At 60.7% G+C, this 57,671-nt stretch carries 43 protein-coding genes and 4 tRNA genes (1 of these 47 running past the window's edge); 35 read left to right on the top strand and 12 right to left on the bottom strand.

Translation table 11 applies throughout. The features are described 5' to 3' along the window. The 4 genes in view from bcsB (PVE98_RS18935) to PVE98_RS18920 are tightly spaced (at most 12 nt apart) and all read left to right on the top strand, a layout consistent with a single transcriptional unit that may run on beyond the window. Positions 1–1,421, top strand: the 3' portion of a protein-coding gene (bcsB, locus tag PVE98_RS18935; RefSeq protein ID WP_096072365.1) for a cellulose biosynthesis cyclic di-GMP-binding regulatory protein BcsB. It extends 1,153 nt beyond the left edge of the window; only the last 1,421 of its 2,574 coding nucleotides appear in the window; its start codon lies off the left edge, out of view; the stop codon is at positions 1,419–1,421. Positions 1,422–1,426: 5 nt separating this feature from the next. Further along, on the top strand, positions 1,427–5,239 hold the full coding sequence (locus PVE98_RS18930) for a cellulose synthase subunit BcsC-related outer membrane protein (RefSeq protein ID WP_407568531.1): 3,813 nt from the start codon (positions 1,427–1,429) through the stop codon (positions 5,237–5,239). Then, on the top strand, positions 5,239–5,688 hold the full coding sequence (gene bcsD / locus PVE98_RS18925; RefSeq protein ID WP_096072366.1) for a cellulose biosynthesis protein BcsD: 450 nt from the start codon (positions 5,239–5,241) through the stop codon (positions 5,686–5,688). The genes PVE98_RS18930 and bcsD overlap by 1 nt, the downstream gene beginning before the upstream one ends. 12 nt (positions 5,689–5,700) lie before the next feature. Beyond that, positions 5,701–6,705 carry a glycosyl hydrolase family 8 gene (locus PVE98_RS18920; protein WP_096072367.1) on the top strand — a complete coding sequence of 335 codons (1,005 nt, stop codon included), beginning with the start codon at positions 5,701–5,703 and terminating at the stop codon, positions 6,703–6,705. Positions 6,706–7,541: 836 nt separating this feature from the next. Here PVE98_RS18920 and bcsG read toward each other — a convergent pair. From bcsG to bcsE, 3 genes are read right to left on the bottom strand one after another with little or no spacing between them, the layout of a single operon-like run. Next, positions 7,542–9,209: a cellulose biosynthesis protein BcsG gene (gene bcsG, locus PVE98_RS18915; protein WP_333621061.1), complete on the bottom strand. Its 1,668-nt coding sequence runs from the start codon at positions 9,207–9,209 to the stop codon at positions 7,542–7,544. Beyond that, positions 9,209–9,397 carry a cellulose biosynthesis protein BcsF gene (gene bcsF, locus PVE98_RS18910; RefSeq protein WP_033754492.1) on the bottom strand — a complete coding sequence of 63 codons (189 nt, stop codon included), beginning with the start codon at positions 9,395–9,397 and terminating at the stop codon, positions 9,209–9,211. Before bcsF ends, bcsG begins: the two co-directional genes overlap by 1 nt. Then, complete coding sequence (bcsE, locus tag PVE98_RS18905; protein WP_096072368.1) at positions 9,397–10,935, bottom strand: cellulose biosynthesis protein BcsE; 1,539 nt, start codon at positions 10,933–10,935, stop codon at positions 9,397–9,399. Before bcsE ends, bcsF begins: the two co-directional genes overlap by 1 nt. A gap of 197 nt (positions 10,936–11,132) precedes the next feature. Here bcsE and bcsR point away from each other — a divergent pair, with 197 nt between their 5' ends. From bcsR to PVE98_RS18865, 8 genes are all read left to right on the top strand, one after another. Then, complete coding sequence (gene bcsR / locus PVE98_RS18900; protein ID WP_033754498.1) at positions 11,133–11,330, top strand: cellulose biosynthesis protein BcsR; 198 nt, start codon at positions 11,133–11,135, stop codon at positions 11,328–11,330. After that, a complete protein-coding gene (gene bcsQ / locus PVE98_RS18895) occupies positions 11,330–12,061 on the top strand; it encodes a cellulose biosynthesis protein BcsQ (RefSeq protein WP_096072369.1) in 732 nt (243 codons plus the stop codon). Before bcsR ends, bcsQ begins: the two co-directional genes overlap by 1 nt. Further along, positions 12,058–14,670, top strand: coding sequence for a UDP-forming cellulose synthase catalytic subunit (gene bcsA / locus PVE98_RS18890; RefSeq protein WP_096072370.1), 2,613 nt, complete (start codon positions 12,058–12,060; stop codon positions 14,668–14,670). Before bcsQ ends, bcsA begins: the two co-directional genes overlap by 4 nt. Positions 14,671–14,674: 4 nt before the next feature. Beyond that, complete coding sequence (gene bcsB, locus PVE98_RS18885) at positions 14,675–16,966, top strand: cellulose biosynthesis cyclic di-GMP-binding regulatory protein BcsB (RefSeq protein WP_333621054.1); 2,292 nt, start codon at positions 14,675–14,677, stop codon at positions 16,964–16,966. Beyond that, the gene (bcsC, locus tag PVE98_RS18880; protein WP_096072371.1) at positions 16,959–20,429 is read left to right on the top strand and encodes a cellulose synthase complex outer membrane protein BcsC; all 3,471 of its coding nucleotides are present in this window, start codon (positions 16,959–16,961) and stop codon (positions 20,427–20,429) included. Before bcsB (PVE98_RS18885) ends, bcsC begins: the two co-directional genes overlap by 8 nt. Before the next feature lie 115 nt (positions 20,430–20,544). Further along, positions 20,545–22,572, top strand: a complete 2,028-nt coding sequence (gene hmsP / locus PVE98_RS18875) for a biofilm formation regulator HmsP (RefSeq protein ID WP_187143616.1) — start codon at positions 20,545–20,547, stop codon at positions 22,570–22,572. A 268-nt stretch (positions 22,573–22,840) separates the two neighbouring features. Next, on the top strand, positions 22,841–24,127 hold the full coding sequence (locus PVE98_RS18870; RefSeq protein WP_033754506.1) for a dicarboxylate/amino acid:cation symporter: 1,287 nt from the start codon (positions 22,841–22,843) through the stop codon (positions 24,125–24,127). A gap of 241 nt (positions 24,128–24,368) precedes the next feature. Beyond that, positions 24,369–25,853 (top strand): pitrilysin family protein, encoded by a 1,485-nt coding sequence (locus PVE98_RS18865; protein WP_033754509.1) that lies wholly within the window; start codon positions 24,369–24,371, stop codon positions 25,851–25,853. A gap of 4 nt (positions 25,854–25,857) precedes the next feature. On the opposite strand, the gene PVE98_RS18860 is transcribed toward PVE98_RS18865, so the two are convergent. Both PVE98_RS18860 and PVE98_RS18855 read right to left on the bottom strand, forming a co-directional pair. Further along, positions 25,858–26,730: an alpha/beta hydrolase gene (locus tag PVE98_RS18860; RefSeq protein ID WP_333620445.1), complete on the bottom strand. Its 873-nt coding sequence runs from the start codon at positions 26,728–26,730 to the stop codon at positions 25,858–25,860. A 334-nt stretch (positions 26,731–27,064) separates the two neighbouring features. Continuing rightward, positions 27,065–27,997, bottom strand: a complete 933-nt coding sequence (locus PVE98_RS18855) for a sugar kinase (protein ID WP_096072373.1) — start codon at positions 27,995–27,997, stop codon at positions 27,065–27,067. Between the two features lie 280 nt (positions 27,998–28,277). On the opposite strand from PVE98_RS18855, the gene pdeH reads away from it, so the two are divergent. Further along, positions 28,278–29,051, top strand: a complete 774-nt coding sequence (gene pdeH, locus PVE98_RS18850) for a cyclic-guanylate-specific phosphodiesterase (protein ID WP_048783745.1) — start codon at positions 28,278–28,280, stop codon at positions 29,049–29,051. Between the two features lie 63 nt (positions 29,052–29,114). Further along, positions 29,115–31,175 carry an AsmA family protein gene (locus PVE98_RS18845; RefSeq protein ID WP_033754519.1) on the top strand — a complete coding sequence of 687 codons (2,061 nt, stop codon included), beginning with the start codon at positions 29,115–29,117 and terminating at the stop codon, positions 31,173–31,175. On the opposite strand, the gene ppiC is transcribed toward PVE98_RS18845, so the two are convergent. Beyond that, positions 31,176–31,457, bottom strand: coding sequence for a peptidylprolyl isomerase PpiC (gene ppiC / locus PVE98_RS18840; protein ID WP_033754522.1), 282 nt, complete (start codon positions 31,455–31,457; stop codon positions 31,176–31,178). A gap of 74 nt (positions 31,458–31,531) precedes the next feature. Here ppiC and rep point away from each other — a divergent pair, with 74 nt between their 5' ends. The 3 genes from rep to PVE98_RS18825 all read left to right on the top strand — a co-directional run bounded on the left by rep (position 31,532) and on the right by PVE98_RS18825 (position 34,226). Next, positions 31,532–33,553, top strand: coding sequence for a DNA helicase Rep (gene rep / locus PVE98_RS18835; RefSeq protein WP_033754526.1), 2,022 nt, complete (start codon positions 31,532–31,534; stop codon positions 33,551–33,553). Between the two features lie 141 nt (positions 33,554–33,694). Continuing rightward, positions 33,695–33,949: a type II toxin-antitoxin system Phd/YefM family antitoxin gene (locus PVE98_RS18830; RefSeq protein WP_033754529.1), complete on the top strand. Its 255-nt coding sequence runs from the start codon at positions 33,695–33,697 to the stop codon at positions 33,947–33,949. Next, entirely contained in the window at positions 33,939–34,226 is a 288-nt protein-coding gene (locus PVE98_RS18825; protein ID WP_033754532.1) for a type II toxin-antitoxin system RelE/ParE family toxin, read from the top strand. The genes PVE98_RS18830 and PVE98_RS18825 overlap by 11 nt, the downstream gene beginning before the upstream one ends. A gap of 33 nt (positions 34,227–34,259) precedes the next feature. Here PVE98_RS18825 and gppA read toward each other — a convergent pair whose 3' ends face one another. Together gppA and rhlB are read right to left on the bottom strand one after the other, a co-directional pair. Beyond that, positions 34,260–35,744, bottom strand: coding sequence for a guanosine-5'-triphosphate,3'-diphosphate diphosphatase (gppA, locus tag PVE98_RS18820; RefSeq protein ID WP_096072374.1), 1,485 nt, complete (start codon positions 35,742–35,744; stop codon positions 34,260–34,262). Between the two features lie 8 nt (positions 35,745–35,752). Further along, complete coding sequence (gene rhlB / locus PVE98_RS18815) at positions 35,753–37,045, bottom strand: ATP-dependent RNA helicase RhlB (protein ID WP_096072375.1); 1,293 nt, start codon at positions 37,043–37,045, stop codon at positions 35,753–35,755. Positions 37,046–37,162: 117 nt separating this feature from the next. Here rhlB and trxA point away from each other — a divergent pair, with 117 nt between their 5' ends. The 18 genes from trxA to PVE98_RS18725 all read left to right on the top strand — a co-directional run bounded on the left by trxA (position 37,163) and on the right by PVE98_RS18725 (position 52,739). Beyond that, positions 37,163–37,495: a thioredoxin TrxA gene (trxA, locus tag PVE98_RS18810; RefSeq protein WP_033754540.1), complete on the top strand. Its 333-nt coding sequence runs from the start codon at positions 37,163–37,165 to the stop codon at positions 37,493–37,495. 344 nt (positions 37,496–37,839) lie between these two features. Further along, positions 37,840–39,099: a transcription termination factor Rho gene (gene rho / locus PVE98_RS18805; RefSeq protein ID WP_407568530.1), complete on the top strand. Its 1,260-nt coding sequence runs from the start codon at positions 37,840–37,842 to the stop codon at positions 39,097–39,099. Positions 39,100–39,379: 280 nt separating this feature from the next. Then, positions 39,380–40,465, top strand: coding sequence for a UDP-N-acetylglucosamine--undecaprenyl-phosphate N-acetylglucosaminephosphotransferase (wecA, locus tag PVE98_RS18800; RefSeq protein WP_033754545.1), 1,086 nt, complete (start codon positions 39,380–39,382; stop codon positions 40,463–40,465). Positions 40,466–40,481: 16 nt separating this feature from the next. Further along, complete coding sequence (gene wzzE / locus PVE98_RS18795; protein WP_033754547.1) at positions 40,482–41,534, top strand: ECA polysaccharide chain length modulation protein; 1,053 nt, start codon at positions 40,482–40,484, stop codon at positions 41,532–41,534. Continuing rightward, complete coding sequence (wecB, locus tag PVE98_RS18790) at positions 41,531–42,661, top strand: non-hydrolyzing UDP-N-acetylglucosamine 2-epimerase (RefSeq protein WP_096072376.1); 1,131 nt, start codon at positions 41,531–41,533, stop codon at positions 42,659–42,661. Before wzzE ends, wecB begins: the two co-directional genes overlap by 4 nt. Beyond that, positions 42,658–43,917: a UDP-N-acetyl-D-mannosamine dehydrogenase gene (gene wecC / locus PVE98_RS18785; protein ID WP_096072377.1), complete on the top strand. Its 1,260-nt coding sequence runs from the start codon at positions 42,658–42,660 to the stop codon at positions 43,915–43,917. The genes wecB and wecC overlap by 4 nt, the downstream gene beginning before the upstream one ends. Continuing rightward, positions 43,914–44,993, top strand: coding sequence for a dTDP-glucose 4,6-dehydratase (gene rfbB / locus PVE98_RS18780; RefSeq protein ID WP_096073858.1), 1,080 nt, complete (start codon positions 43,914–43,916; stop codon positions 44,991–44,993). Before wecC ends, rfbB begins: the two co-directional genes overlap by 4 nt. Positions 44,994–45,015: 22 nt before the next feature. Beyond that, a complete protein-coding gene (gene rfbA, locus PVE98_RS18775) occupies positions 45,016–45,897 on the top strand; it encodes a glucose-1-phosphate thymidylyltransferase RfbA (RefSeq protein ID WP_033754556.1) in 882 nt (293 codons plus the stop codon). Next, positions 45,875–46,582 (top strand): dTDP-4-amino-4,6-dideoxy-D-galactose acyltransferase, encoded by a 708-nt coding sequence (rffC, locus tag PVE98_RS18770; RefSeq protein WP_033754559.1) that lies wholly within the window; start codon positions 45,875–45,877, stop codon positions 46,580–46,582. The genes rfbA and rffC overlap by 23 nt, the downstream gene beginning before the upstream one ends. Further along, positions 46,569–47,699, top strand: coding sequence for a dTDP-4-amino-4,6-dideoxygalactose transaminase (rffA, locus tag PVE98_RS18765; RefSeq protein WP_096072378.1), 1,131 nt, complete (start codon positions 46,569–46,571; stop codon positions 47,697–47,699). Before rffC ends, rffA begins: the two co-directional genes overlap by 14 nt. After that, complete coding sequence (gene wzxE, locus PVE98_RS18760; protein WP_096072379.1) at positions 47,699–48,949, top strand: lipid III flippase WzxE; 1,251 nt, start codon at positions 47,699–47,701, stop codon at positions 48,947–48,949. Before rffA ends, wzxE begins: the two co-directional genes overlap by 1 nt. Then, positions 48,946–50,013, top strand: coding sequence for a TDP-N-acetylfucosamine:lipid II N-acetylfucosaminyltransferase (locus PVE98_RS18755; protein ID WP_096072380.1), 1,068 nt, complete (start codon positions 48,946–48,948; stop codon positions 50,011–50,013). The genes wzxE and PVE98_RS18755 overlap by 4 nt, the downstream gene beginning before the upstream one ends. Further along, a complete protein-coding gene (gene wzyE, locus PVE98_RS18750) occupies positions 50,010–51,353 on the top strand; it encodes an ECA oligosaccharide polymerase (RefSeq protein ID WP_033754568.1) in 1,344 nt (447 codons plus the stop codon). Before PVE98_RS18755 ends, wzyE begins: the two co-directional genes overlap by 4 nt. A gap of 34 nt (positions 51,354–51,387) precedes the next feature. Then, positions 51,388–52,128, top strand: a complete 741-nt coding sequence (gene wecG / locus PVE98_RS18745) for a lipopolysaccharide N-acetylmannosaminouronosyltransferase (protein WP_096072381.1) — start codon at positions 51,388–51,390, stop codon at positions 52,126–52,128. Between the two features lie 159 nt (positions 52,129–52,287). Next, positions 52,288–52,364: transfer RNA gene (locus PVE98_RS18740), tRNA-Arg, on the top strand. Between the two features lie 94 nt (positions 52,365–52,458). Then, positions 52,459–52,534, top strand: a tRNA-His gene (locus tag PVE98_RS18735). Positions 52,535–52,550: 16 nt separating this feature from the next. Then, positions 52,551–52,637 (top strand) — tRNA-Leu (locus PVE98_RS18730). A 25-nt stretch (positions 52,638–52,662) separates the two neighbouring features. Next, positions 52,663–52,739 (top strand) — tRNA-Pro (locus PVE98_RS18725). 873 nt (positions 52,740–53,612) lie between these two features. Here the strand turns inward: PVE98_RS18725 and hemY are convergent. From hemY to hemC, 4 genes are read right to left on the bottom strand one after another with little or no spacing between them, the layout of a single operon-like run. Continuing rightward, positions 53,613–54,809 (bottom strand): protoheme IX biogenesis protein HemY, encoded by a 1,197-nt coding sequence (gene hemY, locus PVE98_RS18720; protein ID WP_333620443.1) that lies wholly within the window; start codon positions 54,807–54,809, stop codon positions 53,613–53,615. 4 nt (positions 54,810–54,813) lie between these two features. Continuing rightward, positions 54,814–55,947: a uroporphyrinogen-III C-methyltransferase gene (gene hemX / locus PVE98_RS18715; protein WP_313619433.1), complete on the bottom strand. Its 1,134-nt coding sequence runs from the start codon at positions 55,945–55,947 to the stop codon at positions 54,814–54,816. A gap of 24 nt (positions 55,948–55,971) precedes the next feature. Then, positions 55,972–56,712: a uroporphyrinogen-III synthase gene (gene hemD, locus PVE98_RS18710; RefSeq protein WP_096072384.1), complete on the bottom strand. Its 741-nt coding sequence runs from the start codon at positions 56,710–56,712 to the stop codon at positions 55,972–55,974. Continuing rightward, on the bottom strand, positions 56,709–57,650 hold the full coding sequence (gene hemC, locus PVE98_RS18705; RefSeq protein ID WP_096073859.1) for a hydroxymethylbilane synthase: 942 nt from the start codon (positions 57,648–57,650) through the stop codon (positions 56,709–56,711). The genes hemD and hemC overlap by 4 nt, the downstream gene beginning before the upstream one ends. Between the last annotated feature and the right edge of the window lie 21 nt (positions 57,651–57,671).

Genomic DNA, 57,671 nt, shown 5'->3' with positions numbered 1-57,671 from the left:
AGGATGACGCCCAGCTGCGTCAGGCGGCGCTACGCCTCACCACGCAGCCGCTGAATACCGACGCCAGCAGCCTCGCCGTTCAGCCGCAGCCTCTCGCCAGCCGCAAACCCTACGACGCGCCGCGCTGGATCAACACCAGCCACCCGGTGCGTCTCAACGAACTGCTGGACCCGAACCAGAGCCTGACGTCGACCGGCCTCTGGCACGACGCGCTGCGCGTTAATTTCCGCGCCGCGCCGGATCTCTTCCTGTGGGACGGCGATACCGTGCCGGTAAACCTGAGCTATCGCTTTCCGTCGGAGAGCTGGATCGACGAGAACAGCTCTTTCCTCAACGTGATGCTGAACGGCACCTTCCTGCGCAACCTGACGGTAAACAAAGTCGGCCTGCTCGAACAGGCGTGGCACCGTCTGGGCGGCGACGCGCGTCAGGAGCAGTATCAGCTGCATCTCGATCCCTGGCTGATCTACGGCGACAACCAGCTCTCGCTCTACTTCAATATCCGGCCGAAAGCGGACGCGCCCTGTGGCGTGCTGCTCAACAACAACATCAAAAGCCGCATTGAAGAGGCGTCATGGATCGACCTGAGCCACACGCGCCACTTCACGCTGCTGCCTAATCTCTCCTACTTCGTCGGCGCTTCCTTTCCCTTTACGCGGCTGGCGGACTTCAGCCAGACCACGCTGCTGATGCCGGAGAAACCGAGCAATGCCGAAATCGCCACGCTGCTCGATCTGGCGGCGCGCGCGGGCAACGCCACCGGCGCGGCGCTGACGCAGAACCAGGTGATGTTCGGCCTGCCCAGCGGCGGCACTCACCTGGCGCGGCTGGCGAAGAGCGACGTGCTGGCGATCAGCACCACCGGCGACAGCCGCTTTAACCAGCAGATGCTGGCGCGTTCGCCGTTCGAGGCTAACGGCGCCAACTTCGGCGTGAAAACGCCCTCGACCCTGGACAACGTGCGCAGCTGGCTGACCGGCGACTGGTATCGCCAGCCGCTGGACGCCGATCGCTACTTCTCCTCGAACGAGGCGTGGCGCGGCTTTGTCAGCTACCGCTCGCCCTGGAATCCCGATCGCACCGTGGTAATGACGGTCGCGACCAGCGACGAACAGCTGCTGCGGCTGCATGGCGATTTGAACTCGGCGCGCATTAACGCGGCGATCCGTGGCGATACCGCCATCATCACCGACGAGAACGGCATTCGCAGCTTCCGCGTCGGCCCGCAGTATCCGAGCGGCGAGATGCCCTGGTACATGATGGTGGTGTGGTACGCCAGCCAGCATTCGGTGCTGATGGCGCTGGCGGCGCTGATCCTTGCCGGGCTGGCGGGCGCGGCGATTTTCGCCATGCTGCAGCGCCATGCGCGGCGTCGACTTACCCCGCCCAACGCGCGCGACTCCGGTAAGAGGTCAGGATGAACACAATGAAAACAACGATAAGCACCGGTATCCGTCGCGCGCTGCTGCTGGGCGGCGCGCTTTCTCTCTCTCTGCCGCTGCTGGCGGCGGAAAGCGCCAATCCGGCGCTGCAGGCGCTGTTCGACCAGGCGGCCTACTGGCATCAGAAAGCGCATGACGATCTAGCGAAATCCGCGCTGCAAAAAGTGTTGATGGTGGAACCGAGCAACGCGCAGGCGCTCTATCTGCTGGCGCTTTACTCGCAGCAGGGCGGTGACGTCGAAGGCGCGGCGCGCTACCGCCAGCAGTTGAGCAGCGTCTCGCCGCAGGACGCGCGCCTGAGCGAACTGGATAACGCGCGCCAGCTGCAAACCATCCCGCAGGCGCAGCTGTCGCTGGCGCGTCAGCAGGCGCGCAGCGGCAATATCGCCGCGTCGCTGCAGACGTGGCGCAACACCTTTAACGGCAATGAGCCGCCCGCCAGCGTGGCGGCGGAGTACTACCTGACGATGGCGGGCGACCGCACCCTGCTGCCGCAGGCGGTCGACGCGCTGCGGCAGTTCTCGGCGGCGCATCCGCAGGATGTCAGCGCCAGGCTGGCGCTGGGCAAAGCCCTGACCTATCAGGACGCCACGCGCCGCGAGGGCGTGGATCTGCTCGGCACGCTGGCGGACGGCAGCGCGGAGGCCGATCGTTCGCTGCGCCAGGCGCTGCTGTGGCTCGGCCCGCAGCCGTCGGACGCCTCGCGCTATCAGAGCTGGCAGCAGCGCCATCCGCAGGACGCGGCGGTAATGGATTACTACCGTAAAAATGTCGGCGGCGCCGAGAAGGGCGCGGGTTTTAACGCGCTTAACAGCGGCGACGTCAGCGGCGCGCAAAACAGTTTTGAGAAAGTGCTGAACGCCAGTCCGCAGGATGCCGACGCGCTGGCGGGCATGGGCTACGTCGCGCAGCGCGGCGGCCGCTACGGTGAAGCGGCGGACTACCTGCAACGCTCGGCCCAGCTTGGTGGCGAGCGCGGCGCCGAGCGGCAGCAGCAGGCCAACGATGCGCGCTTCTATGCGCAGCTGGCGGCGGCGCAGCAGGCGCTGAAAAACGGCGACAGCGCCCAGGCGCTCTCGCTCAGCGCGCCGCTGACGCAGGCGGAAGGGGAAAAAGGCATCGCCGCGCAGCTGTTCCGCGCCGACGTGCTGCGCCGCAGCAGCCAGTTCAGCGAGGCGGAGCGCGCCTATCGCGCCATCCTGCAAAACGATGCGGATAACCGCAGCGCGAAAGAGGGGCTGTTCTATGTTCTGCGCCAGCAAAACCGCAGCGCCGAGGCGAGTACGCTGCTGGCGTCGCTGCCCGACAGCGTGCGCCAGAGCGTGGCGCCGCGCGCCAGCAATGGCGGCAGCGATCCGATTCGCCAGCAGGCGAAACGCGAGCTGAAGGCAGGCGACGCCAGTGCGGCGATCGCCACGCTGCAGCAGGGCATTCAGCGCTACCCCAGCGACGGCTGGCTGCGCCTGGACCTGGCGCGCCTCTACCGCGCGCAGGGCGACACGCCGCAGGCCGCAGGCGTGATGCAGTTTGCGATGCGCGACGGCGCGGGCGTCAGCGAGCGCTACGCCGCCGCTATCAACGCCAGCGAGAGCGGCGGCTGGCAGCAGGCCAGCGCGCTGCTGGCGCGTATTCCCGCCAGCGCCCAGACGCGCGACATGCGCGAGCTGGCGCAGCGCGTTAACTTCAATCTGCAGATGGCGACCGCCGACAGCTATCTGGCGCAGGGCGCGAACGCCGCCGCTGTTAACACGCTAAAAGCGCTGGCGCAGACGCCGCCCGCTAATCCGGCGGATGCCGGCAATCTGGCGCAAAAGCTCGCCAGAGCGGGCGACGTCGCGACAGCCGTCGCGATCGTGCGCGGCAACATGCAGCGCGGCGTACAGGGCAATGCAGGCGACTATGCGGCGCAGGTCGCCGTGCTGAACCAGGCGGGACTGGCCAGCGAAGCGCAGCGCTTCCTCGACGCGCCAGAGCTGCAGGCGCGCAGCACGCCGACGCAGCTGGCAGGCATTCGCAACGGCTACGTGATTAATCAGGTAGATCGCCTGCGCGAGCAGAAGCAGTACGCCGCCGCCTATGACAAGCTCATCGGCGCCCTGCAGCACGACCCGCAGAATCGCGATCTGATGTTCGCCATGGCCCGTCTCTATCAGGACGGCAAGATGAACAAAGAAGCGGGCGTGGTCTATGACTACCTGTTGACCCAGGACACCGCGACCCAGGACGCGCGCGTCGGCGCGATTAACGTGGCGCTGGCGCAGAACAACCTGGCGCGCGCCAACGATCTGTCGCGCGGTCTGCAGGCGCAGCAAACGCCAGAGCGCTTGCTGCTGCTGGCGCGCGTCGCCGATGCGAACGGCGATCGCGCCCAGGCGATGCGCTACCTTCGCAGCGCGCGCGGCCAGCTGACTGGTTTGCAGGGCGCACAAAACGGCGAGACGCCGACCGTCGGCGGCCTGGCGCTGGCGGACAATCCCTTTATCGACCGCAGCGCCTCGCCGGTGGGACGCTCGCCATCCAGCTACGGCAGCGTGCTGCCGTGGCAGAGCGCGCCGGCTGGCGTGACCAGCAGCGCCGAAGGCGTCGTCCTGGCGAGCGGCGCTAACCTGCCGCTGCAGCAGGCGCGCACCCTGCATCAGATCGACAGCATGATGGAGGGGCTGCAGGAGAAAACCGGCACCTGGACGCAGGGTCAGGTGCAGGTGCGTGCGCGCGACGGCGAGTCGGGCCTCAGTAAGCTGACCGAGGCGAAAGCGCCGCTGACCTTCTCAACCGTGCCCTTCGGCGACGCACGCTTCGATTTTATGATGACGCCGCTTTCGCTGACGGCGGGCAGCGCGGCGGGCGATGCATGGCGTCGCTTCGGCAGCAACGCGCTTGAGCAGGCGAAGGTGGTTGCCGCCGGCGGCGCGAAGGCCACCGACGTGCCGAGCGCCTCGACCGATTCGCAGCGAGCATCCGGCGTAGAGCTGAACCTGGCGCTGAAAGGCGACAGCTATAAAATCGACCTTGGCAGCACGCCGCTGGGCCAGGATCTCAGCACGCTGGTGGGCGGGGTGCAGTGGTCGCCGAAACTCACCGACTTCCTGACGCTGATCCTTACCGGAGAGCGCCGCGCGATGACCGACAGCCTGCTCTCTTACGTCGGCGTACAGGATAAAGCGAGCGGCAAACGCTGGGGCGGCGTCACTAAAAACGGCGGCAATGCGCTGCTGAGCTATGACAACGGCGATGCGGGCTTCTACGTCGGCGGCGGCGCCTACAGCTATATCGGCGAGAACGTGGCGAGCAACGACAGTCTTAACGCCACGGCGGGCGCTTACGTACGGCCTTTCCACCGTGACGACCGCGAACTGAAGGTCGGCATGAGCCTGTCGTGGATGGATTTCTCGAAAAACCTCAGCTATTTCAGCTACGGTCAGGGCGGCTACTTCAGCCCGCAGAACTATACGGCGGTGTCATTTCCCATCGATTTTACGCGCAAGTTTGATGACCTGAGCGTAAAGGTCGGCGGCTCGGTCGGCTATCAGTCTTACAGCCAGGATCGCAGCGCATACTTCCCGAACGATCCCGCTATGCAGGCGCAGCTGGAATCCTATGCGGCGAGCGGCGCGGTAAAGAGCGCTTACTATAGCGGCGACAGCAAAAACGGCATCGGCTACAACCTGCACGCCGGCGCGGATTACAAAGTGAATAAAGCGGTTACGGTCGGCGGCCAGCTGGGCTACGACACCTTCGGCGACTACAGCGAAAGCACGGCGCAGCTCTACTTCCGCTATCTGTTTGGAGACAACTAATGAGTGAGCATACGGGCGCGGCAAGCCATACGCATCAGCCGGGCTGGTTCGATCTGGTCTGCGTGATGATGGAGGGCATGCTCGCCAATGCGGGCAAAGAAGAGGCGGAGGCGTTTCTCTACGACATGGGCGATTCGCTGGCGGCGCGCTATCCTTTGCCTGACGCGCGCACCGTGCAGGATCTGGAGCGCGAAATGAATTTGCAGCTGGCTCGCTTTAACTGGGGTTTTGTTCAGCTGCAGCCGCAGGACGCGGCGATTTTACTGAAGCACCATGCGCTGCCTGCGGGCGACGGCGCGCTGGATGCGAAAAGCTGGCAGTCGGCGCTGGCCGCCGTGCTGGCGGGACTTTACGGCGGCTGGCTGCGCGCGCAGGGCGGCGGCGCGGCGGTTGCGGTGGCGCTGGAGCTGGAGCTTAACGACGGCAATACGCTGCACTATCGGTACTAACGGAGCGATAAGATGACAAAGCCAGCCTGGCTCAGATGGGTGATTTTTTTCATGGTGATGATGGTAAGCGCGCAGGCGTCGGCCGATGGCTGGAGCACCTTCAAAAGCCGCTTTTCAACGCCGGAAGGACGTATTGTCGATAACGCCAACAATAACGTCAGCCATACCGAAGGGCAGGGCTACGGCATGCTGCTGGCGGTGGCGAACGACGATCGCGCGACCTTCGATAAGCTGTGGAGCTGGACGCGCCAGCATCTGCTGAATACGCAAAACGATCTCTTCTACTGGCGCTATACGCCGGATGCCGCTGAACCGGTGGCAGACAAGAACAACGCCTCCGACGGCGACGTGCTGATCGCCTGGGCGCTGCAGCGCGCGGCCGATAAGTGGTCGTCGCAGGCCTATCAGCAGGCGTCGGATCGCATTCAGCGCGCCATCGTGAAGCACAATGTGGTGACCTACGCGGGACGTACGGTGATGCTGCCGGGCGCGCAGGGGTTCAACAAGACCAGCTACGTCGTGCTGAACCCCTCCTATTTTATTTTCGAGGCCTGGCGCGAATTTGCCGAACATAGCCATCTCAAGGTGTGGAACGCCCTGATTGACGACGGCATGGATTTGCTGGGCGAGATGCATTTCGGCAAAACGGGCCTGCCGCTTGACTGGGTGGCGCTGAATGCGGACGGCTCAGTAGCGCCCGCGGTGGGCTACTCGAACCGTTTTAGCTACGACGCGGTGCGCGTGCCGCTCTATATCTGGTGGTACGATCCGCAGAGCCTGCGTCTGGTGCCGTTCCAGAACGTCTGGCAGCGCTACGGTCGCCTGACGACGCCTGCCTGGTTCGACGTGCTGGGCAACAGCAACGCCCCTTATAATCTCGACGGCGGCCTGCTGGCGATCCGCGATCTGACGCTGAACGAGACCGGCTATATCAGCGATCGGCTTGCGCCGGACCAGAATTATTTTTCCGCCAGCTTGCAGTTGCTGGTGTGGCTGGCGCTTCAGGAGAAGCGTTGACGGGTGAGGTTCGCTGCGGCGAACGGGCGCTTTTTGTCCGCTGCGCGGACGGGCGAGGTGCCTGCTGCGCAGGCGGTCTTGAGCGGGTTTCGTTCGCCTGACAGCGGTGCGGGTTTCGTTTGCCTTGCAGCGGCGCGGGTTTCGTTCGCCTGACAGCGAGGGAGTTTCATTTCGCCCGCTGCGGGCGACCGAGCAGGGCCGGTAGGCGCCGGCCCTGCACCCGCGCCCCGGGCCAGCTCACCCGCCCGCTGCGCGGGTCCCTTCGCTCTCTCAGGATTTCTGACGGACCGGCTGGATTCGCCATCCCTGGCTCATGCCAGCCTCTTCGCGGCATCCCTGCCGCTCGTCCTGAAATCCTTCCTCCGCTCAGCGGCTGCGATGGCCCCCACAACCCCGCTGTACGTCCCGATTCCTGAAGGCGCAACTTCGTCGCTGAAAGCATGAGACATGCATTCAGACGACGCCGTCGTTAATAAAAAACAAGGGAACTCACAGGCGGGCAGTCAGAGGCATCCGACACGCTGAGGCGCGCACGGCGGCCAGGACGAGCCGACAGGACGTCGGCGAGAGCGCGGCATGAGACAGGATGTCGAATCCGCGCGGTCCGTGCGGCCGACGTAAGCAACGAAGGGACCGCGCGGAGCGCGGCGTGGAGGCTGCCGGAAGCCGGGATTGTTAAGGGGCTGGCGAGCCCCTTAACACGCACGCCAGCAGCGGAGCGGCTGAAACTCCCTGCCGCCTGGCGGGCGGAACCCGCTCAGAGCCCATTCGCGCAGCGAACCTTGCCGCCTGGCGGGCGGAACCCGCTCAGAGCCAACCTGCGCAGCAGGCAAAACCTACTGCGGATAAGCAACCCAGTCGCCGCCGTTCAGCCGGATCCACGGCTTGCCCTGATACATCATCACCACGGCATTGTCATTCTCCGACACCACCGGCGTCTGCGGCAGCTTGTCCGCCAGCACCGACATATTGACGTTTGGCGCGTTAAACACCTGCCCATCCACCACGCGGGAAACCAGCTCGGAAATCGCCAGCAGGCTGGTCGGCGCGTCGATGGCCAGCGGCTGATCCTGATGCGGCGCTTTCATGCCGACAAACTTAATGCCCACCGGCACATGCGTAATGCTCGGACTGGGAATATCACGCAGGCCGGACATCTGCATCTTATCGCCCTGCAGCGCCGCGCCGTGCTCCGGCACCACCAGCACCATCACGCGTCGACCCGACTTCTCCAGATTGGTCAGGAACGCGTCGAGCTGGTCGAACAGCAGCTGCGCGCGCGGCTTCCACGGCGCGGTTTTGGTGCTGCCGAGATCGCGCGTGCCATCATGCAGCGGGATCAGGTTATAGAACGTGGCGCTGCGCGCGTCGCTGCTCTTGCTGCGGTCATCCAGCCAGCGCTGCATCAGCTGCGCATCGTTAAATACCGGCGAGCCGTCGAACGAGGTCAGCTCCGGCGCAATGCCCGCCTGCGACATCAGCGGCGCCTGCATGTCACCGTCATCACGCAGCTCCTTGAGATAGTTACCAAACACGCCGGTATGGTCCATCATCAACTGCTCTTTAAAGCCCAGCTTCGCCAGATTCTGAAACAGATAGCAGCTTGTGTCGGTCGGTTTATAGAGATCGCTGTGCGACGTCTGGCCGCAGCTGGCGCGCAGCAGACGAATCCCCGCCGGGCCGCTGTAGCCGGTAGCGGAATTGTAGTTGTTCAGCACGATATCGAAGTGGCGCCACAGCGGATGGCTGCGCAGTTGCGAAACGTCGATATCGGACCAGGCGAGTGAACAGATATTCACCACCAGAATATCGAACGGCTGCGAATCCGCAGGCAGGCTGTCGGGAAAATGGGTCACGCGCTTGCGTTCGCTGTCGTAAAAACGGTTCAGCCAGGCGGTCAGGTTGGCGCTGGTGGGCGGCGCCGACTGATCGAGGCCGTCCGGCGCGGCGGCGGCCGGGCTCTGTCCGGCCGCTGGCGTCTGGTTAAGCACCACCTCCGGCGTGGCGGCTTTGGTCGGCAGCAGCGACAGCGCGGGGCCGGCGATGGTCAGCACGTTAAGCCAGATCAGCATCAGCGAGACCAGCACCGTTACGCGGATCCACTGCGAAACAAAGAGATAGAGCACCAGCAGCGCAAAGGTGGCGCCGACCATCTGCCAGTTAATGAAGCGGTTAACCAGATCGAACAAATAGGCGCCGGAGAAGCCCGCCAGCTGGTCGCCCTGGCTGAGAATGCTCTCCAGCCCTGGCAGCCAGGTGTCGTGCCAAAAGAGGCCGAAGCCGATGGGAATCGATATCCAGCTGCGCAGGCGGTGCAGGCGCGGCGAGGGCAGCGGGAACAGCAGCCAGGCCAGGAACACCAGATTGCTCAAGGCGTGGAAGTTGAGATAGCCGTACCAAAGCAGGCCGAACTTGAGCAAAAAGTAGAAGTTCCAGCCGCCCAGCCCGCGCCAGTAAGACCATAAGCGGGAAGAGTGAGCGGAAGTCGGTTGATCGTTATTCATTAATGATTTGCATCCTTTTTCGAGGATTTACGCTGCCAGTGGCCTTCAGACTTTAACGCGCGCGCAGGCAGCAGGCGATTCAACATGCCGTTCCAGCGACGCGGCAGCCATTGCCGATATAACGGCTTTAGAAACAGTAAGATGACTAACGTCAGCAGCGCAATCTGCACCCAGTCCATCAGGTTCATCAGCTTTTCATCTCCGGCAGTAAAGTAATCGGCTGCGGCGCGCTGCGTTCGCGCGTTTCCGCCGGTTCGTCAGCGCTCTGCGTCGGCTGGATCTGCGGTGTGATATCCTGCAGCGCATTCGGCGTCAGATTTTTTATGTTATTGATTTCGGCGAGAATTTGATTGTCCTCAAACCAAACCATCCTGTTCGCGAAAAGCTCGTCGTGCGGCAGCGAAAAGATAAATTTCAGCGCTTTATCGAGATCGTTATAGCGGCAGGAAGAGAGAAACAGGATGACGCGATCGTCCAGCACCGTCACCAGATCGCCGAAGCGGCGCGGCTTGCACAGCGTCAGGATCTGCTGCGGTCTGAGCTGCGGCACCGGCCGCAGCGCCACCAGCAGACCTTTGTCGTTATCCGGCAGCAGGGTGTTGCCGATCAGCTGTCCCACCGCCTGACAGAAGGCGTCGAGGCGCAAATAGCCTTTCTCATGCAGCGGCTGCAGCGCGGCGGTCAGCGCGTCCAGGTTAGCCGGCACGCGGCGGTTGAAAACCTGGCCCTGCAGGCCTTCCAGCGTGGTCAAAAAGCGCGACATGGTGGCGCTGGCGGAGACGATGGCGCTGACGCCGCACGCCAGCAGCAGACGTTCGTCGCTGTAGCGCAGGCTGGTGCCCATTTCGCGCACCACGATTTTTAAGCCGTTGCCGCGCGCGCGGCGCAGGCTATGCACCATTTTCGCCAGCTCGCCGATCAGGTCGCTGCGGCTCAGGCTGAAAATCACCGTCGCGGCGCTCGCCTGCTGGGCGCGCAAAAAGACCTGTTCATTATCGTCAAACAGCTGCCACTGACGCGAAAGGGGCGGTGCGCCCTCCAGCACTATTTTATCGGCAAGATATTGTTGCTCGTCGTTTAAGCTGAGCGGCTCCTGCTTTTCATTTTCATTTACGGCGTAAAAGCGATCGTCTTTGCAGTCAAGACGAATGGCGCGGTCAGCGAGCAACCGATCGCCGGCATACCACCAGTTAATTCGATATTGCCAGCTATCCTGTTGAAAGGCTAAATGCGCCAGGCCGTCAAGCTGCCGAAAATAACGCTGAAGATTATTACGCAGGTTAATTATCGTGGCGCCAGAGGTGACCATTAAAAGCGTCATCTGTTTTTTAATCAGCACCCGGCGCATGCGCTTTATCCACGAGGTTAACTCGGCGTCGTCGAGTTTATCCCACTGCGCCGCGCTGCTGTTAAAAATCACCAGCCCGTTTTTACTGGCGAGCTTGCGGGAAAAGTCGCTCTCCAGATGCAGCAGGCTGCTTTTATTTTTAGGCAGAGAAAACAAGGGAATACGGTCAGGCCCGCCCGCCGGATCAGGCGTCAGCAGATCGCGCGGCTTTTCATCTGCGCTGATAAGGGTGACGGATTGCTGCGCCAGGATCGCCTGACGAATAAAAGCGCGCGCATCTTCCTGACGCGCGCAGGTTACCCAATAACAGCCGGGCGTTTGCAATACCGTTAATTCAGGCTGAACCTGCAACAGCCCCAGCGCAAAGGAATTTTTCATATTGAATTCGCGATTTGTTCAGTCCAGGCTAGCTTATTATAGACAGGGCAGGATGCAACCTGAGAAATTTAAAAATACGTTATGACAGACGGGTTCGCATTGATCTATCATCGCGCCGATTCAGGCAGCGTCGATTTAACGCCTGCGTGAATATAACCACCTTTTACCCGACGTTGTTTTATCCGTGGCGAAAAGTAATGAAAAATGAAAATGCTTATACTCTGGTCGCGTCCGACGGCCAACGTCAGGATGATATTAGCGCCTTGCGCGACGCTTTTTCTCTACAGGCTTTTCGCTATATCGACATCGCTCGCGAAGAGCGGCTGGCGAACATTGTCGCGCGCTGGCCGCTGTTAGCCGAAACGTCGGCGGAACAGCCGGGAAGGTCGCGCTAATGCCGCTGATCGCGCTGCAAGGCGTACGCGGCGGTACGGGCGCCACCTCTATCGGCGCCGCGCTCGGCTGGGCGCTGACGGCGCTGGGCGAAGGCGTACTGCTGATTGACGGCTCTCCGGTGAGCCAGCTCGGCGCGCACTTTAATCTGCCCGCGCTGCCGGAAAAAGGCTGGATGCAGGCGCTGCTCGGCGGCGACGCCTGGCAGGGCGCTGCGCTGCGCTATCCCGATGGTCCTGATCTGCTGCCTCATGGCTCGCTTACTCATCAGAAAGATTTTACTTTGCTGCATCAGGACGCCGCGATCGCCGCGCCGCTGCTCGACGCGCTGGCGGATCTGCAGCGCCGCTATCGCTGGATAATTTTTGATCTGCCCGCGGATTCGTTGCCCTGGCATGAGGCTCTCTATCCGCGGCTCGATGGCGTAGTGCGCGTGCTGACGCCTGACGCCAACTGTCATCTCCGTCTCTGTCAGCACTCTTTTACGCCGCATACGCGCTTTCTGATCAACCAGTTCAACGCCAACAGCCAGCTGCAGCAGGATCTGCATCAGCTATGGGTCGCGTCGCTGAATAACCTGATCCCGCTGCTTATCCATCGCGACGAAGCGCTGGCGGAAGCGCTGATGATGAAGCAGCCGGTAGGGGAGTATCGTCCGCATGCGCTGGTCAGCGAAGAGATCACCACGCTGGCGAACTGGCTGCTGCTCCATCTGAACGGAGAACAGCCGTGAATCCGCTGCGCTGGCTGCTGACCGCGCCGGTCTGGCAGGCGCTGCGTTCGCGTTACGTCACGGCGCGCGAGCGCGGCGCGTCCCGCTTCGCCAGCGGCCTGAATCTGTTCTGGTGCGCGCTGGGCTGGGCGCTGCTGCGTTTTGAGACGCCGGGATGGCAGCGCATTATTCAGGATCGCCGCCGTCTCTATCCGCATATCTCGCCGGAGCGCCCGCGCCCGCTGGATATTGTGCGCTATCTGGTGCAGACGCTGTGGCTGGTAGTTATTCTGCCGCAAGATGACAGCGGCCGCAGCGAGCGTCAGCGTTTTAAAGGCTTCCTGCCGCTGTTTCGCTGGCGGCAGCGCGGCTATCAGTGGCTCGATACGCTCTCCGCGCGAGTTCAGAATGGCAACGTCGACGCGCGTCTCGAACAGCGGCTGCAGCAGCTCTCGCCGCTGGCACGTCGCCTCTTTTTTATCGGCGCGGCGCTGTTCGCTTCACTGCTGGCGCTGCTCTGCATCAGCCAGCCGTTCGGGCTGCTGACGCAGTTTATCTTCGTGGTGCTGCTCTGGAGCCTGGCGATGCTGGTGCGGCGCGTGCCGGGCCGCTTCCCGACCATGATGCTGATCGTGCTGTCGCTGACCGTCTCCTGCCGCTATCTGTGGTGGCGCTATACCTCGACGCTCAACTGGGACGATCCGCTTAGCCTGATATTCGGACTACTGCTGATTGTGGCGGAAACCTACGCCTGGGTAGTGCTGGTGCTGGGCTATTTTCAGACGCTGTGGCCGCTTAACCGTCAGCCGGTCTCGATGCCTGCCACGCTCGATCAGTGGCCGAGCGTCGATCTGCTGGTGCCGACCTACAATGAGCCGCTCAGCGTGGTGAAGCCGACTATCTATGCGGCGATGGGCATCGACTGGCCAAAAGATCGGCTCAATATCTATCTGCTCGACGACGGCAGCCGCGAAGAGTTTCGCGAATTCGCCGCCAGCGTCGGCGTGAACTATGTAGTGCGACCGACGCACGAGCACGCCAAGGCGGGCAATATCAACCATGCGCTGAAAACGCGCTGCCGCAGCGAATTCGTCTCGATATTCGACTGTGATCACGTGCCGACGCGCGCCTTCCTGCAGATGACCATCGGCTGGTTTATCAAAGATCCGAAGCTGGCGATGCTGCAGACGCCGCACCACTTCTTCTCGCCCGATCCCTTTGAACGCAACCTGGGCCGCTTCCGCCGCACGCCGAACGAAGGCTCGCTGTTTTACGGCCTGGTGCAGGACGGCAACGATACCTGGGACGCCACCTTCTTTTGCGGCTCCTGCGCCGTGCTGCGCCGCAGCGCGCTGGATGAGATCGGCGGCATCGCGGTGGAAACCGTGACCGAAGATGCGCACACCTCGCTGCGCCTGCACCGGCGCGGCTACGCCTCCGCCTATATCCGCATTCCTCAGGCGGCGGGGCTGGCGACCGAGAGCCTGTCGGCGCATATCGGCCAGCGCATCCGCTGGGCGCGCGGCATGGTGCAGATTTTCCGTCTTGATAATCCCTTGTTCGGCAAGGGGCTGAGGTGGGTGCAGCGCCTTTGCTACGCCAACGCCATGCTGCACTTTCTCTCCGGCATTCCGCGCCTGATCTTCCTGCTGGCGCCGCTGGCGTTTTTGCTCTGCCACGCCTACATCATCTACGCGCCCGCGTTGGCTATCGCTATCTACGTGCTGCCGCATATGCTGCACACCAGCCTGACCAACTCACGCATTCAGGGGCGCTGGCGTCACTCTTTCTGGAGCGAGGTGTATGAAACCGTGCTGGCCTGGTATATCGCCCGGCCGACCACCGTGGCCCTGTTCAATCCGCACAAAGGCAAATTCAACGTGACGGCGAAAGGCGGCCTGGTAGAAGAGCACCATCTCGACTGGGTGATCACCAAACCCTATATGTTCCTGGTGCTGCTCAACCTGGCGGGCGTGGCGATGGCCTTCTGGCGCATGAACTACGGCCCGGCCAACGAGGTGCTGACGGTCTGGGTGAGCCTAGTGTGGGTCATCTACAACATGGTGATCCTCGGCGGCGCGGTGGCGGTTTCCGTCGAGGCGCGGCAAATCCGCGAGGCGCACCGCGTGGAGATCGCCATGCCCGCCGCTATCGCGCGCGAAGATGGCCATATGCTGCCCTGTACGCTGCGCGACTACTCCGACGGCGGCGTCGGCGTCGAAATGCGTGAATCGAATGCGTTGAAGGAAGATGAAAAAGTCTGGCTGCTGCTGCGCCGCGGCCAGCAGGAGTTCAGCTTTCCGTGCCGCGTGCAGCGCGTCTTCGGCCTGCGCGCCGGTATTCGTCTGCATCAGCTGACGACTCAGCAACATATCGAATTTATCCAGTGCACCTTCGCCCGCGCCGATACCTGGGCGCTGTGGCAGGACGGTTTCCCGGAAGATAAACCGGTGCAGAGCCTCGCCGATATCATGATCCTCGGTTTTAAAGGCTATCTGCGCCTGGCGGAATATGGTCCGCCGCAGTTACGTCGGCTGTTTAACCTGCTTACCGCTGGGGTGAGCTGGCTGGCCTCGCTGTTGCCGCAGGGCATCGGGCGGACGCCCGCTTCAAAAAACGTATTGAGTTGATGATATGACGATGACGAGAGTGAACGGTTGGTTTACCGCCCTGCTGCTGGGCACCGCAACGCTAAGCTGTGCCGCCGCGCAGGACGCCGCGTCGGCGAATCCTGTCGATGCGGCGCTGGTTCAGACCGCACCGCAGGATCCCGGCGCGCCGGTGCGCGACAGCCGGCTCGACTTTACCAGTCTGGCGCCGCCGCCGGGCAGCATGACGCTGCGCGGCTCGCAGCCGAGCGGCCAGATTGAGTTCGGCGTGCGCAGCGACGAGGTGGTGACCCGCGCGCTGTTGAATCTCAGCTATCGTCCTTCGCCCGCGCTGCTGCCGACGCTATCGCAGCTTAAGGTCTATCTCAACGACGAGCTGATCGGCCTGATTATCGTTACGCCGGAGCAGCTCGGCAAAGAGACCCAGACCCAGCTGGCGATCGATCCCCGCTTTATCAGCGACTTCAACCGCGTACGCTTTGAGCTGGTGGGCCACTACACCAACGTGTGCGAGAACCCCGCCAACAGCACGATCTGGCTCGATATCGGCAAAGAGAGCGGCCTCGATTTAACGCTGCAAAAGCTGCCGCTGAAAAACGATCTGTCGCACTTTCCCGAGCCCTTCTTCGACGCGCGCGACAAGCGTCCGCTGACGCTGCCGATGGTCTTCGCCGCGCAGCCGGACGTGGCGCAGCAGCGCGCCGCTGCGATGCTCGCCTCCTGGTTCGGCAGCAAAGCCGCGTGGCGCGGCCAGAACTTCCCGGTGCTCTACAACAAGCTGCCACAGCAGCAGCACGCCGTGGTGTTCGCCACCAACGACGCTCGTCCGGACTTTTTGAAAGATCTGCCGCCGGTGAACAAGCCCACGGTGGAAATCGTCAGCCAGCCCGACAATCCCTATGAAAAAATGCTGCTGATTTTGGGACGCAACGATGAGGATCTGCTGACGGCGGTGCAGGGCATCGCCCAGGGCGAACTGCTGCTGCGCGGCGATACCTCGACCATCGACAGCGTCAACCTGCAGGCGCCGCGTAAAGCCTACGACGCGCCAAACTGGGTGCGAACCGATCGACGCACCACTTTCGCCGAGCTGACGCAGTATGAAAACCAGCTGCAGTCCGACGGCATGCAGCCTAACCCCATCGGCCTGACGCTCAACCTGCCGCCCGATCTCTTCCTGGTGCGCGCGCGCGGCATCGATATGGATCTGAGCTATCGCTACACCGCGCCGTTCCAGGCGGACGGCTCGCGGCTGGCGGTCAACCTGAACAACCAGTTCATCCAGGACTATCCGCTGCCGCCGAAGAATACCGCCGGCCAGCAGCTGCTGCGTATTCCGCTGATTCAGGGACTGCAGGACAACAACCGTCAGCTGACGATTCCGGCGCTGCGTCTCGGCGTGGTTAACCAGCTGCGTTTCGACTTCGACTACGCCAACACTATCATCAGCGGCACCGCTGACGGGCGCTGCGAGAACGTGACGCCGGTCAGCCATCACGTGGTGGTAGACGACAGCTCCAGCGTCGACTTCTCCGGCTACCGTCACTATATCGAAATGCCGTCGCTGCGCGCGTTCGCGGGCGCGGGCTTCCCCTTCACGCGCTATGCCGATCTGGCGCAAACGCTGGTGCTGGTGCAGCCGAAACCTGACGCGCAGCAGGTCGGCACGCTGCTGAACGCGCTGGGCAATATCGGCGCGCAGACCGGCTATCCGGCGCTGCGGGTGCAGTTCAGCGACGACTGGAGCAAGGCGAAGTCGCAGGACGCCGATCTGCTGATGATCGGCGACATCCCGAAAGATCTGCAGGATGACCGCCGGATCGCTGCGCTGGTCGACGCTGCGGGTAGCTGGATAAAAACGCCGACGCGCCAGGCGGCCATTGATGCCGGCAGCGTCAGCGAAGGCGATCGCGCGCCAGAAATCACCACCGCCATCGGTTCGCGCGGCCCGCTGGCGACGGTGATCGGCTTCCAGTCGCCGTTCAACGATCAGCGCAGCGTGGTGGCGCTGCTGGCGGACGGCAGCTCTCGCAGCTGGCAGCTGCTGAACGAGGCGCTGACCGACAGCGGCAAGCGCGCCGCGATTTTCGGCTCCGCCGCCATTATTCGCGAGTCGGGCGTCAACAGCCTGCGCGTCGGCGACAACTATTTCGTTGGCCATCTTCCCTGGTGGGAGCGCCTGTGGACGATGCTGGCGACCCATCCGTTCTGGCTGGCGCTCTGCGCGGTGTTTGTCGTAGTGCTGTTTGCGCTAATGACCTGGCGCCTGATGCGCATCATTACGCGTCGCCGTCTGCTTGACGATGAAGATGAATAAAGCGAGCGCGCTGCGGGCGAGCCTGTTGCTGAGCGGCGTGCTGGGCGCGCTGCCGTGTCTGGCCGCGCCCGGCGCCGGACCGGAAGTCTCGCCGGTAGAGTGGCTGCTGTCGCAGGTCCGTACCGGCGAATCGACTAATAAATACGATCTGGTGCAGCAGGCGCTCTACCGGCTGGAGAAGATCGATCCTGATAATCCGCAGGTGCTGGCGGCGCGTCTGCGCCTGGCATTGCATCAGGGCGACGTTGCCGCCGCACAGACCCTGCTGACGCAGCTGCAAAAGGTCGCGCCCGATTCGGCGGCGACGCGCGAGTCCGCCGTCGGCCTGGCGCTTATCTCCGCTGAGGGACGGCAGAAGCTGCAGGAGGCGCGCCTGCTCGCCACGTCCGGCCGCCTCGCGGAAGCGAAAAGCGCCTACGACGCGCTGTTCAACGGCGTCTTTCCCGATGCGAATATCGCGCTGGAGTACTGGCGGCTGCTGGCGCGTATCCCGGGCCAGGATGGCGTGGCGTATCAGCAGCTTCAGGCGCTGGAACAGCGCTATCCCGGCAATATCGGCGTTGAGCTGCAGCTGGCCCGCATGGCGTTCGATCGCCAGCAGTCGGCCCAGGCGGTCGAGCAGCTGAAGCAGCTGGCGAAAAGCAGCGCCGGACGCGACGCCGCGGCAGAACTCTGGCTACAGCAGATCAATAATCAACCGGTGAGCGATAGCAGCGTGGCGCAGCTGAAAGCCTATCTGGAGGTGTTCACCGACGGCGACGCGCAGAAGCAGGGCCAGGAGGCGCTGGCGAAGCAGCAGGCGCTGCTCGCCGATCCCGCCTACCGCGAGCGTATGCGCGGACTGGCGCTGGTGGATGCGGGCGGCGGCGCCGAGGCTATCGCAGCGCTGAACGCCGCGCTCAAGGCGAACCCCAACGATGCCGACTTGATGGGCGCGATGGGCCAGGCGCAGGCGCGCGCCAATAACCGCGCTGCCGCCGTTCTCTGGCTGGAGCGCGCGATTCAGGCGGGTCAGCAGAGCACGCAGGTGGGCAAGTGGCAGTCGCTGCTGCAGACCAACCGCTACTGGCAGGCGATCGACGAAGGCGACAAAGCGCTGGCGCAGCACGATCTCGACGGCGCGGAACGGCATTATCGCGAGGCGCAGGCGCTCGATAGCAGCGACAGCTACGCCCTGATCGGCCTTGGCGATGTGGCGCTGGCGCGCAACAACGCGGAGAGCGCCGAGCAGCTCTGGCAGCGCGCGCTGCGGCTCGACGCCAGCAATACCACCGCGGTTCGCCGCCTGGCGGGACTTTATCAGACCCAGTCGCCGGCGCGCGCCATGGCCTTTATTAACGGTCTGCCCGCCGCGCAGCAGCGCGCGCTGGCCGACACGCTGCGATCTTTGCGCAGCGACAGCCTGCGCGCCGAAGCTGACGCGCTGGCGCAGCAGAGCCGCTGGCAAGAGGCGGCGGAGAAATATCGCCAGGCGCTGTCCCTGTCGCCGGACGACGTCTGGCTCAGCTACCGTCTGGCCGGCGCGCTGCGCAACGGCGGAGCGCCGCAGCAGGCGGACGCGGTTATAGCGACGCTGCAGCAGCAGCATCCGCAGGACGCGACCGCGCTCTATGCGTCGGCGCTCTATCTTTCCGGCAATGATAACGACGAGGCGGCGCTGGCGACCCTGCACCGTCTGCCGGAGGCGCAGTGGAGCAGCAATATGCGCGAACTGGCGGATCGCCTGACGCAGAATAAGCTGTTCGCGCGCGCCGAGGCGCTACGCGCGGCAGGGCAGGAGAGCGACGCCATCGCGCTGCTGCGTCAGCAGCCCGCCTCCAGCCGCCGCGACTTGACGCTGGCTGACTGGGCGCTGGCGCGCGGCGACGCGCAGCAGGCGCTTGAGGCTTATCAGCAGGTGCTTGAGCGGGATGCCGACAACGGCGACGCGTCGCTCGGGCGTATCGAAGCGCTGGTGGCGCTGAAGCGCAACAGCGAGGCGCGCACGGCGCTGAAGGCGCTGCCGCCCGCGCAGGCGAGCCTGAACGGCGATCGCCGCGTGGCGCTGGCGTGGCAGGCAGTCGGCGACGTCACGCAGGCCGCCGCGCAGTTCACGGGCCTGAAGCAGCGCGCCGCGGCGCAGCCGCCTTCGCAGGACAAAGCGCTGGTGTTTCGCGATGCGGCGCGGCTGGAACGCATGCAGCGGCAGCCTGACGCCGCGCTGGCCGATTATCAGCAGGCGATGGTCGCCAGCGGCATCGGCGACAGCAAGAACATCAGCCGGTTGACGCGCAATAATTCGCAGGATGACTGGCTGAAGCGCAGCATCCGCAGCGACACTGCCGATCTCTATCGCCAGCAGGACACCACGCTGATGCTGGAGCAGGATTATTCGCGCAACAAGGGCACCGCCGGCGTCTCCGATTTTACCGCGCATACCACCATGCTGCAGGCGGAAACGCCGCTTGCCGACGGGCGCGGCTTCTTCCGGCTCGATCGCGTTCAGATCTCGGCGGGCACCTTCTCTACCTCCAACGGCACCTTTGACGAAACCTTTGGCAGCTGCGACGACGCCAACTCAGGCGGCTGCAGCCGCTACGCCAGCCAGCGCGACGAAGGCACCGCGCTGGGCGTCGGCTGGGGCAACGACGTCTGGTCGGCGGACCTTGGCACCACGCCGCTCGGCTTCGAGGTCACCAACTGGGTCGGCGGCGTCAGCTGGAAAACCGACGTTAAAGAGCTTGGCGTGACGCTCACCGCCTCGCGGCGCCCCATCTCCAGCTCGCTGCTCGCCTATGCGGGCGCACGCGATCCGGCGGCCAACGGCGGCAAAACCTGGGGCGGCGTGGTGGCGACCGGCGGCAGCGTCGGCCTGAGCTACGATCGCGGCGGCGCGCACGGCGTCTGGGCCGATATCAGCGCGCATCAGATCACCGGCGAGAACGTGGCGGACAATAGCCGCGAGCGGCTGATGGCGGGTTATTACTATAAGGTAATCAATAGCGATAATCGCCGTGCCACGGTGGGCCTCAACACCATGCTCTGGCATTATCAAAAGGATCTCAGCGACTACACCTTCGGCCAGGGCGGCTACTACAGCCCGCAAGAGTATCTCTCGCTTTCCGTGCCCGTTACCTGGCGGCAGCGCACCGAGAACTGGTCGTTCAATCTGGGCGGCTCGGTCTCCTGGTCGCACTCGAAAACCGACGCGCAGCAGCGCTATCCGGTTAATCCCGGCTTTGCTCTGGCGAGCAATCCGACCTCGGCGAGCAGCAGCGGAGGCGGCGTCGGCTATACTGTACAGGCCGTGGTCGAGCGCCGCGTGACGCCGCACTGGTTTATCGGCGCAGGCGTCGATATTCAGCAGGCGAAGGACTATACGCCAAGCCACGGACTGCTCTATGTGCGCTATTCCGCCGCCGGCTGGGACGGCGATCTCGATATGCCGCCGGAGCCGCTAATTCCTTACGCAGATTTCAAATAATCGTCGGCCCGCGCAAAACTCGGACTCTGACAGGCAGTAAAAAAAGTGAGTTCCAGGATATACTTGCTGCGCATTTTCCTGTCTGATAGCTGTGCTTTTTAGCCTGGAGAAGATTTTGCGCGTCAGCCGTTCACTTACGATAAAGCAAATGGCGACGGTATCCGCGGTGGCGCTGATTACCGTTTCTATCTTTATCGTCATTCAACTGTTTCATTTTGTGCAGCAGCGCAGGATCGACTATGCCCAGCAGATGGAGAATATCGCCCATACGGTGCGCCAGCCGCTCTCCGAGGCGGTGTTAAAGGCGGATATCGCCCAGGCTGAGCGAATTCTGCAAACCCTGAAGCCCGCCGGTGTCCTGTCGCGCGCCGACGTGGTGCTGCCCAACGCTTTTCAGGCGCTGCACGCCAGTTTCGAAAACGAAAAGCCGATCCCGCTGTTTATCGCTCGCCTGTTCGAACTGCCGGTACAGATCACCCTGCCGCTCTATTCGGTGGAGAGCAGCGGCTCGCCCAAGCCGCTCGCCTATCTGGTGTTGCAGGCGAATTCGACGCGCGTTTACCAGTTTATCCTCAGCACCGTTTCCACCATGGTCACTACCTATCTGCTGCTGGCGCTGATCCTGTCGGTGGCGATCAGCTGGTGCATCAACCGGCTGGTGGTTCATCCGCTGCGCAGCCTCTCGCGCGAGCTGCAGGAGCTGCCGCCGCAGGCGATCCTGACTCACAAACTGGCGCTGCCCGCCAGCCATCGCGACGATGAAATCGGCATGCTGATCCGCAGCTATAACCGCAACCAGCAGGTGCTGGAGTCGGTGCATGACGAGATGAGCCGGCTGACCACCCATTATGCCGTTACCGATCTGCCCAATCGCGCGCTCTTTCTGGCGCTGCTCGACCAGCATATCCGCAGCCACAGCAAAGGGTTCGGGCTGATGGTAATCCGCATTGAAACGCTGCAGGAAGCCAACGGCGTACTGAGCGACGAGCAGCGCGATACTCTGATGCTGACGCTGGTCGAGAAGATCCGCAGCACCGTCGACGACCATACGCTGCTGGCGCAAACCGGGCCGAGCGACTTCGCGCTGCTGATGAAGCGCGCCGGTACGCCGTTTCGCGCCATGCGCCTGGCGCGCAATCTGATGATCCGTCTGAATCAGCCGGTGACGCTGCACCAGCTGCAGCTGCGGCCCAACGCCAGCATCGGCCTGGCGCTCTATGACGAAGAGCCGCTTTCCGCCAACAAGCAGCTCGACCGCGCTACCTCGGCGATGATGTCGGCGCGCCATTTAGGCAAGAACCAGATCCTCTTTTTCGACGCGGCGCTCACCGAGCGTGCGCAAAAGCGCCTGACGCAGGAGCATGACATTCTGCAGGGGCTGCAGGACGAGCAGTTCCGGCTCTTCCTGCAGCCGCAAATCAATATGCAGACCGGCGAACTGGCCGGCGCCGAGGCGCTATTGCGCATGCGCATGCCGGACGGCAGCTACGGCCTGACGGAAGAGTTTATCGCCAGCGCTGAAGAGATCGGCGTTATCGCCGCCATCGGACGCTGGGTGTTCGAAGAGGCGTGTCGCATTCTCGCCGGCTGGCAGAAGCGCGGCATACTTATCCCGCTCAGCGTTAACATCTCCGCCGTGCAGCTGCGCGACGCCAGCATGGTGCATCATCTGCAGGGCCTGCTGCAGCGCCATCAGATTGCGCCCGGCAGCTTTGTGCTGGAGATTACCGAAACCGCGCAGATGGGCGATGCCGAAATGGCGATGGCGCTGCTGCGTTCGCTGCAAACGGTGGGCGTTGCGGTGGCGCTGGACGATTTCGGCATGGGCTACTCCAATCTTAACTACCTGCACCAGTTTAAATCGCTGCCGGTCAGCAAGCTGAAGATGGACCGCAGCTTCGTCGCCGCGCTGCCGGATGACGACACCATGGTGCGCATCGTAGCGGCCATCGCCGAGATTATCGATCTCGACGTCATCGCCGAAGGGGTAGAGACCGCCGAGCAGCGCGACTGGCTGCTGGCGCGCGGCATTCATATTGGTCAGGGCTATCTCTATGCCGAGGCGCTGTCGCTGGAACGCTTTACTCAAACCTGGCTGCCGGCGTCCGTCGACAGCCAGGATGCGCCCGCAGCCGAAGAGTAGCCGAACTTTTGTCTCCTTTCTACACACTCCCTCGCGGGCGTTGATCACCGTCTGATTCATTGATTTTGCGCGTTTTTTAGTTACAAAAGGTCGTGCTGAAGCGTTTCAGTTCATAGTTGCGTTTCCAGAAATCCCCCGGCCTTTGTAAGCCTGTATTAATCCCGTTAACAGGGTGTTATTTTTTGCCAACCGCCAGCGCCGGGGCGCGCGCTGCTTGCGGACACAATAAAACGACAACCTCACAACCCTGTTGTAGTGGACACCTGTTATGAAAACCTCACTGTTTAAAAGCCTCTATTTTCAGGTGCTGTTAGCCATCGGCATCGGCGTTCTGTTAGGCCATTTCTATCCGGAGTTAGGCACGCAAATGAAGCCGCTTGGCGATGGCTTCGTCAAACTGATCAAGATGATCATCGCGCCCGTGATTTTCTGTACGGTCGTGACCGGGATCGCCGGCATGGAGAGCATGAAAGCGGTGGGGCGTACCGGTGCGGTCGCGCTGCTCTATTTTGAAATCGTCAGTACCATCGCCCTGATTATCGGTCTGGTGGTGGTCAACGTTCTGCAGCCGGGCGTCGGCATGAACGTCGATCCGGCGACGCTGGATGCGAAAGCGGTCGCGGTCTACGCCCAGCAGGCGGAGCAGCAGGGCGTCATCGCCTTCCTGCTGGACGTCATCCCAGGCAGCGTTATCGGCGCCTTCGCCAGCGGCAATATCCTGCAGGTGCTGCTGTTCGCAATTCTGTTCGGCTTCGCGCTGCATCGCCTCGGCAGCTCCGGCACGCTGATCTTCAACGTGATTGAGAGCTTTTCGAAGGTGATCTTCGGCATCATCAATATGATTATGCGCCTGGCTCCTATCGGCGCGTTCGGCGCCATGGCCTTCACCATCGGTAAATATGGCGTCGGTTCGCTGGTGCAGCTCGGCCAGCTTATCGTCTGCTTCTATATTACCTGCGCACTGTTCGTCGTCATCGTGCTTGGGCTTATCGCACGCGTCGCCGGCTTCAATATCTTCCGCTTCGTCGCCTATATCAAAGAGGAGCTGCTGATCGTGCTCGGCACCTCTTCCTCTGAGTCGGCGCTGCCGCGCATGCTGGATAAGATGGAGAAGCTGGGCTGTAAGAAATCGGTGGTGGGGCTGGTGATCCCGACCGGCTACTCGTTTAATCTCGACGGCACCTCGATTTATCTGACCATGGCGGCGGTGTTTATCGCCCAGGCGACCAACGCGCACATGGACATCTTCCATCAGATTACCCTGCTGGTGGTGCTGCTGCTCTCGTCGAAGGGCGCGGCGGGCGTGACCGGCAGCGGCTTTATCGTGCTGGCGGCGACGCTGTCGGCGGTGGGCCATCTGCCGGTGGCGGGTCTGGCGCTGATCCTCGGCATCGACCGCTTTATGTCCGAAGCGCGCGCGCTGACCAACCTGATCGGCAACGGCGTGGCGACGGTCGTAGTGGCGAAGTGGGTTGGCCAGCTTGATGAAAACCAGCTGAAAGCGACGCTTTCCAGCAAGGCGAAAGCGAAAAAACTGCCGGAAACCTCCGCTTAAGTACAGCTTTACAGCAAAATCCCTCTAAATGCCCGCTGTCGCTTGCCCTGACAGCGGGCATTTGCATAATAATGCCCACTTATTTTTTTCATGGTTTTTCACTTCGTTGCGCGACTTCCTGGCCTTCACGTGGTCAAAGACTCTGTTGTCGAAAAACGACGCGGCTAAAACGAGAAAAACTCACCGCGTATTACAACGGCGAAACGTGCCAGTGATAACGACTTTTAGATTAGAGGTTCACATGCAGGGCACCAGAATTCGGCTTTTAGTTGGGGGGTTAGCGTGGGTGGCCGCCAGTTTTGGCGCCTGGGCCGAAACGCTGCAGCCCGATCCAGCCTGGCAAGAAGGGAAACTGGATAACGGATTAAGCTGGCAGCTGCTGACAACGCCGCAGCGCCCCAGCGATCGCATTGAACTGCGTATGGTGGTGAATACCGGCTCGCTGGTAGAGACTACCCAGCAGACCGGCTTCAGCCACCTGCTGCCGCGTCTGGCGATGGTGCATAACGCCGCGCTCGACACCAACCAGCAGCGCGCGCTGTGGCAGCAGGCCATGGACCCGCAGCATCCGCTGCCGCCCGCCATCGTTTCCTACGACTTTACCCAGTACAACCTTAGCCTGCCCAACAACCGCCCGGAGCTGCTGAAAGAAGCGCTTAACTGGCTGGCGGCGACGGCGGGCAAAATGTCCATTAACGAGCAGGTGGTCAGCACCGCGCTGAGCGCCTCCGATCCTGCCGCGACCTGGCCCGCCAATACCCAGGATGTGCTGTGGCGCTATCGCCTGAAGGGGTCGACGCTGCTGGCGCACGACCCGGCCGAGCAGCCGCGCGCGCCGATCGACCTCAACGCGCTGAACGCCTTTTACCAGCAGTGGTATACGCCGGACGCCATGACGCTTTATGTGGTGGGCAACGTCGAGAGCCGCAGCCTGGCGGAGCAGATCAACAAAGCCTTCTCCTCGCTGACCGGCAAGCGCAGCAATCCCGCGCCGTTGCCGACGCTGTCGCCGCTGCCGCATCAGCCGATTAATCTGGTCAACGGCGCGATGAGCCAGGATCGCCTGGCCCTGATTTGGGATACGCCCTGGCAGCCGATTCGCGATTCGCAGAATCTGCAGCGTTACTGGCAGAGCGATCTGGCGCGCGAGGCGCTGTTCTGGCATCTGCAGCGCACGCTGGGCGACAGCAAAGCGCAGAACCTGCAGATCGGTTTCGACTGCCGCGTGCTCTACCAGCGCGCCCAGTGCTCGGTTAATCTCGACGCGCGCAATGACGCGCTGGAGTCAGGCCTGAACCTGGTGTCGCGCGAGCTGGCTGTGGTGCGCGACAAAGGGCTGCCGCAGGAGGAGTTTGACGCGCTGATGGCGCAGAAGCTGCTGGAGCTGAACAAGCTGTTCGCCACCTACGCGCGCACCGATACCGACGTGCTGATGAGCCAGCGCCTGCGTTCGCAGCAGAACGCCGTGGTAGATATCGCGCCGGAGCAGTATCAGAAGCTGCGTCAGGCGTTTCTGAGCGAGCTGACGCGCGATCGGCTGAACCAGGAGCTGCGTCAGCAATTGTCGCAGGAGGTTACGCTGGTGCTGATGCAGCCGGAAGGCGAAGCGGAGACCAACGTGAAGAGTTTGCAGGCGATCTGGGACAAGGTGATGGCGCCGCCAGCGGCCGCCGACGCCGCGCCGCAGGAGAGCAGCGCCAGCGACAGCGCGCCGCCTTCCTCCTGATCCGTCAGGTTTTCGCCCTGAGCCACTCGGTCACCAGCATCGGCCAGCTGGCAAGGGGCAGATCCGCCACGCCGCGAATGCCGAATCCGTGGCCGCCTTTCTGATAAAAGTGCAGCTCTGCGGGCACCTTGTGTTCGCGGAGCGCGCTGAAAAACGCCATGCTGTTGTTTACCGAGACCGTTTCATCATCCGCCGCGTGGATCAGTAGCGTCGGCGGCGTCTGCGCGTGTACGCGCGTCTCCAGCGAATAGGCTTCGATGGTTTTCGCATCGGGCCAGGCTCCGAGCAGGCGCGTGCGGGAACCCTTATGCGCCACGCCGTCGCGCATGCTGATCACCGGATAGACCAGCACCATCGCGTCGGGACGCGGCGAGAAGCTATCTGCGGCGTCCTGCACCGGGTAGATTTTTTCGCTAAAGCGCGTGCCCAGGCTGGCGGCGACGTGACCGCCCGCCGAGAAGCCCGTCATCACGATATATTTGCCGTTCAGGCCGCGCTGGGCGCGATCGCGCAGCACGCGCACCGCACGCTGCGCGTCGGCCAGCGGCGCGTCCGCGCCTTCGTGATGGCCGTCGTAGGGCAGGCGATAGGTCATCACCGCCAGGGTGTAGCCCATCGCAGTGAAAAAGGTCGCCAGCGCGCTGCCTTCGCGGTCGATCAGTACGCGCTGGTAGCCGCCGCCCGGCGCCACCAGCAGCGTGATGCCGTTGGACTCTTCGGGATGCCAGATAGCGATCTCCGGGCAGCGCACGCCGGTCGCCGCGCGATCGTAAGGCTCATACTCTTTCGCCAGATCGACGATTTGCGGCTGCGCGCGCGAATCGCTGGCGCCTGGCGCGTCGCCATTGGGCCAGATATTGATAATTTCTGTGTGCATAAAACGGTCCTGATGCGAGGAATGTTGTCGTTTTTTTATCGCGGCCGGCTAAACAGCGTCCTGCTGTTGTTGAGGAAAAGATGGTCTTTTTTGCGGCGGTCGTCCATCCGAAAAGGGTCCTGAGCGGCGGATTCAGACTATGCCTGGAGTAAAGAATAAGCGGGATTTCAGGGCGCAAAAGCGGCCTGAGGCGCGGGTGAAAATCAGCGCCAGCGTTAATTTTTCTCTTAACGGCAACTGGTCGTAGCCTGTCAGGCGCTAAGGCAAATTTAAGGCGGTTTCGGCCATGCGTTCGCCGGGGAGAAACCGCACGCCCCGCAAAGCGGGGCGGACGTTATGCCGGCATCGCCTCCAGCGGAATAATCGCGCCGCGATGCTGGATCACCGTGCTGGCGGTCAGGTGGCCGCGCTCGGCGGCGGCCTGCGGCGAGCCGCCCGTCAGGCGCTGCGACAGATAGCCGGCGCTGAAAGAGTCGCCCGCCGCAGTGGTGTCGATGATGCGCGCCGCATCGAGACGCACCGCAGGCACATCAATCAGCGCGTCGTCACCGATCGCCACCAGACAGGAGTCCGCGCCGCGCTTAATCACGATTTCGCTCGCGCCTGCGGCGCGGGTGCGCTCAATCACTGCGCTTAATGGATGCTCGCCCCACAGCAGATGTTCGTCATCCAGCGTCAAAAAGGCGATATCGGTGCGCTGCAGCATCGCCTGATAGGCCTGCTGCGCGCTCGCCTTGTCGGCCCACAGGCGCGGACGATAGTTATTGTCGAAAATGACCTGGCCGCCGTTGGCGCGGCAGCGATCCAGCAGCGCCATCAGCTTCTCGCGACTGTCGTCAGGCAGGATCGCCAGCGAAATGCCGCTCAGGTAGAGGTAGTCATAGCGCGCCAGCTCGTCGACGATAGCGGCGGATTGCGGAGCATCTAGCCAGTAGCGCGCGGCGGCGTCGCTGCGCCAGTACCAGAAGGTGCGTTCGCCTTTATCATCGGTTTCAATGACATACAGGCCGGGCATTTTGTTTTCCAGCCGCTGGATCAGGCGGGTGTTTACCTTCTCCTGCTGCCAGGCGGCGATCATCTGATCGCTGAAGGAGTCGATGCCCAGCGCCGTCACATAATCGACGCTGAGCTGCGTCTCATCTACCTGGCGCGCCAGATAGACCGCTGTGTTCAGCGTATCGCCGCCGAAGCCGCGTTTAATGCTCTCACCCTTCTCGGACAGCTCAATCATGCACTCGCCGATAATGGCTATTTTTTTATGCGTCATGGTCTTTGGCCTGTAGTGAAATAGTGCCTTAGTCTCGCGTCTGGTATGGCAGACGTCAATGATTTTTAAAACGGTGTTTTAATTCCACTTAAGGTGAAAAAAGCCTGTCTTCGCGGCGATTTAACGGACAAAGGCGGGCTTTTTTTCACGATTGCGCCCGATACGGATTGGTACACTCTGTAGTCTTATGTGACCAGCAGGCGGACAGAGATAGGGCGGGCACAGCTGACATTCGCCGCCGCGCTGACACATGGCACTTGCCACCAACCAGGAAAAAACCATGGTGATGAAGAATATTAGTCATCGGCTACCTTCTTCAACTGACATCAACCCACAACAGGAAGCGCGTCTCTTCTGGCAGCAATGCCAACGATTCTACACTTTCCAGCCGATATACCAGGTATCGGGCCGGTTGCTGGCAATTGAAATCCTGACCGCGGTCACGCATCCGACCGCGCCGGAAAAGAAACTCTCGCCGGAGGACTACTTTGAGGCGCTGGCGATTAATCAGCGTCTGCACGTAGTCCATGAGCAGCTGGCGCTGCTAAAAGAGTGGCAGCCCTTTTTTTGCGACAACCAGATCGTGGCGTCGGTGAATATTGACGGGCCGACGCTGATGGCGATTCAGCAGCATCCGCCGATTCGACGCCTGATTACCGAACTGCCGTGGGTGCGCTTCGAACTCACCGAACATCACGCGCTGCCGCAGGAAGAGATGATCGCGCAGATGCCAGAGCTGGGGCCGCTGTGGCTGGACGATTTCGGTTCCGGTATGGCTAACTTTTCCGCGCTGACGGAGCTGAAGTACGACTACATCAAGCTGTCGCGCGAGCTGTTTATCCTGCTGCGCCGCACCGAAGAGGGCCAGGCGCTCTTCTCGATGCTGCTGGCGTTGATTAACCGTTACTGTAACGGCGTTATCGTCGAAGGCGTCGAGACTGAAGAGGAGTGGCGGCAGGTGTGCTGTTCGCCCGCAATGGCGGCGCAGGGCTACTTTTTTTCAAGGCCGGTCCCCTTTTCGCAACTTAATCATCTGCCGCTTCAGCTTGTCTGATGCCGTTCCACAACGTCTCGACTATCTTTAACGGAGACTGTGGACAGGCAAGGAGGAAGCGAGATGTCGCGCACGGGAAAAGTTGTTAGCTGGATAGTCGGGATTTTTTTGTTGCTGATCGTGGTGGTGGTGATCATCATCGCGACCTTTGACTGGAATCGTCTCAAGCCCACCATCAACCAGAAAGTCTCGACGGAACTGAATCGCCAGTTCGCGATTCGCGGCGATCTGGGCGTTGCCTGGGAGCGCAACCGCGATGAACCGGGCTGGCGTAGCTGGATACCCTGGCCGCATGTGCATGCGCAGGACATTATATTAGGTAATCCGCCCGAGATGGCGGAGGTGACGATGGTGCATCTGGAGCGCGTCGACGCCACTCTGTCGCCGCTGGCGCTGCTGCATAAAGAAGTTTATCTGCCGTGGATCAAACTTCAGCAGCCCGATGCGCGGCTGATTCAAACCGCCGACAAAAAGAACAACTGGACCTTCAATCTCGCCGACAGCAAAAATCCTGATGCCAGTGCGGCGCCATCCGCCTGGTCATTCCGCCTCGACAATATTCTGTTTGACCAGGGCCAGCTGCGCTACCGCGATGCGGTCAATAAAGCCGACGTGACGGTAAAAATCAATCCGCTCGGCAAGCCGGTGCCTTATGGGCAGATTGCCGGCGGCAGCGACGCGCAGAAAGGCGCGGGCGACTTTGTTTTCGGCTGGGAGGCGCGCGGCACCTATAACAACGAACAGCTGGAAGGGGAAGGCAAAACCGGCGGCATGCTCTCGCTGCGCAGCAAAAACACGCCGTTCCCGATTCAGGCCGATATACGTAACGGCTCTACGCGCGTGCAGGTCACGGGCGGCATTCAGGATCCGATGAATCTTGGCGGCGTGAACGTGCGGCTGCGCTTCTCCGGCGATACGCTCGCCAATCTCTATGGGCTGACCGGCGTGCTCTTGCCCGATACGCCGCCCTATGAAACCGACGGTCACCTGACCGCCCGCTTCACCGGCAAAAAAGGGCCCGAATACCACTACGAAAACTTCAACGGCCATATCGGCGACAGCGATATTCACGGCACGCTCACTTATACCCAAGGCAAACCACGTCCGGCGCTGGTGGGCGAGCTGAGTTCGAAACAGCTGCGTATGGCGGATCTGGGGCCGCTTATCGGCGTCGACTCCGGCAAAGGCAGCGCGAAAACCGCGCAGGCGAAGGCGAAGCGCGGCGAAAAAGCGGCGCAGCCCGCCGATCGCGTGCTGCCGCATGACACCTTCGATACCAAAAGCTGGGACGTCATGGACGCCGACGTGAAGTTCACCGGCAAGCGCATCGAACATGGCAATTCGCTGCCGTTGAGCGATCTTTATACCCACTTACAGCTGAAAAATGGCGACCTGCTGCTCGATCCGCTGCGCTTCGGCATGGCGGGCGGCACGCTGAACAGCACGATTCGTCTGGAAGGGGATAAGTCGCCGATGCGCGGTCGCGCCGACATCCACGCGCGTCGTCTGCATCTGCGTCAGCTCTTCCCTAATGTCGAAGCGATGCAGCGCAGCCTGGGCCAGCTAAACGGCGACGCCAGCTTTACCGGCAGCGGCAACTCGGTGGCCGATCTGCTCGCGACCAGTAACGGCCAGCTGAAACTGCTGATGAATAACGGCTTAATCAGCCGCAGCCTGATGGAGATCGCCGGGCTGAACGTCGGCAACTATGTGGTTGGCAAGCTGTTTGGCGACGATGAGGTGCGTATCAACTGCGCCGCGACCGACGTGAAGCTGCAAAACGGCGTCGCGACGCCGAACCTGTTCGTGTTTGATACCGAAAATGCGGTCATCAACGTCACCGGCAACGCCAACTTCGCCAGCGAGCGTCTGGATCTCTCGATCAATCCAGAGAGCAAAGGCATCCGCATCGTGACGCTGCGTTCGCCGCTTTACGTTCGCGGCACCTTCAAAAATCCTGACGCCGGCGTTAAAGCCGGGCCGCTGCTGGCGCGCGGCGCGGCCGCCGTTGCGCTCGGCACCGTGGTCGGCCCTGCCGCCGCGCTGCTGGCGTTGATCAGCCCAAGCGACAATGAAGATAACCAGTGCAGCAACGTGCTGCAGCAGATGAAAAGTAAAAAGTGATCAGCTGCGGTAGAGCACTTTAATGATGTGATAGCCAAATGCGGTTTTCACCGGCCCGAAAGGTTTTATCAGCGGGCAGGTGAAGACCGCTTTATCGAAGGCCGGCACCATCTGGCCCTGTCGAAACTCGCCTAAATCGCCGCCGTTGCGTCCGGAAGGACAGGTAGAGTGTTTCTTCGCCAGCTGCTGAAAACTGGCGCCCTTTTCCAGCTTCGCCAGCAGCTCGTTAGCCAGCGCTTCCTCTTTCACCAGGATGTGTAAAGCCGCCGCGGTTTTCGCCATGATAGTCCTCTGATTGTGTATACTGACCGCCCATTATTTCATCCTCCTCTCTTTTTACTGAGCGATTTTTTACTATGCGTTTAAACCCCAGCCAACAACGCGCCGTCGAGTTTGTTACCGGCCCCTGTCTGGTGCTGGCGGGAGCGGGATCGGGCAAAACCCGCGTCATCACCAATAAGATTGCCCATCTGATCCGCGAGTGCGGCTATCAGGCGCGCCATATCGCGGCGGTTACCTTTACCAATAAAGCCTCGCGCGAGATGAAAGAGCGCGTCGCCCAGACGCTGGGGAAAAAAGAGGCGCGCGGCCTGATGATCTCCACCTTCCATACGCTGGGACTGGAGATCATTAAGCGCGAATACGCCGCGTTGGGCATGAAGTCCAACTTCTCGCTGTTCGACGATACCGACCAGCTGGCGCTGCTGAAAGATTTGACGCAGCCGTGGCTGGAAGAGGACAAGACGCTGCTGCAGCAGCTGATCTCGACCATCTCCAACTGGAAGAACGATTTGATCGATCCGCCGCGCGCCGCCGCGCTGGCGCGCAGCGAGCGCGACAATATCTTCGCTCACTGCTACAGCCTCTACGATCAGCATCTTAAATCGTGTAACGTGCTCGACTTCGACGATTTGATCCTGCTGCCGACGCTGCTGCTGCAGCGCAATCAGGAGGTGCGGGAGCGCTGGCAGCAGCGCATTCGCTATCTGCTGGTGGATGAGTATCAGGACACCAATACCAGCCAGTATGAGCTGGTGAAGCTGCTGGTGGGCGCGCGGGCGCGCTTTACCGTGGTCGGAGATGACGACCAGTCGATCTACTCCTGGCGCGGCGCGCGGCCGCAGAATCTGGTGCTGCTGAAAGAGGATTTTCCGGCGCTGGAGGTGATCAAGCTGGAGCAGAATTACCGCTCGTCGCAGCGCATCCTGAAAGCGGCGAATATCCTGATCGCCAACAACCCGCACGTATTCGAGAAGCGGCTTTTCTCCGAGCTCGGTCTCGGCAGCGAACTCAAAGTGCTGACCGCGAACCATGAGGATCATGAGGCGGAGCGCGTAACGGGCGAGCTGATCGCGCACCATTTCATCAATAAAACGCAGTATAAAGATTACGCAATTCTCTATCGCGGCAATCATCAGTCACGCGTGTTTGAAAAGATGCTGATGCAGAACCGCATTCCCTATCGCATCTCTGGCGGCACCTCGTTTTTTTCGCGGCCCGAGATTAAGGATCTGCTCGCCTATCTGCGCGTGCTTACCAACCCGGACGACGACAGCGCCTTTTTGCGCATCGTCAACACGCCGCGTCGCGAGATTGGCCCGGCGACGCTGCAAAAGCTGGGCGAGTGGGCGAACCTGCGCAATAAAAGCCTGTTTAACGCCAGTTTCGACGTCGGCCTTGGGCAGACGCTAAGCGGGCGCGGCCTGGAACATCTGCAGCGCTTTACCCACTGGCTGCAGGAGATCGTGCAGATGACCGAGCGCGAGCCGGTCAACGCGGTGCGCGATCTGATCCGCGGCATCGACTATGAAAGCTGGCTGTTCGAAACGTCGGGCAGTCCGAAAGCGGCCGAAATGCGCATGAAGAACGTCAATACGCTGTTTCAGTGGATGACGGAGATGCTTGAGGGCAGCGATATCGACGAGCCGATGACGTTGACGCAGGTGGTCACGCGCTTTACGCTGCGCGACATGATGGAGCGCGGCGAGAGCGACGAAGAGCTCGATCAGGTGCAGCTGATGACGCTGCACGCCTCGAAAGGGCTGGAATTTCCCTACGTCTTTCTGGTCGGCATGGAAGAGGGGTTGCTGCCGCATCAGAGCAGCATCGATGAGAACAACATCGAAGAGGAGCGCCGTCTGGCCTACGTCGGCATTACCCGCGCGCAGAAAGAGCTGACCTTTACGCTCTGCCGCGAGCGTCGCCAGTATGGCGAGCTGGTGCGTCCGGAGCCGAGCCGCTTTCTGCTGGAACTGCCGCAGGATGATGTCGTCTGGGAAACCGAGCGCAAGGTCGTCAGCGCCGAAGAGCGGATGAAAACCGGGCAAACGCGGGTCGCCGGCCTGCGGGCGATGCTGGAGAAGGCGAAAAAGGGCTAAGCGTTCCGTTGCTTTGATTTGCTTTATCGGATGGTCACTGGCTAAATAAGATACTATTAGTAGCGCTTTTAAAGGTGCTATTATTAGTATCTTTAGAATTATCCTCTTTTAGTCCATGCTATTAGCTCAAGGGGTCAAACGATGCCTTTTACTATTCTGACCAATACAGCAGCCAGTATCACCGATTTGAAACGTGATCCTATGGGAACAATCCGTTCCGCTGAGGGCGAAACCATTGCCATACTCAATCGTAATGAACCCGCTTTCTACTGCGTACCGCCTGCTGTCTACGCTTATTTGATGGAGCTGGCGGAGGATGCCGAACTAGGACGTCTGGTTGACGAGCGATTGGCTGAGTTGCCTGATGCGAAAGAGATTTCGCTCGATGACTTATAAACTTAAATTCATTCCCTCCGCTGAAAAGGAGTGGAAAAAACTGGGTCATACCATTCGAGAGCAGTTCAAGAAAAAGCTGGCCGAGCGGTTAGTAAATCCGCGCATTCCTGCTGCTCAACTTCATGGCCGTAAAGATCAGTATAAAATTAAACTCAGGGCTACCGGTTACAGGCTAGTTTATTTGGTTGAGGATGAAACCATCACGGTCATCGTTCTGGGCATAGGGAAAAGGGATGGCGGCCAGGTCTATCTGAATACTGCAGATCGCTCAGTATAAACGGCTATTTTGAATAACCGTAATAGCCATGCCTTAAGATATTTGCAGCAGCCAGTGCACATAGGACTGGTAATGTCTCTCCTGGTCCAGCAGCTCGGCGCGCAGCGGATGCGCTTCCAGCCAGCCTGCCGGCAGAGTGAGATGCAGCGTATCGTCGTCAGCCTGTAAGCGCACCGCAGGCAGCGTATCGTCGCGACGACGGCTGGAAAAGATGATCGCCAACCGCAGCAGACGGCAGAGGCGTTCGGCAAGACGCGGCGGAAGAGCGTTTTGCTGGGTCAGCAGTGCTAAATCGATGCTGCCGCTCTGGTTCTGCAGCAGGCAGGCCAGCAGTTTTTTCTGCGCGGGCGTAAAGCCGGGGAGATCGAGATGGCGCACCAGATAGGCGGCGTGCTGTGGAGCCTGGCGGAAATCGACGCTAAGGCCGATTTCGTGTATCGCGCTGGCGCTGAGCAGCAGCTCGCGGCAGCGCTGATCCAGTTTCCATACCGCGCTCACCTGACGGAAAAACACGTCGGCCAGCTGACGCACGCGCGCTGCCTGTTCCACATCGATAGAGAAACGACGCTGAACGTTGTGCAGCGTGCGGCTGCGGATATCGCGATCGACCGGCAGATGCAGCATGCCGTAAACCAGTCCCTCGCGCAGCGCGCCGCCGGCCAGCGTCATGCTTTCGATGCCGAGCTCCTGGAATACCGCAATCAGAATGGAAAGGCCGCTGGGGAAAACCAGCGCGCGCTCCAGCGTTAAGCCTTCGATCTCCAGCTCTTCCAGCTTGCCGCACTGAATGGCGCGCTGTTTGAGCTGCTGCAGCTTACTCAGGGTGATGCGTTCGTCCATGCCCTGCGCCACCATAATCTCCTGCAGCGCCTGGACGGTGCCGGAGGCGCCGACGCAGGCTTCCCAGCCGTGAGCGCGCAGCGGCGAGGCGATAGGGCGGATCATGTCGATCGCGGCCTGCTCGGCGGCGTCGAAATTCTCTTTTGCCAGATGACGGTCGCTGAAGAAGCGTTCAAGCCAGGTTACGCAGCCCATAGGCAGGCTAAACAGCACGGAGGCGTGCGAGCCGTCGCCGGTGGCCAGCTCGGTGCTGCCACCGCCGATATCGACCACCAGCCGCTTGTCCGAGCCGCCAGTGGTATGCGCGACGCCCTGATAAATCAGGCGCGCTTCCTCTTCGCCGCTGATAACGTTAATCGTGCAGCCCAAAATCTGCTGTGCGGTAAACAGGAATTCGCTGGCGTTGGCCGCCAGGCGCAAGGTGGCGGTCGCGACCACGCGGATCTGTTCGGAAGGAATATCCTGCAGCTGTTCGGAGAAGAGCTTCAGACACTCCCAGCCGCGCGTCATCGCCTCGACGGAAAGATGGTTATTTTTGTCCAGACCGGCAGCCAGACGCACCTTGCGCTTAATGCGCGCGACGGTCTGAATGCTTCCGGAAACTTCGCGCACCACCAGCATATGAAAGCTGTTGGATCCCAGATCAATCGCAGCATAAAGTGACGATGCGCTTAGCATAATGTGGATTAACCCGAACGTTTACGGTTGTTGTTACGCGGCGCTCCACGACGATTCGCGTTGTTGCCGCCGCGGCGCGGACCGTTGCCGGTACGGGCGCGAGCCAGACGCTTCGGTGGGGGCAGGTTATCCATCAGCGCGTCGCTGTTGTACTTGCTCACCGGAATGCTGTGGCCAATATACTCTTCAATCGCCGGCAGGTTCAGGGCGTACTCTTCACAGGCCAGGCTGATCGAGTGTCCGCTGGCGCCCGCGCGGCCGGTACGGCCGATACGGTGAACGTAATCTTCGCGATCGTCAGGCAGGTCGTAGTTAAAGACGTGCGTGACCGCAGGAATATGCAGGCCGCGCGCCGCCACGTCGGTCGCCACCAGGATATCGACGTCGCCTTTGGTGAAGTCGTCCAGAATGCGCAGGCGCTTCTTCTGCGGCACGTCGCCGGTCAGCAGGCCGACGCGATGTCCGTCCGCCGCCAGATGGCCCCAGATATCTTCGCAGCGATGCTTGGTGTTGGCGAAGACAATAGCACGATCCGGCCACTCTTCTTCCAGCAGCGTCTGCAGCAGGCGCATTTTTTCTTCGTTCGACGGGTAGAAGAGCTCTTCTTTAATGCGATGACCCGTTTTCTGCTCTGGCTCCACCTCAACGTACTCGGCGTTGTTCATGTGTTCGAAAGCCAGTTCGCGCACGCGCCAGGAGAGCGTGGCGGAGAAGAGCATGCTCAGGCGCTGCGTCGCAGGCGGCATGCGGCGGAACAGCCAGCGGATATCTTTAATAAAGCCGAGATCGAACATGCGGTCGGCTTCGTCCAGCACCAGCACCTGAATCGCGCCGAGGTTAATGTGGTTCTGTTTCGCGTAATCGATCAGACGGCCGGTGGTGCCGACCAGGATGTCGACGCCGTCGGCCAGCACTTTTAGCTGCTTGTCGTAGCCGTCGCCGCCGTAAGCCAGGCCCAGCTTCAGACCGGTGGCCTGCGCCAGCGGTTCGGCGTCGGCGTGGATCTGCACCGCCAGTTCGCGCGTCGGCGCCATGATCAACGCGCGCGGCTGATTGATCTGACGGCCTTCCTGGGCAGGGTGAGTGAGAAGATGATGAAACGTCGACGTCAGAAACGCCATCGTTTTGCCGGTACCGGTTTGCGCCTGGCCTGCGACATCACGCCCTGAGAGCGTAAAGGGCAGAGCTAACGCCTGAATAGGCGTACAGTGATGAAAGCCTTTTTTATCAAGGGCTTCCACGACCAGAGGGTGCAGGGCGAAGTCGGAAAACTTCTGTTCTGTTAAGTGTGTTTTGCTCATAGTGTGGTAGAATATCAGCTTACTATCGCTTTACGAAAGCGTATCCGATGAAATAAAGTCAACCTTCGTTGGTAAACTTTACGCCAATTCGCCAGGCATAATCTTGTGGAGTAATACATGAGCAGCGATAAAATCGTTCACCTCACCGATGACAGTTTCGATGCAGACGTTCTGAAAGCAGAAGGCGTCACACTGGTAGATTTCTGGGCTGAATGGTGTGGTCCTTGCAAAATGATCGCCCCGATTCTCGATGAAGTTGCCGAAGAGTACGACGGTAAGCTCACTATCGCCAAGCTGAACATTGACGATAACCCGGGCACCGCGCCGAAGTACGGCATCCGCGGCATCCCGACGCTGCTGCTGTTCAAAAACGGTGAAGTCGCCGCGACGAAAGTCGGCGCGCTGTCTAAAAGCCAGCTGAAAGAGTTCCTGAACGCCAACCTGGCGTAAGGACGAGAACGTTCGGCGGTGGCGAATTTTCTTCCACTGCTGGACGTTCGCATTTTAGCGTGCTAAGTTACTTTCACTGCATTACGCACTTACCTTGTAGTTTGCATCTTAAAGATTTCCTTTGTTAAACCCTGAAGCACGTTCCGTATACAGCGGTTTAGCAATTCTGACGGTTAGCACCAACTTTGGCATCGCATTTCAACCGTCTCTCTCGCTTCCAGTCGCCATCCCTGACGATGATCGTCGAGAAGAGTTGAAAGCGCCATTAACAGGCATGGAATATTAAGCCATACCATTCACGACCAACATTTCGAGAATTACCCCGAGTTTAAGAACCCATCACTATGAATCTTACCGAATTAAAGAACACGCCGGTTTCTGAGCTGATTACCCTCGGCGAAAATATGGGGCTGGAAAACCTGGCGCGCATGCGCAAACAGGATATTATTTTCGCCATCCTCAAACAGCACGCGAAAAGCGGCGAGGACATCTTCGGTGATGGTGTGCTGGAGATATTGCAGGACGGATTCGGTTTCCTCCGCTCCGCAGACAGCTCTTACCTCGCCGGTCCCGACGACATCTACGTTTCTCCCAGCCAAATTCGCCGTTTCAACCTTCGCACTGGTGACACCATCTCCGGCAAAATCCGTCCGCCGAAAGAGGGCGAGCGTTATTTTGCGCTGCTGAAGGTTAACGAGGTTAACTACGATAAGCCTGAAAACGCGCGTAATAAGATTCTGTTCGAAAACCTGACGCCGCTGCACGCCAACAGCCGTCTGCGCATGGAGCGCGGCAATGGTTCGACGGAAGACCTTACCGCACGCGTGCTGGATCTGGCTTCGCCGATCGGCCGCGGACAGCGTGGTCTGATCGTCGCGCCGCCGAAAGCGGGTAAAACCATGCTGCTGCAGAATATCGCGCAGAGCATCGCCTACAACCATCCAGACTGCGTGCTGATGGTGCTGCTGATCGACGAACGTCCGGAAGAAGTGACCGAGATGCAGCGTCTGGTCAAAGGCGAAGTTATCGCCTCTACCTTCGACGAACCGGCTTCACGCCACGTTCAGGTTGCCGAAATGGTGATCGAGAAGGCGAAGCGTCTGGTTGAACACAAAAAAGACGTGATCATCCTGCTCGACTCCATCACTCGCCTGGCGCGCGCCTACAACACCGTAGTGCCGGCATCAGGTAAAGTGCTGACCGGTGGTGTTGACGCCAACGCCCTGCATCGTCCGAAGCGCTTCTTCGGCGCCGCGCGTAACGTGGAAGAGGGCGGCAGCCTGACCATCATCGCGACCGCGCTGGTTGATACCGGTTCGAAGATGGATGAAGTGATTTACGAAGAGTTTAAAGGCACCGGTAACATGGAGCTGCACCTCGCACGTAAAATCGCTGAAAAACGCGTCTTCCCGGCGATTGACTACAACCGCTCCGGTACGCGTAGAGAAGAGCTGCTTACTTCCCAGGAAGAGCTGCAGAAGATGTGGATCCTGCGCAAGATTATTCACCCGATGGGCGAAATCGACGCGATGGAATTCCTCATCAACAAACTGGCGATGACCAAAACCAACGACGAATTCTTCGATATGATGAAGCGCTCGTAATTCCGCGCTGGCTAATCGAGACGGCGAAACCGACTTTTTTAGCCTAAATGCGCAGGAATTCGCCCTAACGCCACGTCTTAACGTGGCGTTTTTTATTTGTGCGCATTAGGATTACCGCTGGCAGGAGCATTTATAATGACTGCGGCGGCAGTGCGCAAAAAATAACCATGCGCGCGTGGTCGGAAGCAGAATTCGGACTCGGGATGAAAGGCAAAAACATGCAGTTTGTTTATCCTGTCCCTGATTTTAGCTGAGAGCGTTAAACGTGAATTTACTCACTATGAGTACTGAGCTGGGCCTTACTTTTCTATTTTCTTTAGTCTTTATCTTTTTTGCGCGCAAAGCGGCTAAAAAAATAGGTCTGGTCGACACGCCTAATTCCCGTAAACGTCATCACGGCGCCATTCCACTGGTCGGCGGCATTTCCGTATACGCCGGCATCTGCTTTATGTTTCTCATTACCCGCTTCTACCTGCCGCACGCCACGCTTTATCTTATCTGCGCCGGTCTGCTGGTGCTGGTCGGCGCGCTCGACGATCGTTTCGATATCAGCGTAAAAATCCGCGCTGTGGTGCAGGCCGCGGTAGCGGTGGCGATGATGGTAGGCGCCAAACTTTATCTGCTCAGCCTTGGCTTTATTATCGGCCCGGTTGAGCTGGTGGTCGGGCCGTTCGGCTACGTGCTGACGCTGTTTGCCGTCTGGGCGGCGATTAACGCCTTTAATATGGTGGACGGCATCGACGGCCTGCTGGGCGGCCTTTCCTCGGTCACCTTTGCGGCGATGGGCATTATTCTCTGCTTCGACGGCCAGTACAGCCTGGCCGTCTGGTGCTTCGCCATGATTGCCGCCACCATACCTTATATCTTGTTGAATCTTGGTTTTCTCGGCCGTCGCTATAAAGTCTTTATGGGCGATGCCGGCAGCACCATGATTGGCTTCACCATTATCTGGATCCTGCTGGAAACCACGCAGGGATTGAGTCATCCGATTACGCCCGTGACCGCGCTCTGGCTGATCGCCATTCCGCTAATGGATATGGTGGCGATTATGTATCGTCGCCTGCGCAAAGGCATGAGCCCTTTCTCCGCTGACCGGCAGCATATTCATCATTTGATCATGCGCGCCGGCTTCACCTCGCGTCAGGCGTTTGTATTGATCACCGTGGCGGCCGCGATTCTCGCCGGCATCGGCGTACTTGGCGAGTACCTCGCCTTTATCCCCGAGTGGGTGATGCTGGTGCTGTTTATGGTGGCGTTTATGTTTTACGGCTATTGCCTGAAACACGCCTGGCGCGTGGCGCGCCTGATCCGTCGTATAAAGCGTCGTTTGAACGCTCATCGCGACGCTAAGAAAAAATTACCCTGATAAGGATTGCCTTGTGATGACCTCTGAGGTTGCAGATAACGAACTGGATATTCGCGGCCTGGGCTGCGCGTTATGGCGCGGCAAGCGCTGGATTATCGGTCTGGCGCTGCTTTTCGCGCTGGTCGCGTGGCTGGCTTCGCTGCTGATGAAACAGGCGTGGAGCACCACGGCGATTACCGATCGTCCTACGGTGAATATGCTCGGCGATTACTACGCGCAGGAGCAGTTTCTGAATAATCTCGACGTGCGCAACAATACGCTCAATCTGGCGGCGCCCTCGCCGACCATCATGGATGAGGTCTATCAGGAATTTATTATGCAGCTGGGGGCTTGGGATACGCGTCGCGACTTCTGGCAGCAGACGGAATATTACAAAAGCCGCCGCTCAGGCAACGCCCATAACGACGCCGCGCTGCTTGACGATATGGTCGCCAATATCCAGTTTCTGCCCGCCGACGCGGCGCGCAATACGCGCGACAGCGTTAAGCTCATCGCGGAAACCGCCGGGGACGCCAACAACCTGCTGCGCCAGTATATCGCCTTCGCCAGCGAGCGTGCGGCACGCCACCTTAACGGCGAGCTGAAAGGCGCATGGCAGGCGCGCAGCGAGCAGCTGCAGGCGCAGGTGAAGCGTCAGGAAGATGTGGCGAACGCCGTTTTCCAGCGTCAGCAGCATCGTCTGCAGCAGGCGCTGAAGGTCGCCAGCCAGCAGGGCATCCATGAAAACCGCTCGCGCGACGCGCGCGAACCGATCGCCGACAGCGACCTCTTCCTGCTGGGCGAGCCGCAGCTGCAGGCGCAGCTGGAAACCCTGCAGGCGACCGGACCCAGCTACGATATCAGCTATGATCAAAACAGGGCGATGCTCACCACGCTGAGCGCCGGCCCGACGTTGAACCGCACCTTCCAGACCTACCGCTACCTGCGTACGCCGGAAGAGCCGGTTTCGCGCGACAGCCCGCGTCGCCTGTTTATGATGGTTATGTGGGGCGCGTTAGGCGCATTGACGGGCGCAGGCGTGGCGCTGGCGCGTCGTTCCGGCGTCAGATCAGCGAGAGAAACCGCGTGAAAGTGCTAACAGTATTCGGGACTCGCCCGGAGGCGATAAAAATGGCGCCGCTGGTGCAGGCGCTGGCGCAGGATCCTGCGTTTGACTCTCGCCTGTGCGTCACCGCGCAGCACCGCGAAATGCTCGATCAGGTTCTGCGCCTCTTTGCGCTGCAGCCCGATTATGACCTGAACGTGATGCGTCCTGAGCAAGGATTAACGGAGATCACCTGCCGCATTTTACAGGGCATGAAAACCGTGCTGCTCGACTTTAAACCCGACGTGGTGCTGGTGCATGGCGACACCACCACCACGCTCGCCGCCAGCCTGGCGGCATTTTATCAGCAGATCCCGGTCGCCCACGTCGAGGCGGGACTGCGCACCGGCGATTTGACGTCGCCGTGGCCCGAAGAGGGCAACCGCAAGCTGACCGGTCATCTTGCCCGGTTGCACTTTACCCCGACCGAGCGCTCGCGCCAGAATCTGCTGGCGGAAAATTTGCCCGACGCGCGCATCTTCGTCACCGGCAATACAGTGATCGACGCGCTGTTGTGGGTACGCGATCGGGTTATCGCCGATCCCGGCCTCAACGCGCAGCTCGCCGGCTGCTATCCCTTCCTCGACAGCGAGAAGAAGCTGGTGCTGGTCACCGGCCATCGTCGCGAAAGCTTCGGCGAAGGTTTTGAGCGTATCTGCAGCGCGCTGGCGCGTATCGCCCGTCAGCATCCCGACGCGCAGATCGTCTATCCGGTGCACCTTAACCCCAACGTCAGCGAGCCGGTTAACCGCATCCTCAGCGGCATCGACAATATCGTGCTGATCGAGCCGCAGGAGTATCTGCCTTTCGTCTGGCTGATGAATCGGGCCTGGCTGATCCTCACCGACTCCGGCGGCATTCAGGAAGAAGCGCCTTCGCTGGGCAAACCGGTGCTGGTGATGCGCGACGCGACGGAACGGCCTGAAGCGGTCGACGCCGGCACCGTGAAGCTGGTCGGCACCGACGTAGAGAAAATCGTGGCTGAAGTCGGTCTGCTATTGACCGACGAAATGGCCTGGCAAACCATGAGCCGCGCGCACAACCCATACGGCGACGGCAATGCCTGTCAGCGCATTCTGCAAGCCTTAAAAAATACCCGAGTTGACCTATGAGTTTTGACACCATTTCCGTGATTGGACTGGGCTACATTGGGCTGCCGACCGCAGCCGTTTTCGCGTCGCAAAAGAAAAAGGTCGTGGGGGTCGATATCAACGCCCACGCGGTAGAGACCATTAACCGTGGGGCGATTCATATCGTCGAGCCCGCGCTGGACAAAGTGGTCCACGATGCCGTTACCCAGGGTTTTCTGCGCGCCACCACGCAGCCCGAAGCGGCCGACGCCTTCCTGATCGCCGTGCCGACGCCCTTTATGGCGGACCATCAGCCCGATTTGCGCTTCGTTAAGGCGGCGGCGGAATCGATCGCGCCGGTATTGAAGAAAGGCGATCTGGTGATCCTGGAATCGACCTCGCCGGTCGGCGCAACGGAGCAGATGGCGGAGTGGCTGGCGGTGACGCGCCCGGATCTGCGTTTCCCGCAGCACGGCGGCACGCCCGATATCTTTATCGCCTACTGTCCGGAGCGCGTGCTGCCGGGCAAAATCATGCAGGAACTGATTCACAACGACCGCGTGATCGGCGGCATGACGCCCGCCTGCTCGGCGCAGGCCAGCGCGCTCTACCGGATTTTTCTGCAGGGCGAATGCGTGGAGACCAACGCGCGCACGGCGGAGCTATGCAAGCTGACGGAAAACAGCTTCCGCGACGTTAATATCGCTTTCGCCAATGAGCTGTCGCTGATTTGCGCCGATCAGGGGATTAACGTCTGGGAACTGATTGCGCTGGCGAATCGCCATCCGCGCGTCAATATTCTGCAGCCGGGGCCTGGCGTCGGCGGGCACTGCATTGCGGTCGATCCCTGGTTTATCGTGGCGCAAAATCCGTCGCTGGCGCGGCTGATCCGCACCGCGCGCGAAGTGAACGACAGCAAGCCGCACTGGGTGCTGAATCAGGTCAAGGCGGCGCTGGCGGACTGCCTGACCCAGAGCGGCAAGCGCGCCGATGAGATTGTCATCGCCTGCTTCGGGCTGGCGTTTAAACCCAACATCGACGATCTGCGCGAAAGCCCGGCGATGCAGGTAGCGCAGATGATCGCCGAATGGCATCGCGGACAGAGCTGGGTGGTAGAGCCGCATATCGCCGCGCTGCCCGCCGCGCTCGCCGACAAGGCTGCGCTGGTTTCCCGCGAGCAGGCGCTGGCGGAGGCCGACGTGCTGGTGATGCTGGTGGACCACGATCACTTCCGCGCCGTTGACGCGTCGCAGGTCACGCAAAGCTGGATTGTGGATACGCGGGGAGTATGGCGGTGAAACAGTTCTTAATCACCGGCGGCGCAGGTTTTATCGGCTCGGCGCTAGTGCGTTTTCTTATCGAAGAGACGGATCACCGCATCGTTGTGGTCGACAAGCTCAGCTATGCAGGCAATCTCGCCTCGCTGGCGAGCGTGATGCAGCATGCGCGCTTCGCTTTCGAACAGGTGGATATTTGCGATCGTCCGGCGCTGGATGCTGTTTTCGCGCGCTATCAGCCCGACTGCGTCATGCACCTGGCGGCTGAAAGCCACGTCGACCGCTCTATCGACGGCCCGATAGCCTTCGTCGAAACCAATATCGTCGGCACCTATCAACTGCTGGAGGCGGCGCGCAGCTACTGGAACAGACTTGAAGCAGCGCGACGCGAAGCTTTTATCTTCCACCATATCTCCACCGACGAAGTGTTTGGCGATTTGCAGGATCCGCAGGCGTTTTTTACCGAAACCACGCCCTATGCGCCAAGCAGCCCTTATTCAGCGACCAAGGCCAGCAGCGATCATCTGGTGCGCGCCTGGCTGCGTACCTACGGCCTGCCTGTTATCGTCACTAATTGCTCGAATAACTATGGCCCCTGCCATTTCCCGGAAAAGCTTATCCCGCTCACCATCATCAATGCGCTGGCGGGTAAGCCGCTGCCGATTTACGGCAACGGCGAGCAGATCCGCGACTGGCTCTATGTCGAAGATCATGCGCGCGCGCTCTATCGCGTCGTGAGAAGCGGCAAGGTTGGCGAAACCTATAATATCGGCGGGCATAATGAGCAGCGCAATATCGACGTGGTCAACACTATCTGCGATTTACTGGAGCAAATGGCGCCGGAGCGTAAAGCCGCTGGCCTGACGCACTACCGCGATTTGATTACGTTTGTGGCGGATCGTCCCGGTCACGATCAGCGCTATGCCATCGACGCCAGCAAAATTGCGCGCGAGCTGGGCTGGACGCCACAGGAAACGTTCGACAGCGGCATGCGCAAAACCGTGCGCTGGTATCTGGAAAATCAGGCATGGTGGCAGGCTATTCTGGACGGGCGCTATCGCGGCGAGCGGCTAGGCCTGGCTGCGTCGCGTTCATGATGGCGTCAGAGGAGCGGAAGCGATGAAAGGTATTATTCTGGCAGGCGGCTCAGGCACGCGTCTTCATCCCATTACGCGGGCGATTTCTAAACAGCTGCTGCCCGTGTACGACAAGCCGATGATCTATTACCCGCTGTCGGTGCTGATGCTGGCGGGCATTCGCGACATTCTGCTGATCACCACGCCCGAGGATCGCGATCATTTTGTGCGCCTGCTGGGCGACGGTAGCGAATTCGGCATCCATCTCAGCTATGCGGTGCAGCCAAGCCCGGATGGACTGGCGCAGGCGTTTATTATCGGCGAGCGCTTTATCGACGGCGATCGCTGCTGTCTGGTATTGGGCGACAACCTCTATTTCGGCCAGGGCTTCAGTCCGAAGCTAAAAAAAGTCGCCGCACGCGAGCAGGGCGCGACGGTGTTTGGCTATCAGGTGATGGATCCTGAACGTTTTGGCGTTGTGGAGTTTGACGAAGCCTTCAACGCGCTCTCTATTGAAGAGAAACCCAGCGCGCCGAAATCGCGCTGGGCGGTAACCGGCCTCTATTTTTACGATAATCAGGTTGTCGAATTTGCAAAGCAGGTAAAACCTTCCGCGCGCGGCGAGCTGGAGATTACCGCCATCAACCAGATGTATCTGGCGCGCGGCCAGCTCTCCGTCGAACTCTTAGGCCGCGGATTCGCCTGGCTCGACACTGGCACGCACGACAGCCTGATCGAGGCCAGCACCTTTGTGCAGACGGTGGAGAAACGACAGGGTTTCAAAGTTGCCTGTCTGGAGGAGATCGCCTGGCGCAACGGCTGGCTGAGCGACGAGCAGCTGCGCGTCGCCGGAGAAGCACTGACGAAAACCGGCTACGGCCAGTATCTGCTGGATCTGTTACATGCCCGTCCACGTCAGTATTAATCCCCTGGCGTGGGAAAGCGCCTTTTTCGGTTGCAAGACGGCGCGACTCGATCTGGACGGCGACCTGCCGCTGAGCGAGGCACTGCGCCAGCCAGCCGATCTATGGCAGATCAAAGTGCCCGCCGACCGACTTGAGGCGATCGACGCTCTCTGTCAGCAGGGATTTCAGCTGGCGGAAGGCGAAGCCGATCTGGCCATCAACATTAAACGCACCGAACGGCAGAGCGGCATCCGCATCGCCCGCGAGTCGCAAATCAGCGCGCTACGCGCCGCCGCGGCGCAGATCTTCGTGCAGAGCCGCTTTCGCGCGCCCTGGTTCGAGGCAGACGCCAGCGCGCGCTTTTACGCCCAGTGGATTGAAAACGCGGTGCGCGGCACCTTTGATCATCAGTGCCTGATCGCCAGCGATGAGGCGGGCGCGCTGCTTGGTTTTATCTCACTGCGTGAGACGGAAGGTGAGGCGCGGGTCGGGCTGTTGGGCGTGCTGCCACATGCGCAGGGCAACGGCGTCGGGCAGCGCCTGCTGCTGGCAGGCGCAGACTGGGGACGCGTCCGCCAGCTCGGCCGTCTGCGCGTCGCGACGCAGCTCAGCAACCTGCCGGCGATGCGACTCTATTTACGCAGCGGTGCCCGGCTGGAAAGCACCGCTTACTGGTTCTACAGGAAAGGTCATGATCCCATTTAACGCGCCGCCGGTTGTCGGCAGCGAACTTGAATATATGCAGTCGGCGATGGCCAGCGGCAAGCTGTGCGGCGACGGCGGTTTTACCCGCCGCTGTCAGCAGTGGATGGAGCAGCGCTTCGGCAGCAAAAAAGTGCTGCTGACGCCGTCGTGCACCGCTTCGCTGGAGATGGCGGCGCTGCTGATCGATCTGCAGCCGGGCGATGAAGTGATTATGCCGAGCTACACCTTCGTTTCCACCGCCAACGCCTTTGTGCTGCGCGGCGCGACCATCGTCTTCGTGGACATTCGTCCGGATACGCTCAATATCGACGAAAGCAAAATCGAAGCGGCGATCACCGAGAAAACGCGCGCCATCGTGCCGGTGCACTATGCGGGCGTGGCCTGCGAAATGGACGCCATTATGGCGCTGGCGGCGAAACATCAGCTCTGGGTCATCGAGGATGCGGCGCAGGGCGTGATGTCGCGCTACAAGGGACGCGCGCTGGGCACGATTGGCCATATTGGCTGCTTCAGCTTTCATGAGACCAAGAACTACACGGCAGGCGGCGAAGGCGGCGCGACCCTGATCAACGATGCGGCGCTGGTGGAGCGCGCCGAAATCATCCGCGAGAAGGGCACCAACCGCAGCCAGTTTTTCCGCGGCCAGGTGGATAAGTATACCTGGCGCGATATCGGCTCGAGCTATCTGATGGCGGATCTGCAGGCGGCCTATTTGTGGGCGCAGCTTGAAGCGGCCGATCGCATCAATCAGCAGCGTTTGCGCCTGTGGCAGCGCTATTACGACGCGCTGCAGCCGCTGGCGGCGCAAGGGCGTATCCAGCTGCCGTCGCTGCCCGCCGACTGCGAGCACAATGCGCATATGTTCTATATCAAACTGCGCGACAGCGACGATCGCCAGGCGCTGATTAGCTGGATGAAAGAGGCGGAGATCCTGACGGTTTTCCACTATATCCCGCTGCACAGTTCGCCCGCCGGCCAACGGTTCGGCCGCTTTCACGGCGAAGAGCGTTTCACCACGGTCGAGAGCGAGCGTCTGCTGCGGCTGCCGCTGTTTTACAACCTGACGGACAATAACCAGAATACGGTTATCAGTTCCCTGCTGAGTTTCTTCGCCTGATGTCGCTGGCAAAAGCGTCGGTGTGGACGGCAACGTCCACGCTGGTGAAAATCGCTGCTGGTCTGCTGGTGGTGAAACTGCTGGCGGTGAGTTTCGGCCCGGAAGGGGTAGGGCAGGCGGGCAACTTTCGCCAGCTGATCACCGTGCTCGGCGTGCTGGCGGGCGCAGGCATCTTCAACGGCGTCACCACCTACGTTGCGAAGTATCAGCATCAGCCGGAGCCGCTACGCGCGCTGCTGGGCACCGCATCGGCGATGGTGCTGGGCTTTTCCACGCTGCTGGCGCTGGTTTTTCTGCTGGCGGCCGCGCCGATTAGCCAGGCGCTGTTTGGCCATACGCGCTTTGCGAATGTGGTGCGCATCATCGCCTTCCTGCAGTTCGGCATCGCCTGGGCCAACCTGGCGCTGGCGCTGCTGAAAGGCTATCGCGACGCGCGAGGCAACGCGCTGGCGCTGATCGTCGGCAGCCTTATCGGCGTCGCGGCCTATGTGCTCTGCTGGTGGACAGGCGGCTATGCGGGCGCGCTGGCGGGCTTTGCGCTGGTGCCTGCGCTGGTGGCTGTTCCGGCATTCATTTTGCTGAAGAAACGCGTGCCGCTGCCGCTCGCCTGGCTGAAGCCGCAGTGGCAGCCGGAACTGGCGCGCAGCCTGGCGAAATTCACCCTGATGGCGCTGATTACCTCGGTGACGCTGCCGGTCGCGTGGATAATGATGCGCAACCTGCTGGCGCAGCACGACGGCTGGGCGCAGGTCGGCCTGTGGCAGGGCGTTACCAGCATCTCCGACGCCTGGCTGCAGTTTATCACCGCCACCTTCAGCGTCTGGCTGCTGCCGACACTGGCGCGGCTGGAGCAGAAACGCGATATCGCGCGTGAAATCATGCGCGCGCTGCGCTTTGTCTTGCCCGCCGTGGCGGCGGTCGGCTTTTGCGTCTGGCTACTGCGCGACGTGGCGATCAGGCTGCTCTTTTCGCCGGCGTTTCACGCCATGCGCGATCTTTTCGTCTGGCAGCTGTGCGGCGACGTGTTCAAGGTCGGCGCCTATGTTTTCGGTTATCTGGTGATTGCTAAGGCGTCGCTGCGCTTCTATATTCTGGCCGAAATCAGCCAGTTCGCGCTGCTGACGCTCTTTTCGCGCTGGCTCATCCCGCTCTCGGGCGTAACCGGCGCGGCGCAGGCCTATATGGCGACCTATCTTGTTTATTTCGCGCTCTGCTGCGGCGCTTTTATGATTTATTACCGAAAAAAATGACGTTAATCCACGTTCTGGGATCGGATATCCCCCATCACAATCAGACGGTGCTGCGCTTTTTCAACGAGGTGTTGAGCGTTGAGCTGCCTGCCGATCGGCCGCGCCGATTTATGGTGGTGACGCAGCAGCCTGCCGCGCTCGCTGCCTTCAGCCATCTCGACATTGAGACCTTCGCGTCGAAAAAGGCGCTGGCGCAGGCGCTGACGGCGCGGGCGAAAACGCGCGAGCAGCGTTTTTTCTGCCACGGGCAGTTTAATCCGGGCATCTGGCTGGCGCTGCTGAGCGGTAAGATCCGCCCCAGCCAGATCTACTGGCACGTCTGGGGCGCCGATCTTTACGAAGAGTCGCGCAGTCTGAAGTTCCGCCTGTTCTATCTGCTGCGCCGCATCGCGCAGGGGCGCGTCGCACGGGTTTTCGCCACCCGCGGCGATTTACACCACTATCAGCAGCGGCATCCGCGCGTACCGTCCCAACTGCTCTATTTTCCGACGAGAATGCCTGCCGCCGCGCCGCAAAGCGCGCCGGACGCGCGCTTTACCGTGCTGCTGGGCAACTCCGGCGACGCCAGTAATCGCCATATTGACGGCCTCAAAGCGATTCGCGCGCAGTTTGGCGAGGAGACGCGCGTCGTGGTGCCGCTGGGCTATCCGCCTGACAATGACGCCTACATTAGCGAGGTTGAGAAAGCCGCCGCGACGCTGTTTCCTGCTGGGCAGGTCGAGCTCCTGCGCAGCAATCTCGCCTTTGACGACTATTTAGCGCTGCTCGCCCGCTGCCATTTAGGCTATTTTATGTTCGAACGCCAGCAGGGCATCGGAACGCTCTGCCTGCTGATTCAGGCTAACGTGCCTTTTGTGCTGAACCGGCGCAATCCGTTCTGGCGCGATATCAGCGAGCAGGGCTTGCCGGTGCTGTTTAGCGGCGATGCGCTGGATCGCGCGAGCGTCGCGGAAGCGCGCCGACAGCTGGCGAGCTGCGATAAACAGGCCATCGCCTTTTTCGCGCCGGGCTATGTGGCGGGCTGGCGCGAGGCGCTGCGCCAATGTGAAAGGGAGTCCTTATGAACCTCATGCAGTTCAGCGGTCTGCTGGTGGTTTATCTGCTGTCGCTGGGTTTTATTCTGACCCTCACCTGGCGGGAGTTCAGGCGCGTGCGCTTTAATTTCCACCTCTTTTTTACACTGCTGTTTTTACTGACTTTCTATTTCGGTTTCCCGCTAACCAGCGTGCTGGCGTTCCGCTTTAACGTCGAGGTAGTGCCGCCGGAGTATCTGCTGCAGGCGCTGCTGTCGGCGACAGCGTTCTACGCTGTTTACTACGTCAGCTATAAGGTGCGGCTGCGCCCTGCGACGGTGCCGCGCGCCCGACCATGGCTACAGATGAACCGCGTCGAGACGCACCTGACCTGCGTGCTGCTGGCGCTGGTGGCGATCGGTACGGTAACGGTCTTTTTCCTGCACAACGGCTTTCTGCTGTTCCGTCTGACCGCCTATAACCAGATTTTCTCCAGCGAAGTCTCCGGCGTGGCGCTGAAGCGCTTTTTCTATTTCTTTATCCCGGCGATGCTGATCCTCTATTTTCTGCGGCCGACGCAGCGCAACTGGCTGCTGTTTCTGGTGGTTACGGTGGCATTCGGCCTGCTGACCTACGCGCTGGTGGGCGGCACGCGCGCCAATATTATTATCGCGTTCGCCCTGTTCCTGTTTATCGGCATTACGCGCGGCTGGATCAGCCTGTGGATGCTGGCGGCGGCGGGCGTGCTGGCGATAGGCGGCATGTTCTGGCTGGCGCTGCGGCGCTATAACCTCAACGTGTTCGGTGAAGAGGCGGTTTACACCTTTCTTTATCTGACGCGCGATACCTTTTCGCCCTGGGAGAATCTGGCGCTGCTGCTGGAGAACTACTCAAAGATCGAGTTCCAGGGACTGGCACCCATCTGGCGCGACTTTTATGTCTATATTCCCGGCTGGCTGTGGCCGGGCAGGCCGTCGATGGTGCTCAACAGCGCCAACTACTTTACCTGGGAAGTGCTAAACAACCATTCCGGCCTGGCGATTTCGCCTACCCTGCTGGGTTCGCTGGTGGTGATGGGCGGCGCCTGGTTTATCTTGCCGGGCGCGGTAGTGGTCGGGTTGATTATCAAAGGCTTCGATACGCTCTATTTGCGCGGGCGCGACGCCGACAATCGCTATAGCGGCGCGATCATGCAGAGTTTCTGCTTTGGCGCGGTGTTTAATATGATTGTGCTGGCGCGCGAGGGACTGGACGCGTTCGGCTCGCGCGTGGTCTTTTTCGCTTTGATTTTTCTGGCCTGCCTCGGCGTGGCGAAGATGCTTTACTGGCTGCTGGATCGCGCCGGGCTGATTCGACGTCGCGGCGGCCAGGCTGTACATAGCCTCACTTAACGCCTCTGGCATAACAGGAAGATAGAACTCAACCATGACAAGGTTACCGGAAGCGCCGCAGTATGAGATTCGCGGCGTGTCGCTGTATGGTTTCGACAGTATGTCCGCCTTTGTGGATTTTTTGCTGCCGGGCGAGACGGCACGCAGCGGAACGTTAGTGGCGCTCAATGCCGAGAAGATGCTGACGGCGGAGCACGACGACGCGCTGCGCGCGCTGTTGCAGGAGGCGGAATTCAAATATCCCGACGGCATCAGCATCGTGCGCTCTGTCCGTAAAAAGTATCCCCATGCTGAGGTGCAGCGTATTGCGGGCGCCGATTTATGGGAGGCGTTAATGGAGCGCGCCGGACGGCAGGGCACGCCGGTATTTTTGATCGGCGGGCGTCAGGCGGTGCTGGATGAGACCTGCGATAAGCTGCGTCGGCAGTGGAATGTCAATATCGTCGGCGCGCAGGACGGCTATTTTGCGCCTGCCGATCGCGACGCGCTTTTTACCCGCGTCGCCGCCAGCGGCGCGCGTATCGTGACCGTCGCGCTGGGCTCGCCGCGTCAGGAGCTGTTGATGCGCGATTGTCGCGCGCGCTGGCCGCACGCGCTCTATATGGGGGTAGGCGGCACCTACGACGTGTTTACCGGTCACATGAAACGCGCGCCGAAGATTTGGCAGCGTCTGGGGCTGGAATGGCTCTATCGCTTGATTCGACAGCCCAGTCGGCTGCGTCGCCAGCTAAAATTGCTGAAATATTTGCGCTATCACTGGCGTGGCGATCTCTGATATTACTGATTACTTCGGCCTTTTTTCGCTGCGGAAATAGCCAGAGTGCTGCATTACTCGACGAAATGCACAAAGCGTAATCAAACGCGTTTTTTTATTAAAAAAGCACTGGACAGCATCACCCCAAGTCCGTAGTATGCCCATCCGCAACGGCGCTACGCGCCCGTAGCTCAGCTGGATAGAGCGCTGCCCTCCGGAGGCAGAGGTCTCAGGTTCGAATCCTGTCGGGCGCGCCATTTAGTTTGTGCGCAGGAGCTGCGGTGGTTACATTACCGCGTTAGTAAAGAGTTACATGGTGTAGGTCGGTGGCTTGCAACATAACGAATTGTGGTGGCTATAGCTCAGTTGGTAGAGCCCTGGATTGTGATTCCAGTTGTCGTGGGTTCGAGTCCCATTAGCCACCCCAGATTTTGCTGGGATACGCGAAGGTGGCGGAATTGGTAGACGCGCTAGCTTCAGGTGTTAGTGTCTTAACGGACGTGAGGGTTCAAGTCCCTCTCTTCGCACCAGGCAAAACAAAACAATAAAAATTATCGGCGAGTAGCGCAGCTTGGTAGCGCAACTGGTTTGGGACCAGTGGGTCGGAGGTTCGAATCCTCTCTCGCCGACCATTTTATAAACCTGCTTGAAAAAGCAGGTTTTTTTTCGTCTGCAGGAAAGCGGGTTGTGGACTGTCTGTTTTGTGCCGACGCGAATGGCATGGACGGATCGCAAAGTCGCTTTACGCATCCCTGCGCGCTCGGCCCGCGACATCCCTGTCGCGGGACGCTTTGCTCTTCCGTCCATGCCATCCGCGTTTTAACTGAAGAGCTGCCTGTTTAAATGACAGTGCTGGAGATGCGTTCTTTAGTTTTGTCGCGGGACGCTTTGCTCTTCCGTCCATGCCATCCGCGTTTCAGCTAATGAGCTGCCTGTCTGAATAAATGAGCAGGCTCTACCTCTGTCGATAGACGCTTTACGTTACTCACTTTTAAACATCATCGCTTGTGTGGAATTGACACAGAGGAGGATTGTCTCTATCTGGAGACTATTAACAGGTTGATTTTAAATGAATTAATGATAGTGATCTTTCATCGTCTCTAAAAAGAGACAGCAAGCGGGCCGGTTGTCGTCTAAGGCAGACAAGATCGGCGCGCCAGAGGATGGCGTAATAATCTATCCTTATGAAAATAATGAATTTAATCTATTTTCTGCAGCCTGGCACGCTCTGTGCAATACTTAGCGCGTAGATGCTCATTCCACCTCTTATGTCTGCTGATGCTGCATAAACCTGGGAATGACGCAGAGCCACTTTTGGGTATCCGTTGTCTGCCTGCCTGCATCGCTAACCCCTTGCAGGGCCAACAGACATACCGTTGAGTCGGATACCTCAGGGTTGTCTTACCGACCTGATTTTACACCTGCCTCTGGCAGGTGTTTTTTTTGCGGCGGATAAAGGGCAAAAAAAAGCCGGGCAAGCCCGGCGTAAACAAGCAACAACAACATTAAGCATTCGGGTTGTTTTTCAGCGTCAGCAGTAAGCCCTCGCGGCGCATTTTCGCTGCCTCTTCCGGACGGTGCATGCGGTCGTAGGCATCCGCCAGCCACGCATAATCGAAGGCATCGGGGCGCTGCGCCAGCGCCTGCTGGAACGCTTCGACGGCCTGCTGCCATTCGCCATGACGCATCAACAACTGCCCCAGCGTGCTGTGCAGCAGCGGCGTCGCGCCATGTTGCTTGATCTGCTGGCGCAGCGCTTTCTCCAGCGCTTCCGGGTTGCTGCTTTTAATGCGCGGCATCAGCAGCACCAGGCGATCGTCATAGTGGCGTTTCAGGCCGTCCAGCACGATATCCTGCGCGGTCTGGTGATCGTCGCACTCAATCAGATGGTCTGCCATCGCGACCTGCAGCGCCGTTTGCTGACGCGTTTTACGGCTCAGATTCGACCACCAGCGCTTCAGGCCGTCGCTGCCCTGATCGGCCATCGCCTGATTCATCAGGCCCAGCCACGCCTGCTGCTGCAGGTGCGCGCGATGCTCTTCATCGCCTACCTGCGATTTTTCCATTGCAGGCAGAATATCAATCAGCGAACTCCATGCGCCGGTGCGCACGTAAGCCTGCTCCGCCAGGCGCAGCACTTCCGGATGGCGCGGCGCGACCTCCAGCAAACGGTCGATGCCGTGACGCGCGGCGTGATCTTCGTTGCGTGCCAGCAGAATACGCGTGCGGGTGATCTCAACCGGAATCACGTCATTGTCCGAGAGTTCAACGGCGCGCTCCAGATGCTGGTTGGCGCGGATCTCATCGCCGCGCTGCTGCGCCGCTTCGGCGGCCAGCAGATAGTTGGCCACCGGCACTTCGGCGTGATCGGCATCTTTCGACAGCAGCTTCTCTACCTGGCGGTGATCGCCTTCAGCCAGCTTCATCAGCGCGGTCTGGGTGTGACGCTGCGCGCGACGGCGTTTGCGGCCGGTAAACCAGCCGCGGGTGCGGGCGCCGGTGCGAAACAGACGACGCAGCAGCCATTCGACGCCGAGAATAACCAGCAGGCTGACGATCAGAATGATCGCCAGACCGGTGACGCTGGTTTCTACGTTCCAGTTATCGGTCTGAATCAGCACATAGCCCTGATGGCCGGCAATCATCGGACCGATCACAATACCGGCGATCAGCAGGATGAACAGGATAAATACCTTAAGCATGCGCTTAGCCCCCTTGCTGGTCAGCGGCGACGGAAGGCTGCGCAATCAGGTTGCGCACGCGCGTCTGCATCAGCTTATCGATAAGCGGCTGGCTTTCCAGATTGTCCGGCAGGTTCATATTGATGCTCTGCTGGCTCAGTTCATCCAGCTGCGCCAGGAAGGCTTTGGTCGCGGGATCGTTGGTGTCGTACCAGGCGCGCACCCAGCTGGATACGGTATCAATAGACTGTTTATAGATTTCGTCCTGATGACGCGGCACCGCCTGCGCGGCGATCAGCAGACGCGAGCGGATGTTCTCGCGCAGATAGACGTCCTGGTTCGGCGCCAGCAGCGGCTGCGCCGTATTGTCGCGGCGGCGGATAGTAATGAAGTCATCCATAAAGTTATGCCAGCTTTTCACCAGGTTCTGACGCCATTCGCGCAGCGAAGAGGTCAGCTCGCCGCCATCGCTGTCCATCGGCGCGTCGTCGCTGTCGTTATCCGCCAGACGCAGGTTATCGACGCCGTTAGAGAGCTGGTTCAGCTTCAGAATAATGCCGTCGTAATCGATTTGATCGATGGACGAAAGGGTGCTGATATCCTGCGTCAGCGCGCGACGCACGCTGGTGACGCTCGGATCGTTCATATCGGCCAGGCTGGCGTCGGCGCTTTTCAGCAGCGCTGCCGCCGTGGTGACGTCCTGGTCGCTCCAGAGCTTGCGGCCCGCCAGTTTCACCAGGTAGTCAGCCTGCGACACCAGCCAGGCGTTCACGTCATTGCTGGAAATGGTCGCGACCTTTTCACGCAGGGCTTCCAGCTCTTTCGCCGTGGCGGCCTGCTGGGTACGCGCGTCGTTCAGAGCGCTTTGCGCGCTGCTGAGCTGCTGAGTCAGCTGCTGTTTGTCGCTGCCCGCTTGCTGCTGCAAGGCGTTCAGCTTGTCGCTCAGGCTCTGATTCGCCTGCGCCTGAAGTTCAGCCTGATGTTTCCCGTTAAGGTATAAACCCGCGCCGGTCGCAAGGGCGATGACAATCGCCACCGCGCCCAGCACCATGCCGCCGCTCTTTTTATCGCGCGGCAGTTGCGGGCGAGAAGAGGGCGAAGTGTCTGCCGCTGGCGTAGTCTCTTCGACCGTGGCGGAGGTCGCTTTTTGTTCCGTCATCTGTGGCACATCCCATGATTAAGTTCAGCGTAACGCGCGCAGCAGCGCGTCGTTATCGGCACCATCGGCTACCTGAATATCCTGCCAGCCCAGTTCTCCGGCAAGCGTAGCCAAACGTTCACTGACGACAACCAGTCGACAGCGCAATAACCATTCCTCGCGATCGATCGCGGGGAACAGAGAAAACAGCTGTTGTAACATTTCACCGCTGCTGACCACCAGCGTTGTGATGCCGCGGTTGCGCCAGCGTCGACCTTCAATTGGGCCGTCGTAGTGCTTCTGGCAGCGCTGATAGCACTGGCTAAATGAGACTTCCGCCCCGCGAGCGGTCAGCGTTTCCGCCAGCAGTTCGCGTCCCGGATTTCCGCGTAAAATCAGCGCTTTCTTACCGGATACGCGCTGTAGCGCCGCCAGGTTTATCAGCGCTTCGCTGGTCTCCTGCGCGTGCGGATAATCGACTTGGCGACCGCTGGCGGTGTGAAACGCCAGCGCGGTACTGCGACCAATTGCATAATAGTCTACGTCCGCAGGCCACGCTGCGTGATGACGGATTAGCGCAGGCTGCGCATAGTGGATCACCTGCTGAGAAAGCAGGAAAACCAGGTCGCCGCCGCGTAGCGCGGCAAGCTGCTGCGGCAGACGATCAAGGTCGCTGCCCGGCGCAAACTCAATCAGCGGCAGGCTCCAGGCCTGACGGCCAAGGCTGCGCAGGCGAGTCACCAGCGCGCTGGCGGCGGGTTCCGGGCGAGTGACCAGGATAGTCATACCGGCGGCTGCCCCTGGTAGACCTCGCGCAGAATGTCGCGCGCGCCCTTGCCGAGCAACTCTTCGGCGAGAGAGATGCCCATCGCTTCCGCCTCGGCGCGCGGGCCGCGACGTTCGCCGCGCACCATCACGCTGCCGTCCGGCGCGCCGACCAGGCCGCGCAGCCACAGCTGGTCGCCTTCCAGCAGCGCGAAGCTGCCGATCGGCACCTGGCAGCCGCCTTCCAGCCGAGTGTTCATCGCGCGCTCGGCTTTGACGCAGACGGCGGTATCGTCGTGATTGAGCGCCTGAAGAAGGTTAATCAGTTCGCTGTCGTCGAGGCGGCATTCGATGCCTACTGCGCCCTGGCCGACGGCGGGCAGAGAGATTTCCGCCGGCAGCGGCTGACGAATGCGCGACTCCAGCTCCAGACGCTTCAGTCCGGCGGCCGCCAGAATAATAGCGTCATACTCGCCGGCGTCGAGTTTCGACAGGCGCGTTCCGACGTTGCCGCGCAGCGAGCGGATCACCAGATCAGGGCGGCGTTCGCTAATCTGGCTCTGACGGCGCAGGCTGGACGTGCCGATTACCGCGCCCTGCGGCAGCGCGTCGAGCGAGTCGTAGTGGTTTGAGACAAAAGCGTCGCGCGGATCTTCACGCTCGCAAATCGTGACCAGCCCTAATCCTTCAGGGAATGCGACCGGCACATCTTTCATCGAATGGACCGCGAGATCGGCGCGATCTTCCAGCATCGCCAGCTCCAGCTCTTTAACAAAGAGTCCTTTACCGCCGACTTTCGCCAGCGGCGTGTCGAGGATGACGTCGCCTTTGGTGACCATAGGCACCAGCTCCACACGCAGGCCCGGATGCGCGGCCATCAGGCGTTGCTGGACATAATGTGCCTGCCAGAGCGCGAGAGGACTTTGTCTTGTAGCAATTCTGAAAATTTTGTCTAACATGCTGTTAACCATTTTGATCGT

The organism is Pantoea sp. GABEPS69, from assembly GCF_045780835.1.
Taxonomy (GTDB): domain Bacteria; phylum Pseudomonadota; class Gammaproteobacteria; order Enterobacterales; family Enterobacteriaceae; genus Pantoea; species Pantoea septica.
Note: the sequence above shows the minus strand (reverse complement) of the source record. Positions and strands in the feature narration are given on the sequence as shown.

Coding starts and splice junctions, on each gene's coding strand:
- PVE98_RS18930 (WP_407568531.1), top strand. CDS start 1,427: ATGAAAACAACGATAAGCACCGGTATCCGTCGCGCGCTGCTGCTGGGC.
- bcsD (WP_096072366.1), top strand. CDS start 5,239: ATGAGTGAGCATACGGGCGCGGCAAGCCATACGCATCAGCCGGGCTGG.
- PVE98_RS18920 (WP_096072367.1), top strand. CDS start 5,701: ATGACAAAGCCAGCCTGGCTCAGATGGGTGATTTTTTTCATGGTGATG.
- bcsG (WP_333621061.1), bottom strand. CDS start 9,209: ATGAATAACGATCAACCGACTTCCGCTCACTCTTCCCGCTTATGGTCT.
- bcsF (WP_033754492.1), bottom strand. CDS start 9,397: ATGAACCTGATGGACTGGGTGCAGATTGCGCTGCTGACGTTAGTCATC.
- bcsE (WP_096072368.1), bottom strand. CDS start 10,935: ATGAAAAATTCCTTTGCGCTGGGGCTGTTGCAGGTTCAGCCTGAATTA.
- bcsR (WP_033754498.1), top strand. CDS start 11,133: ATGAAAAATGAAAATGCTTATACTCTGGTCGCGTCCGACGGCCAACGT.
- bcsQ (WP_096072369.1), top strand. CDS start 11,330: ATGCCGCTGATCGCGCTGCAAGGCGTACGCGGCGGTACGGGCGCCACC.
- bcsB (WP_333621054.1), top strand. CDS start 14,675: ATGACGATGACGAGAGTGAACGGTTGGTTTACCGCCCTGCTGCTGGGC.
- bcsC (WP_096072371.1), top strand. CDS start 16,959: ATGAATAAAGCGAGCGCGCTGCGGGCGAGCCTGTTGCTGAGCGGCGTG.
- PVE98_RS18870 (WP_033754506.1), top strand. CDS start 22,841: ATGAAAACCTCACTGTTTAAAAGCCTCTATTTTCAGGTGCTGTTAGCC.
- PVE98_RS18865 (WP_033754509.1), top strand. CDS start 24,369: ATGCAGGGCACCAGAATTCGGCTTTTAGTTGGGGGGTTAGCGTGGGTG.
- PVE98_RS18860 (WP_333620445.1), bottom strand. CDS start 26,730: ATGCACACAGAAATTATCAATATCTGGCCCAATGGCGACGCGCCAGGC.
- PVE98_RS18855 (WP_096072373.1), bottom strand. CDS start 27,997: ATGACGCATAAAAAAATAGCCATTATCGGCGAGTGCATGATTGAGCTG.
- pdeH (WP_048783745.1), top strand. CDS start 28,278: ATGGTGATGAAGAATATTAGTCATCGGCTACCTTCTTCAACTGACATC.
- PVE98_RS18845 (WP_033754519.1), top strand. CDS start 29,115: ATGTCGCGCACGGGAAAAGTTGTTAGCTGGATAGTCGGGATTTTTTTG.
- ppiC (WP_033754522.1), bottom strand. CDS start 31,457: ATGGCGAAAACCGCGGCGGCTTTACACATCCTGGTGAAAGAGGAAGCG.
- rep (WP_033754526.1), top strand. CDS start 31,532: ATGCGTTTAAACCCCAGCCAACAACGCGCCGTCGAGTTTGTTACCGGC.
- PVE98_RS18830 (WP_033754529.1), top strand. CDS start 33,695: ATGCCTTTTACTATTCTGACCAATACAGCAGCCAGTATCACCGATTTG.
- PVE98_RS18825 (WP_033754532.1), top strand. CDS start 33,939: ATGACTTATAAACTTAAATTCATTCCCTCCGCTGAAAAGGAGTGGAAA.
- gppA (WP_096072374.1), bottom strand. CDS start 35,744: ATGCTAAGCGCATCGTCACTTTATGCTGCGATTGATCTGGGATCCAAC.
- rhlB (WP_096072375.1), bottom strand. CDS start 37,045: ATGAGCAAAACACACTTAACAGAACAGAAGTTTTCCGACTTCGCCCTG.
- trxA (WP_033754540.1), top strand. CDS start 37,163: ATGAGCAGCGATAAAATCGTTCACCTCACCGATGACAGTTTCGATGCA.
- rho (WP_407568530.1), top strand. CDS start 37,840: ATGAATCTTACCGAATTAAAGAACACGCCGGTTTCTGAGCTGATTACC.
- wecA (WP_033754545.1), top strand. CDS start 39,380: ATGAGTACTGAGCTGGGCCTTACTTTTCTATTTTCTTTAGTCTTTATC.
- wzzE (WP_033754547.1), top strand. CDS start 40,482: ATGACCTCTGAGGTTGCAGATAACGAACTGGATATTCGCGGCCTGGGC.
- wecC (WP_096072377.1), top strand. CDS start 42,658: ATGAGTTTTGACACCATTTCCGTGATTGGACTGGGCTACATTGGGCTG.
- rfbA (WP_033754556.1), top strand. CDS start 45,016: ATGAAAGGTATTATTCTGGCAGGCGGCTCAGGCACGCGTCTTCATCCC.
- rffC (WP_033754559.1), top strand. CDS start 45,875: ATGCCCGTCCACGTCAGTATTAATCCCCTGGCGTGGGAAAGCGCCTTT.
- rffA (WP_096072378.1), top strand. CDS start 46,569: ATGATCCCATTTAACGCGCCGCCGGTTGTCGGCAGCGAACTTGAATAT.
- wzxE (WP_096072379.1), top strand. CDS start 47,699: ATGTCGCTGGCAAAAGCGTCGGTGTGGACGGCAACGTCCACGCTGGTG.
- PVE98_RS18755 (WP_096072380.1), top strand. CDS start 48,946: ATGACGTTAATCCACGTTCTGGGATCGGATATCCCCCATCACAATCAG.
- wzyE (WP_033754568.1), top strand. CDS start 50,010: ATGAACCTCATGCAGTTCAGCGGTCTGCTGGTGGTTTATCTGCTGTCG.
- wecG (WP_096072381.1), top strand. CDS start 51,388: ATGACAAGGTTACCGGAAGCGCCGCAGTATGAGATTCGCGGCGTGTCG.
- hemY (WP_333620443.1), bottom strand. CDS start 54,809: ATGCTTAAGGTATTTATCCTGTTCATCCTGCTGATCGCCGGTATTGTG.
- hemX (WP_313619433.1), bottom strand. CDS start 55,947: ATGACGGAACAAAAAGCGACCTCCGCCACGGTCGAAGAGACTACGCCA.
- hemD (WP_096072384.1), bottom strand. CDS start 56,712: ATGACTATCCTGGTCACTCGCCCGGAACCCGCCGCCAGCGCGCTGGTG.
- hemC (WP_096073859.1), bottom strand. CDS start 57,650: ATGTTAGACAAAATTTTCAGAATTGCTACAAGACAAAGTCCTCTCGCG.